This is a genomic window from Nonomuraea sp. NPDC001831 (assembly GCF_042892035.1).
Lineage (GTDB): Bacteria > Actinomycetota > Actinomycetes > Streptosporangiales > Streptosporangiaceae > Nonomuraea.
Genome location: NZ_JBIATU010000003.1, coordinates 681419 through 736813 on the forward strand (window position 1 = coordinate 681419; position 55395 = coordinate 736813).

Annotated in this window: 54 protein-coding genes and 1 pseudogene (2 of these 55 only partly in view); 17 read left to right on the top strand and 38 right to left on the bottom strand. The window is 73.8% G+C overall.

Going from position 1 to position 55395, the window contains the following annotated elements; genetic code table 11:
• Nucleotides 1-493: the beginning of a helix-turn-helix domain-containing protein gene (locus ACFYYW_RS13865; RefSeq protein ID WP_387648376.1), read on the bottom strand. It extends 647 nt beyond the left edge of the window; only the first 493 of its 1140 coding nucleotides appear in the window; the start codon lies at nt 491-493; its stop codon lies off the left edge, out of view.
• 665 nt (nt 494-1158) lie between these two features.
• On the opposite strand from ACFYYW_RS13865, the gene ACFYYW_RS13870 reads away from it, so the two are divergent.
• Complete coding sequence (locus ACFYYW_RS13870) at nt 1159-1899, top strand: lytic polysaccharide monooxygenase (protein ID WP_352327828.1); 741 nt, start codon at nt 1159-1161, stop codon at nt 1897-1899.
• A gap of 81 nt (nt 1900-1980) precedes the next feature.
• A complete protein-coding gene (locus tag ACFYYW_RS13875; RefSeq protein WP_387648379.1) occupies nt 1981-3339 on the top strand; it encodes a hypothetical protein in 1359 nt (452 codons plus the stop codon).
• Nucleotides 3340-3343: 4 nt separating this feature from the next.
• Here ACFYYW_RS13875 and ACFYYW_RS13880 read toward each other — a convergent pair whose 3' ends face one another.
• From ACFYYW_RS13880 to ACFYYW_RS13890, 3 genes are read right to left on the bottom strand one after another with little or no spacing between them, the layout of a single operon-like run.
• On the bottom strand, nt 3344-3814 hold the full coding sequence (locus tag ACFYYW_RS13880) for an SRPBCC family protein (RefSeq protein ID WP_387648381.1): 471 nt from the start codon (nt 3812-3814) through the stop codon (nt 3344-3346).
• Nucleotides 3807-4154 carry an ArsR/SmtB family transcription factor gene (locus ACFYYW_RS13885; RefSeq protein WP_387648384.1) on the bottom strand — a complete coding sequence of 116 codons (348 nt, stop codon included), beginning with the start codon at nt 4152-4154 and terminating at the stop codon, nt 3807-3809. The genes ACFYYW_RS13880 and ACFYYW_RS13885 overlap by 8 nt, the downstream gene beginning before the upstream one ends.
• Nucleotides 4155-4188: 34 nt before the next feature.
• Nucleotides 4189-4935 carry an SDR family oxidoreductase gene (locus ACFYYW_RS13890; protein ID WP_352327824.1) on the bottom strand — a complete coding sequence of 249 codons (747 nt, stop codon included), beginning with the start codon at nt 4933-4935 and terminating at the stop codon, nt 4189-4191.
• A 171-nt stretch (nt 4936-5106) separates the two neighbouring features.
• Between ACFYYW_RS13890 and ACFYYW_RS13895 the strand changes: the two genes are divergently transcribed.
• On the top strand, nt 5107-8001 hold the full coding sequence (locus ACFYYW_RS13895) for a M36 family metallopeptidase (RefSeq protein WP_387648387.1): 2895 nt from the start codon (nt 5107-5109) through the stop codon (nt 7999-8001).
• 72 nt (nt 8002-8073) lie between these two features.
• Here the strand turns inward: ACFYYW_RS13895 and ACFYYW_RS13900 are convergent, their stop codons facing one another.
• The 8 genes from ACFYYW_RS13900 to ACFYYW_RS13935 are packed head-to-tail and all read right to left on the bottom strand — an operon-like array spanning nt 8074 to nt 15637.
• Complete coding sequence (locus tag ACFYYW_RS13900; RefSeq protein WP_387648389.1) at nt 8074-9534, bottom strand: aldehyde dehydrogenase family protein; 1461 nt, start codon at nt 9532-9534, stop codon at nt 8074-8076.
• A complete protein-coding gene (pcaC, locus tag ACFYYW_RS13905; RefSeq protein WP_387648905.1) occupies nt 9531-10628 on the bottom strand; it encodes a 4-carboxymuconolactone decarboxylase in 1098 nt (365 codons plus the stop codon). The genes ACFYYW_RS13900 and pcaC overlap by 4 nt, the downstream gene beginning before the upstream one ends.
• Before the next feature lie 2 nt (nt 10629-10630).
• A complete protein-coding gene (pcaB, locus tag ACFYYW_RS13910; RefSeq protein ID WP_387648391.1) occupies nt 10631-11818 on the bottom strand; it encodes a 3-carboxy-cis,cis-muconate cycloisomerase in 1188 nt (395 codons plus the stop codon).
• Nucleotides 11805-12329, bottom strand: coding sequence for a protocatechuate 3,4-dioxygenase subunit alpha (gene pcaG, locus ACFYYW_RS13915; RefSeq protein WP_387648393.1), 525 nt, complete (start codon nt 12327-12329; stop codon nt 11805-11807). Before pcaG ends, pcaB begins: the two co-directional genes overlap by 14 nt.
• Nucleotides 12326-13078 carry a protocatechuate 3,4-dioxygenase subunit beta gene (gene pcaH, locus ACFYYW_RS13920; RefSeq protein ID WP_352328074.1) on the bottom strand — a complete coding sequence of 251 codons (753 nt, stop codon included), beginning with the start codon at nt 13076-13078 and terminating at the stop codon, nt 12326-12328. The genes pcaG and pcaH overlap by 4 nt, the downstream gene beginning before the upstream one ends.
• Nucleotides 13079-13083: 5 nt before the next feature.
• The gene (locus tag ACFYYW_RS13925; RefSeq protein ID WP_387648397.1) at nt 13084-14232 is read right to left on the bottom strand and encodes a thiolase family protein; all 1149 of its coding nucleotides are present in this window, start codon (nt 14230-14232) and stop codon (nt 13084-13086) included.
• Nucleotides 14229-14858, bottom strand: coding sequence for a CoA transferase subunit B (locus ACFYYW_RS13930; RefSeq protein WP_387648399.1), 630 nt, complete (start codon nt 14856-14858; stop codon nt 14229-14231). The genes ACFYYW_RS13925 and ACFYYW_RS13930 overlap by 4 nt, the downstream gene beginning before the upstream one ends.
• On the bottom strand, nt 14855-15637 hold the full coding sequence (locus ACFYYW_RS13935) for a CoA transferase subunit A (RefSeq protein WP_387648402.1): 783 nt from the start codon (nt 15635-15637) through the stop codon (nt 14855-14857). The genes ACFYYW_RS13930 and ACFYYW_RS13935 overlap by 4 nt, the downstream gene beginning before the upstream one ends.
• Nucleotides 15638-15779: 142 nt before the next feature.
• Here ACFYYW_RS13935 and ACFYYW_RS13940 point away from each other — a divergent pair, with 142 nt between their 5' ends.
• On the top strand, nt 15780-17249 hold the full coding sequence (locus ACFYYW_RS13940; protein WP_387648404.1) for an IclR family transcriptional regulator C-terminal domain-containing protein: 1470 nt from the start codon (nt 15780-15782) through the stop codon (nt 17247-17249).
• Between the two features lie 24 nt (nt 17250-17273).
• On the opposite strand, the gene ACFYYW_RS13945 is transcribed toward ACFYYW_RS13940, so the two are convergent.
• The 7 genes from ACFYYW_RS13945 to ACFYYW_RS13975 all read right to left on the bottom strand — a co-directional run bounded on the left by ACFYYW_RS13945 (nt 17274) and on the right by ACFYYW_RS13975 (nt 22689).
• Nucleotides 17274-18239, bottom strand: coding sequence for a helix-turn-helix domain-containing protein (locus tag ACFYYW_RS13945; protein ID WP_387648407.1), 966 nt, complete (start codon nt 18237-18239; stop codon nt 17274-17276).
• 54 nt (nt 18240-18293) lie between these two features.
• Nucleotides 18294-19028, bottom strand: coding sequence for an SDR family NAD(P)-dependent oxidoreductase (locus tag ACFYYW_RS13950; RefSeq protein ID WP_387648409.1), 735 nt, complete (start codon nt 19026-19028; stop codon nt 18294-18296).
• Nucleotides 19025-20074: a 2,3-butanediol dehydrogenase gene (locus tag ACFYYW_RS13955; protein WP_387648412.1), complete on the bottom strand. Its 1050-nt coding sequence runs from the start codon at nt 20072-20074 to the stop codon at nt 19025-19027. The genes ACFYYW_RS13950 and ACFYYW_RS13955 overlap by 4 nt, the downstream gene beginning before the upstream one ends.
• Nucleotides 20071-21312 (bottom strand): MFS transporter, encoded by a 1242-nt coding sequence (locus ACFYYW_RS13960; RefSeq protein ID WP_352352675.1) that lies wholly within the window; start codon nt 21310-21312, stop codon nt 20071-20073. Before ACFYYW_RS13960 ends, ACFYYW_RS13955 begins: the two co-directional genes overlap by 4 nt.
• A 36-nt stretch (nt 21313-21348) precedes the next feature.
• Nucleotides 21349-21882: a 2,4'-dihydroxyacetophenone dioxygenase family protein gene (locus ACFYYW_RS13965; protein ID WP_352324601.1), complete on the bottom strand. Its 534-nt coding sequence runs from the start codon at nt 21880-21882 to the stop codon at nt 21349-21351.
• A gap of 115 nt (nt 21883-21997) precedes the next feature.
• Nucleotides 21998-22249, bottom strand: a complete 252-nt coding sequence (locus ACFYYW_RS13970) for a hypothetical protein (RefSeq protein WP_352324600.1) — start codon at nt 22247-22249, stop codon at nt 21998-22000.
• 77 nt (nt 22250-22326) lie between these two features.
• Complete coding sequence (locus tag ACFYYW_RS13975; protein WP_387648416.1) at nt 22327-22689, bottom strand: hypothetical protein; 363 nt, start codon at nt 22687-22689, stop codon at nt 22327-22329.
• A gap of 115 nt (nt 22690-22804) precedes the next feature.
• Between ACFYYW_RS13975 and ACFYYW_RS13980 the strand changes: the two genes are divergently transcribed.
• The gene (locus tag ACFYYW_RS13980; protein ID WP_387648419.1) at nt 22805-23287 is read left to right on the top strand and encodes a proteasome activator; all 483 of its coding nucleotides are present in this window, start codon (nt 22805-22807) and stop codon (nt 23285-23287) included.
• A 19-nt stretch (nt 23288-23306) separates the two neighbouring features.
• Here the strand turns inward: ACFYYW_RS13980 and ACFYYW_RS13985 are convergent, their stop codons facing one another.
• Nucleotides 23307-24350, bottom strand: a complete 1044-nt coding sequence (locus tag ACFYYW_RS13985) for a DUF6221 family protein (protein ID WP_387648422.1) — start codon at nt 24348-24350, stop codon at nt 23307-23309.
• Between the two features lie 142 nt (nt 24351-24492).
• Here ACFYYW_RS13985 and ACFYYW_RS13990 point away from each other — a divergent pair, with 142 nt between their 5' ends.
• The 4 genes from ACFYYW_RS13990 (at nt 24493) to ACFYYW_RS14005 (ending at nt 29356) form a co-directional block, all read left to right on the top strand.
• On the top strand, nt 24493-25734 hold the full coding sequence (locus tag ACFYYW_RS13990; protein ID WP_387648425.1) for an SRPBCC family protein: 1242 nt from the start codon (nt 24493-24495) through the stop codon (nt 25732-25734).
• Between the two features lie 184 nt (nt 25735-25918).
• Nucleotides 25919-28096, top strand: a complete 2178-nt coding sequence (locus ACFYYW_RS13995; RefSeq protein WP_387648428.1) for a transglycosylase domain-containing protein — start codon at nt 25919-25921, stop codon at nt 28094-28096.
• A gap of 121 nt (nt 28097-28217) precedes the next feature.
• Complete coding sequence (locus tag ACFYYW_RS14000) at nt 28218-28826, top strand: superoxide dismutase family protein (RefSeq protein WP_387648431.1); 609 nt, start codon at nt 28218-28220, stop codon at nt 28824-28826.
• 197 nt (nt 28827-29023) lie between these two features.
• Entirely contained in the window at nt 29024-29356 is a 333-nt protein-coding gene (locus tag ACFYYW_RS14005) for a putative quinol monooxygenase (protein ID WP_352324591.1), read from the top strand.
• Between the two features lie 4 nt (nt 29357-29360).
• On the opposite strand, the gene ACFYYW_RS14010 is transcribed toward ACFYYW_RS14005, so the two are convergent.
• The 3 genes and pseudogenes from ACFYYW_RS14010 to ACFYYW_RS14020 all read right to left on the bottom strand — a co-directional run.
• Entirely contained in the window at nt 29361-29747 is a 387-nt protein-coding gene (locus tag ACFYYW_RS14010; protein WP_387648435.1) for a DoxX family protein, read from the bottom strand.
• 27 nt (nt 29748-29774) lie between these two features.
• Nucleotides 29775-30224, bottom strand: coding sequence for a hypothetical protein (locus ACFYYW_RS14015; RefSeq protein ID WP_387648438.1), 450 nt, complete (start codon nt 30222-30224; stop codon nt 29775-29777).
• 82 nt (nt 30225-30306) lie between these two features.
• A pseudogene (locus ACFYYW_RS14020) lies at nt 30307-30705 on the bottom strand (SDR family oxidoreductase); the annotation flags it as partial.
• A gap of 144 nt (nt 30706-30849) precedes the next feature.
• On the opposite strand from ACFYYW_RS14020, the gene ACFYYW_RS14025 reads away from it, so the two are divergent.
• The 3 genes from ACFYYW_RS14025 to ACFYYW_RS14035 all read left to right on the top strand — a co-directional run bounded on the left by ACFYYW_RS14025 (nt 30850) and on the right by ACFYYW_RS14035 (nt 34645).
• The gene (locus ACFYYW_RS14025) at nt 30850-31629 is read left to right on the top strand and encodes a CPBP family intramembrane glutamic endopeptidase (protein ID WP_352324588.1); all 780 of its coding nucleotides are present in this window, start codon (nt 30850-30852) and stop codon (nt 31627-31629) included.
• 177 nt (nt 31630-31806) lie between these two features.
• Complete coding sequence (locus ACFYYW_RS14030) at nt 31807-33807, top strand: glycosyl hydrolase family 28-related protein (RefSeq protein ID WP_387648440.1); 2001 nt, start codon at nt 31807-31809, stop codon at nt 33805-33807.
• A gap of 43 nt (nt 33808-33850) precedes the next feature.
• Nucleotides 33851-34645, top strand: a complete 795-nt coding sequence (locus ACFYYW_RS14035) for an SDR family oxidoreductase (RefSeq protein ID WP_352324586.1) — start codon at nt 33851-33853, stop codon at nt 34643-34645.
• 145 nt (nt 34646-34790) lie between these two features.
• Here the strand turns inward: ACFYYW_RS14035 and ACFYYW_RS14040 are convergent, their stop codons facing one another.
• The 7 genes from ACFYYW_RS14040 to ACFYYW_RS14070 form a co-directional block, all read right to left on the bottom strand.
• Nucleotides 34791-35318: an NADPH-dependent FMN reductase gene (locus ACFYYW_RS14040; RefSeq protein ID WP_387648443.1), complete on the bottom strand. Its 528-nt coding sequence runs from the start codon at nt 35316-35318 to the stop codon at nt 34791-34793.
• The gene (locus tag ACFYYW_RS14045; RefSeq protein ID WP_387648446.1) at nt 35315-36646 is read right to left on the bottom strand and encodes an LLM class flavin-dependent oxidoreductase; all 1332 of its coding nucleotides are present in this window, start codon (nt 36644-36646) and stop codon (nt 35315-35317) included. Before ACFYYW_RS14045 ends, ACFYYW_RS14040 begins: the two co-directional genes overlap by 4 nt.
• A complete protein-coding gene (locus ACFYYW_RS14050) occupies nt 36643-37656 on the bottom strand; it encodes an ABC transporter permease subunit (protein WP_387648449.1) in 1014 nt (337 codons plus the stop codon). Before ACFYYW_RS14050 ends, ACFYYW_RS14045 begins: the two co-directional genes overlap by 4 nt.
• Nucleotides 37649-38485, bottom strand: coding sequence for an ABC transporter ATP-binding protein (locus tag ACFYYW_RS14055; protein ID WP_352324581.1), 837 nt, complete (start codon nt 38483-38485; stop codon nt 37649-37651). The genes ACFYYW_RS14050 and ACFYYW_RS14055 overlap by 8 nt, the downstream gene beginning before the upstream one ends.
• Entirely contained in the window at nt 38482-39501 is a 1020-nt protein-coding gene (locus tag ACFYYW_RS14060) for an ABC transporter substrate-binding protein (protein ID WP_387648453.1), read from the bottom strand. Before ACFYYW_RS14060 ends, ACFYYW_RS14055 begins: the two co-directional genes overlap by 4 nt.
• A gap of 227 nt (nt 39502-39728) precedes the next feature.
• Nucleotides 39729-40418: a hypothetical protein gene (locus ACFYYW_RS14065; RefSeq protein ID WP_387648455.1), complete on the bottom strand. Its 690-nt coding sequence runs from the start codon at nt 40416-40418 to the stop codon at nt 39729-39731.
• 81 nt (nt 40419-40499) lie between these two features.
• Nucleotides 40500-41678, bottom strand: a complete 1179-nt coding sequence (locus ACFYYW_RS14070) for an Ig-like domain-containing protein (protein ID WP_387648457.1) — start codon at nt 41676-41678, stop codon at nt 40500-40502.
• A 204-nt stretch (nt 41679-41882) separates the two neighbouring features.
• On the opposite strand from ACFYYW_RS14070, the gene ACFYYW_RS14075 reads away from it, so the two are divergent.
• On the top strand, nt 41883-42815 hold the full coding sequence (locus ACFYYW_RS14075) for a polysaccharide deacetylase family protein (protein WP_387648460.1): 933 nt from the start codon (nt 41883-41885) through the stop codon (nt 42813-42815).
• A 105-nt stretch (nt 42816-42920) separates the two neighbouring features.
• On the opposite strand, the gene ACFYYW_RS14080 is transcribed toward ACFYYW_RS14075, so the two are convergent.
• Nucleotides 42921-43571 carry a hypothetical protein gene (locus ACFYYW_RS14080; RefSeq protein WP_387648463.1) on the bottom strand — a complete coding sequence of 217 codons (651 nt, stop codon included), beginning with the start codon at nt 43569-43571 and terminating at the stop codon, nt 42921-42923.
• Nucleotides 43572-43798: 227 nt separating this feature from the next.
• Here ACFYYW_RS14080 and ACFYYW_RS14085 point away from each other — a divergent pair, with 227 nt between their 5' ends.
• Genes ACFYYW_RS14085 through ACFYYW_RS14095 form a run of 3 tightly spaced genes read left to right on the top strand, consistent with a single transcriptional unit; the run spans nt 43799 to nt 46417 of the window.
• On the top strand, nt 43799-45277 hold the full coding sequence (locus tag ACFYYW_RS14085) for an aldehyde dehydrogenase (protein WP_387648466.1): 1479 nt from the start codon (nt 43799-43801) through the stop codon (nt 45275-45277).
• The gene (locus tag ACFYYW_RS14090; protein ID WP_387648469.1) at nt 45274-45999 is read left to right on the top strand and encodes a gamma-glutamyl-gamma-aminobutyrate hydrolase family protein; all 726 of its coding nucleotides are present in this window, start codon (nt 45274-45276) and stop codon (nt 45997-45999) included. Before ACFYYW_RS14085 ends, ACFYYW_RS14090 begins: the two co-directional genes overlap by 4 nt.
• Nucleotides 45977-46417: a GNAT family N-acetyltransferase gene (locus tag ACFYYW_RS14095; RefSeq protein WP_387648471.1), complete on the top strand. Its 441-nt coding sequence runs from the start codon at nt 45977-45979 to the stop codon at nt 46415-46417. Before ACFYYW_RS14090 ends, ACFYYW_RS14095 begins: the two co-directional genes overlap by 23 nt.
• Before the next feature lie 45 nt (nt 46418-46462).
• Here ACFYYW_RS14095 and ACFYYW_RS14100 read toward each other — a convergent pair whose 3' ends face one another.
• The 4 genes from ACFYYW_RS14100 to ACFYYW_RS14115 are packed head-to-tail and all read right to left on the bottom strand — an operon-like array spanning nt 46463 to nt 50497.
• The gene (locus ACFYYW_RS14100; protein WP_387648474.1) at nt 46463-47311 is read right to left on the bottom strand and encodes a fumarylacetoacetate hydrolase family protein; all 849 of its coding nucleotides are present in this window, start codon (nt 47309-47311) and stop codon (nt 46463-46465) included.
• Nucleotides 47304-48212 carry a 3,4-dihydroxyphenylacetate 2,3-dioxygenase gene (locus ACFYYW_RS14105; RefSeq protein ID WP_352326645.1) on the bottom strand — a complete coding sequence of 303 codons (909 nt, stop codon included), beginning with the start codon at nt 48210-48212 and terminating at the stop codon, nt 47304-47306. The genes ACFYYW_RS14100 and ACFYYW_RS14105 overlap by 8 nt, the downstream gene beginning before the upstream one ends.
• Entirely contained in the window at nt 48205-49665 is a 1461-nt protein-coding gene (locus tag ACFYYW_RS14110) for an aldehyde dehydrogenase (RefSeq protein ID WP_387648478.1), read from the bottom strand. The genes ACFYYW_RS14105 and ACFYYW_RS14110 overlap by 8 nt, the downstream gene beginning before the upstream one ends.
• Nucleotides 49666-49690: 25 nt before the next feature.
• Nucleotides 49691-50497, bottom strand: a complete 807-nt coding sequence (locus ACFYYW_RS14115) for an acetoacetate decarboxylase family protein (protein ID WP_352326642.1) — start codon at nt 50495-50497, stop codon at nt 49691-49693.
• Nucleotides 50498-50624: 127 nt separating this feature from the next.
• Here ACFYYW_RS14115 and ACFYYW_RS14120 point away from each other — a divergent pair, with 127 nt between their 5' ends.
• Nucleotides 50625-51950: a glutamine synthetase family protein gene (locus tag ACFYYW_RS14120; RefSeq protein WP_364415527.1), complete on the top strand. Its 1326-nt coding sequence runs from the start codon at nt 50625-50627 to the stop codon at nt 51948-51950.
• Between the two features lie 4 nt (nt 51951-51954).
• Here the strand turns inward: ACFYYW_RS14120 and ACFYYW_RS14125 are convergent, their stop codons facing one another.
• The 3 genes in view from ACFYYW_RS14125 to ACFYYW_RS14135 are tightly spaced (at most 10 nt apart) and all read right to left on the bottom strand, a layout consistent with a single transcriptional unit that may run on beyond the window.
• Nucleotides 51955-54219 (bottom strand): arylsulfatase, encoded by a 2265-nt coding sequence (locus ACFYYW_RS14125; RefSeq protein ID WP_387648481.1) that lies wholly within the window; start codon nt 54217-54219, stop codon nt 51955-51957.
• On the bottom strand, nt 54216-55169 hold the full coding sequence (locus tag ACFYYW_RS14130) for an aldo/keto reductase (RefSeq protein ID WP_387648484.1): 954 nt from the start codon (nt 55167-55169) through the stop codon (nt 54216-54218). Before ACFYYW_RS14130 ends, ACFYYW_RS14125 begins: the two co-directional genes overlap by 4 nt.
• A gap of 10 nt (nt 55170-55179) precedes the next feature.
• Nucleotides 55180-55395 carry the 3' portion of a zinc-binding dehydrogenase gene (locus tag ACFYYW_RS14135; RefSeq protein ID WP_352326634.1) on the bottom strand. Its footprint extends 888 nt past the window's final position, so only the last 216 of its 1104 coding nucleotides appear in the window; the start codon falls outside the window, past its right edge; the stop codon is at nt 55180-55182.

Here is a 55395-nt window from a genome sequence, read left to right on the forward strand (position 1 = left end):
GAAGCGAAGGCGAGGTGGCCACGGGCCCCCGGCGGGCGGTTCCCCGCGCGGCTCCCCCCAGGCCGGACGGCGTCGTCTTGGTGAACGGCCACGCCAGGAGGTCGGTGAACGGACGCGTGATCACCCATGACGCCAGCGGATGGTCTTCGGTCCCGGTATTTCCGGGGTCGGTGCCGAGCACGTAGCCGATGAACCGATCCGCCTCAAGAGCCATGTCCAGCTGGAAGAGCAGACGCGACTGGGTGCCGAGGCGTAGAAGCCAGTGCCGCAACGACAGATACGTCCCTGTGGAGATCGCCATCAGCGGGCGGCGCCCGGATTCCCACCCCTGAATCGTCGTGACGTCCAGACCGAGACGCTCGGCGAACCGTTCCTGGGTCGTCCCGGTGGACTCACGGATGACCTTGAGCACATTGCCGGAGATCCGGCCTTCCCGGCCGTGCCCGGCGTTACCCCGACCGGCTGTCAGGGTTCCCGCACCATGGGAGGTCATGACAGGAGCCACCGCCGTCCGTACTCGTACTTCCGGTCAGTTCTGCGACGTCCGCGCTGTTCATAGCGTTGCCACCAGCACGACAAGCCGATCCAGCGTAGCTCGCAGGGGCTGGCGTGACCGACTCATTCAGGTGGATCAATGGAATCATCACTCGGGACGAAGGCCGTCGGAGGCACCGATGGTGCAGAAGACCGGCAGACGGCGCAACGCCGTCCACAGCACGTGGTGCACGGTGTTCCCGTCTGACAAGTGCCTGAGCCCCCACGTTCCCACCGCTCAGCACGGTCATACTCGGCTGCGATGGCACAAGCCGTACCGGACGCTCGTACGGACGCGTCCGGTGGCCTGGACCTGCTCCTGCCGGGCCACGGTGTACGAACTGTGCGAAGGCGGCGGGCAGGCGTTCCTGCGGCGAACCGTCCGGCTCAAGGGCAAGCCCGAAGTGCACGAGACCTCTCTTCGCTCGATCCGGGCAACTGCGGCGATCTGGACAGAGTTGCTGGCCGGACGAGCCCGATAGGCCGGGCGTGGCGCGCACTTCACGGGGCTGGCAGCATCACACCAGTCTGACTGGCGGGCGGAAAAGCGCTGACTGGGCCATTTACCGTTAGGAAACTTTCCTTTATATTTGGGAGCATCCCCCAGCATGAAGGAACGGTGACATGCGCAGAGTATGGACCTTCTTAGCCATGGCGGCGGTCTCCGTCGCCACCGTCGTCGCCCTCTCCCCGCCGGCCTCGGCGCACGGTTACATCTCCGACCCGCCCAGCCGCCAGGCCAACTGCGCGGCCGGCAAGGTCAAGAACTGCGGCCAGATCATCTGGGAGCCGCAGAGCGTCGAGGGGCCCAAGGGCCTGCGCAACTGCAGCGGCGGTGACCCCCGGTGGGCCCCGCTGGACGACGACAGCAAGGCCTGGCCCGCCGCGTCCGTCGGCGACACGGTCAACTTCAAGTGGCTCATCGAGGCCCGGCACGCCACCAGCACGTGGGAGTACTACGTCGGCGGCACCCGGATCGCGGTCTTCGACGACCACGGCAGGCAACCGGGCTCCACGGTGACCCACTCGGTGAGCCTGGGCGGCCGGACCGGGCGTATCAAGCTGCTGGCCATCTGGAACATCGCCGACACCGAGAACGCCTTCTACAACTGCGTCGACCTGCAGGTGGGCCCCGGCGGACCGACGCCGACCCCCACCGCCACCCCGACGCCGACCCCCACGCCCACCCCGACCCCCACGGTGACCCCGACCCAGGGCCCGACCGGCAACTGGACGGCGGGCACCGCGTACAAGTCGGGTGACCAGGTGGTCTACAACAACGTCACCTACCGCTGCCTCCAGCCGCACACGGCGCTGCCCGGCTGGGAGCCGCCGAACGTGCCCGCCCTGTGGCAACGGGTGTGATCGTCTAGCTCCGGTGCGCGGGGGCGGTGCGGTCGGCCATGATGGACGGGCCGGCCGCACCCCCCTTCCGGAAGGACGCCGATGAAGCGACTTCTCCTCGCCCTTGGCGTCGTCGCCGGGGTGGCGGCGGCCGTCTGGGGAGTCGTCCTGCTGCTGTCCGCGACGGCCGAGCAGCCTCCGGCCAGGCAGCGATTGGCCGTCGCCCCGCTGGTGGTGCGCGACAGCGTGATCACCGACGGCGGCGGCCAGGTCGTCGAGAAGCTCGCCGCCGACTGCGCGGCCAGCCGCCACCCCGCCTTCTGCCGCCGGGTGCACGACGAGCTGACCGCGATCGATCCGCGGCTGCTCACCCGGGGCGGCCTGGTCGTGGCGACCACCCTCGACCCTCGGGCGCAGCGGGCGGCGCAGCGAGCCGTCGAGGCGCGGGTGCGCCCCGGGGACACGCCGGTCGCCGTCGAGGCCATGGTGGCGCCGGGCAGCGGCGAGATCAGGGCACTGGCGGCCAGCCGCGGCGAGGGCGCGCACGCCCTGCCCCAGGGCTCCACGGCGATGGCGTACACGCTGGCCGCGGCGCTGTCGGGCGGCTTCCGCTACGACGACGGCTTCCCCCGCGCCCGCTCCTTCCAGGCCCCCGGCTACGCCTCCTTCACCAACTGCAGAGGCGAGAACGTCGGCGACCCCGCCCACACGATCACCGGCCCCGGCGGCGACGACGGCGGCGCGTTCACCACCCTGCGCTCGGCCGCCCGCGCCGTGCCGAACCCGTTCTTCTTGCGGCTGGAGGAGCGGGTCGGCCTCTGCCGGACCGTGCGCACGGCGCAGCGGCTCGGCCTCGCCCGCCGCGACGGGACACCGTTGCAGGAGTACGAGACGTTCACGCTCGGCGTCAACGAGGCGGACACCGTCACCGTCGCCGCCACCTACGCCACGCTGGCCGCCCACGGCCTGCGCTGCGCGCCGAGGGCGGTCAAGGAGGTCCGCGACGGCTCCGGCAAGGTGCTGCACGCCCTCGTCCCCCGGTGCGAGCAGGTTCTGGACGCGGCCGTCGCCGACGCGGTGACCGGCCTGCTGCGGACCGGCGGGCTCGGCCGCGACGCGGCGGGCCTGGCGGGCAGGATCCCCGACTTCCGGTCGGCCTGGTACGCCGGTTACACCCCCGACCTGGCCGCCGCCGTCAGCCTCGGGTTCCCCGACGAGTCCGAGCCCCGCACGTTCCCCGACGGGTCCCAGCGGCGCCCGCCCACCGCCGGGCCCGATCGGCCCACGCTCACCGGCCTGACCGTCGGCGGACGCCGCTACGACAGCGTGGACGGCACCACCGTCCCCGGCCCGATCTGGCGGGCCTCGATGGCCGAGGCGCTGGGCGGGGCGCCGAGGTCCCGCTTCCCGGAGCCGGACGAGGCCCGCTTCGGCGGCTGCCGCCTGGCCTGCCCGCAGTAGGGCGTCAGCGCGCTTTCAGCAGCTCGGCGAGGCGGTCCATGGACTGGGCGCCGCCCTTGGGGCCGTCGGCTCGGACGATGGCGTCACGCGCCTCGACGGACGGGTGCACCGACCGGGCCACGTACCGGGTACGGCCGCCGGCCTCCTCCAGCCGCACGGTCTCCAGGGCCACCTCGCCCGGCGTGCCCTCGAACTCCCACGTGCGCACGTACCGCTCCGGCGGCACGACCGCGTGGTAGACGCCGCCGAAGGCGTACTCCCGGCCGCGGGCGTCGGTGTTGACGAAGCGCCACCGGCCGCCCGGCGCGACCTCCATGGCGTCCACCCGGGTGTCCAGCCAGTGGGGGCCCCACCAGCGCGGGATCAGCGCCGGGTCGGTCACCGCCCGGAACACCACGTCCCTGGGGGCGTCGAAGGCCCGGATCATGATGATGTCCTGGCGGCCGGGTTCGATGACGAATTCGGTCTCACCCATGGTCACGTCCTTCCTCGCTGTGCCGGAGCCTGCTGATCTCCTGGTCGAGCCGGTCGAAGCTGCCGGTCCAGCGTTCGCGGTAGCGGTCGATCCACGCGGAGGCGCCGTCCAGGGGCTCCGTCTCCAGGCGGCACGGCCGCCACTGGGCGTCGCGTCCGCGGCTGATCAGCCCGGCCCGCTCCAGCACCTTCAGGTGCTTGGACACGGCCTGCAGGCTCATCTCGAAGGGCTCGGCCAGCTCGTTGACCGTCGCCTCGCCGTCGGCCAGCCGGGCGAGGATGGCCCGCCGGGTGGGGTCGGCCAGGGCGGCGAAGGTGAGGCTGAGCTGGTCGTCGGGCATCGGTGCGTACGTTCCTTCCTGGGCGGTCCCGACCCTAATGGTCCACGATCGCGCCGCAGGAGACGTTCACGGTCGCCGACGTCATGGTCCGGGCCCGGTCGGAGGCGACGAACGCCGCCACGTCGCCCACGTCGGCGAGGGTGGCGAGCCGGCCGAGCAGGGTGGGCGCGCGCAGCTCCGCCTCCAGCGCGGCCTTGCCGGGGAACGAGTCGGGGATGCTCTCCGGCACGCCGCCGGTGATCAGGGTGACCACGCGCACGCCCTGCGCCCCGGCCTCGCAGGCCCACTGGCGGCGGATGCCCTCCATGGTGTCCAGCGACACCTTGAACCCGCCCAGCCCCGGCTGCGTCTGCGGCCCGCCGCCGCCGAACAGCAGGACGACCCCCGAACCGGCCATGTGCCGCACGGCGGCCCTGATGGTGAGGAACTGGGTGCGCGCGGCGACCTGGATCGGCCGCAGGAAGTCCTCGACGGAGATCTCGGCCAGCGGGCGCTGCACGTCCTGGACGGAGACGGCGTTGAACGAGACGTCGATGCGGCCCGCGCGGGCGGCCACCGAGCCGGTGAACGCGTCGACGGCCTGCTCGTCCAGCGCGTCCACGAGGGCGGTCTCCGCCGTGCCGCCGGCCGCGCGGATGTCGTCGGCGACCTCGTCGAGCGGGGCCCGGGTGCGGCCGGCCAGGAAGACGCGGGCGCCCTCGCGGGCGAAGGCGCGGGCCACCGCGCCGCCGATCGAGCCGCCACCGCCGTAGACCACCGCGACCTTTTCTCGGAGAAGCATCTCTTCCTCCTTGTTCAACCCATTGGTTTATCAACCTACAGGTTGAATACGCGGTGATGTCAAGAACTGGACAGTCCTGGAGGATCGATCCGATCTTGTCAGGACCCCGGGACGGTGTTACCTCTGGCGGGACGGGCGTCAACCGCGCGTCTTTCGCGCCCAGGAGGAACCGTGTCCACCAGACCCTGGTTACGCAGCGCCGTGATCGCCCTCGCGGTCACCGCCACTGCCCTGCCCCTGACCGGCGCCGCCCGGGGCGAACCCGGCGGGCAGGCCCCGATCGTCCACGACTTCCAGGCCGAGCAGCACGGCAGACCGGACCTGGACAACCGGCAGGGCCGCGTCCCGCCGCCCGCCGGGCTCGGCGCGCGGGCCGCCGGCGCGGAGATCCGCTGGAACGCTCTCGGCACCCCCGCCGTCGTCACCGGCGCCGCGCCGCTCGCCGAGGGCCTGGGCGAGGACCCCGAACGGGCCGCCCGCGCCTACCTGGCCGCCAACGAGCCGCTATTCGGCCTGTCGGCGGAGGAGGTCGCCGGGCTGGAGAAGGTCGCGGTCAACCCCCTCGGCGCCGGTCACGTCGTGCTCCTGCGCCAGCGGTTCGGCGGGCTGCCGGCCGGGGTGGACGGGCTCGTCGCGGTCGGCGTCGTGCGGGGGAAGGTGCGCCACGTGACCTCCTCGCTCGCCCGCGGGCAGGCCGCGCCCCCCGCCGCCGCGATCAGCGAGGCGCGGGCCCTGGAGATCGCGGCCCGCGACGGCGGCGTGGACCTGGCCACGGCGACGACCAAGCAGGTCACGAAGGTGGCCGTGCCCGCGCCCGACGGCGTGCACAGCGCGTACCAGGTGGTGCTGATCGGCGGCGGGCAGGGCGAGGCGGCGGCGTACACCACCCACGTGGACGCGGTCAGCGGCGCCATCCTCACCCGCGAGAACCTGGTCGACCACTTCGACCCGGAGAACCCGCGCTGGGCGGCCTTCCCGGTCAACCCGCCCGGCGACTACTCCGCCACCGACACCCGGCGAACCTGGTGCCAGGCGGCCGGGCCCGGCTGCGACCTCGCCACCGGCGGCGACCCGGCGACCGGCCGCGCCTGGGACGTGGACCACGCCACCGGCGCGCCGACCCACACCAGCGCGGGCAACGCCGCCCGGACGTACGAGAACCGCGCGAGCGGCGACCCGTTCACCGTCGGCACCCGCGCGAACGCGCCCTCCCCCAGCCGCAACTACGTCTACCCGTGGCGCAACACCTGGAACCGGGCCAAGTGCGACCCGGCGACGTTCGACCAGCCGGGCGAGGCGGACCTGGAGGCCGCCATCGCCAACCTCAACGCCATGCACAACCGCATGCACGACTGGTCCTACCGGCTCGGCTTCACCGAGTCGGCCTGGAACATGCAGGTGGACAACGGCGACCGCGGCGGGCTCGGCAACGACCCCGAGCTGGGCAACGCCCAGGCGGGCGCGCGCGTGGCGTCGGTGCGCGACAACGCCAACCAGATCACCGGCCCCGACGGCCTCGCCCCGATCACCAACATGTACCTGTGGCAGCCGATCGCCGGCTCGTTCTACTCCCCCTGCGTGGACGGCGACTATGACATGTCGGTCATCGGCCACGAGTACAGCCACGCCATCTCCGGCCGCATGATCGGCGGCCCGAACGCCGGCTGGAGCGGCGCGCAGGCGGGCGCCATGAACGAGAGCACCTCCGACCTGTTCGCCATGGAGTACCTCGACGAGTACGGCTTCCGCTCCTCCGGCGCGACCCCGTACGTGATCGGCCCGTACGTCACGGGCGACCGGACGCGCGGCATCCGCAACTACGACATGTCCAGGTCGCCGCTGAACTACAGCGACATCGCCTACGACCTGGTCGGCGCGCAGGTGCACGCGGACGGCGAGATCTGGACCGCCACCCAGTTCGACGTCCGCGCGGCGTTCGTCAGGCGGTACGGCAAGGGCACGCCGGCCCGGCAGCGCGACTGCGCCGACGGCAAGGTGGCGGTGGACAGGTGCCCGGGCAACCGGCGGTGGGCGCAGCTCTCCTACGACGCCCTGCTGCTGATGGCCTCCGGCGCGGTCAGCTACGTCGACCACCGGGACGCGATCCTGGCCGCCGACGCCATCCGCTTCGACGGCGCGAACCAGGACATCCTGTGGCGGGCGTTCGCCGAGCACGGCCTGGGCAAGGGCGCGGCCAGCAACGGCCCGAACGACCCCGACCCGACGCCGAGCTTCGTCGACCCGGCCGGCCGCAACGGCTCCCTGCAGCTCAAGCCGCTCGGCGAGGCCAGGGACGCGGCCCTGCGGCTGTACGTGGGCGACTACGAGGGCCGCGCGGTGCCGGTCGCCGACACCGATCCGGCCACGCCGCTGGGCGACACCGTCGAGATGACGCCGGGCACGTACCGGTTCGTGGTGGCGGGCGCCGGGTTCGGGCACGCGCGGCTGACGTTCCCGGTGGTGGCCGGGGCCAGGCTGCCGCTCCCGCTGCCGCTGCCGCGCAACCTCGCCTCGGCCGCGGCGGGCGCGACGGCCGCCGGCGACGGCGTCAACCAGGCCCGGCTGATCGACGACACCGAGGCCACGAACTGGGCCTCGCGCACCGGCGCGCCGGCCGGCCGGTCGGTCGTCGTGGACCTGGCGGGCGACCGACCGGTCACGGTGCGCAGGGTCCAGGTGAGCGCGATGCTCCGGCCCGACGTCGGCGACGCCGCCGACCCGGGCGGGCAGAACAGGTTCTCGGCGCTGCGCGCGTTCGAGGTGCTGGCCTGCGCCGCGAACTGCGCCGACCCGGCGAGCTTCAGGAAGGTCTACACCAGCCCGGCGGACGCGTTCGACGCCACGCTGCCCCGGCCGCGCGGCGCGGACCTGCTGGTGCGCTCCTTCCGGGTGCCGCCGACCAGCGCCACCCACCTGATGTTGCGGGTGGTCAGCAGCCAGTGCACCGGCAACCCGCGCTACGCGGGCGAGCAGGACGCCGACCCCGGCTCCGCGACCGACTGCGCCACCGCGAGCCCGGCGCGCGAGCAGGTGCGGGCGGCGGAGTTCCAGGCGTACGCCCACTGACCCGGCGGCGGGCCGGCCGACCGGCCCGCCGCTCGGAGAACGGCCCGCCGCTTACAGGGGCGGGCCGGGCGGTCAGAACGGGTAGTGGGCCTGTTCGGTGGCCAGGGTGATCCAGCGGGTGTTGCTGAACGCCTCCAGGCCCCACCGGCCGCCGAACCGGCCGTAGCCGGAGGAGCCGGCGCCGCCGAACGGCGCCTGCGGCTCGTCGCCCACGGACTGGTCGTTGACGTGCACGATGCCGGTCCGCAGGCGGCGGGCCACGCGCAGGCCGTGGGTGCCGTTCTCGGTGATGATCCCGGCGGTCAGGCCGTGCTCGGTGTCGTTGGCCAGGGCCACGGCCTCGTCGTCGGTGGCGAAGGCGCCGACCACGCACACCGGGCCGAACGCCTCGCCGTAGTACAGGCGGGCGTGCTTCGGCACATCGGTCAGCACCGTGGCCGGGTGCACCGCGCCGTCGGGCTCGCCGCCGCCGGCCAGCACCGTCGCGCCCTTGGCGACCGCGTCGGCGACCAGCCCGGCCACCCGGCGGGCGGCGTCCGCGCTGACCAGCGGCCCGATCACGGTCTCCGGCCGGGACGGGTCGCCGGCGGGCAGCGCGCGCACCTTGTCGGCGAACCGGCGGCCGAACTCCTCGGCCAGCGACTCGTGCACCAGCACGCGGTCGCCCGACATGCAGATCTGGCCCGCGTTCATGTAGACGCCGAACGCGGCGGCGTCCACGGCGTGGTCGAGGTCGGCGTCGTCCAGGACGATGATGGCGTTCTTGCCGCCCAGCTCCAGCAGGGCGGGCTTGAGGTGGCGGGCGGCGTGGGTGCCGATGATCCGGCCGACCTCGGTGGAGCCGGTGAAGTTGACCGCGCGCACGCGGGGGTCGGCGATGAGCGCCTCGGCGACCACCGCGGCGTCGGCCGGGTCGTTGGTGACCACGTTGAGCACGCCCGCGGGCAGCCCGGCCTCGTGCAGCAGGTCGGCGACGAACAGGCCGCACGCGATGGGGGCGTCCTCGCTGGGCTTCATGACGACGGTGTTGCCCGCGGCCAGGGCGGCGGCCACCGAGCGCACGCCGAGGATGATCGGCGCGTTCCACGGCGAGAAGGCGGCCACCACGCCGAGCGGCTCGCGCACGGCCAGGCCGAGCACGCCCTCCTCCTGCGCGGTGAGCACCTCGCCGCGCGGCGCGGTGATCGCGGCGGCGGCCTCGCGCAGCATGTTCGCGGCCAGCCCGACGTTGAACAGGGCCCACGGGCGGGTGCCGCCGACCTCGGCGGCCATCAGCGCCACGGCCTGCTCGCCGCGCTCCTGGAGCAGGTCGGCGGCCTTGAGGAAGATCGCCCGGCGGGCGAACGGGCTGGTGGCGGCCCAGCCGTCGAAGGCGGCCTGCGCCGCGTCCACGGCCGAGGTGACGTCCTCGACGCCCGCGGCGGCCACGGTCGCGTACACCTCGCCGGTGTAGGGGGCCAGGTCGGGCGTCGTGCGGCCGCTCAGGGCGGGGACGTTCTTGCCGCCGATCAGCAGCTCACGGGTGATGGTCATGCGGACTCCCCTGATATCTCGGTAAGGACGCGCTGGGCGACGGCGAACGCCGCGTTGGCGGCCGGCACCCCGCAGTAGATCGCGCTCTGCAGCAGCACCTCGCCGATCTCGTCGGCCGTCAGCCCGTTGCGCACGGCGGCGCGGACGTGCATGGCCAGCTCGTCGAGGTGCCCGTGCGCGACCAGCGCGGTGAGGGTGACGCAGCTCCTGGTGCGCCGGTCGAGGCCGGGCCTGGTCCAGATCTCCCCCCAGGCGTAGCGCGTGATGAGGTCCTGGAAGTCCCTGGTGAAGGCGGTGGTGCGGGCGACGGCCCGGTCGACGTGGGCGTCCCCGAGCACTTCCCGGCGCACCCGCATGCCGGGGGCGGCGGGCAGGTGGGCGAGCAGCGCGGCGGTGACCCGTTCCGGCTGGTCGACGCCGGCCAGGTGGGCCGCTCCCGGCACCTCCACGAGCGTCGCGCCGGGAATGCCGTCGGCCAGCTCCCTGGCGTGCGCGGGCGGCGTGGCCGGATCGTCGCGGCCGCCCAGGACCAGCGTGGGGACGGCGATGCCGGGCAGCTCGGCGCGCAGGTCGTAGCCGGCCAGGGCGTCGCAGCAGGCGGCGTAGCCGGCGGGGTCGGCGGCGGCGAGGTCGTCGAGCAGCGCCGGGTCGCCCGGCCCGGCGAACCAGCGCTTGGCCGTGGGCTCCAGCAGCGGCGCGGTGCCGCGCTCGCGGACCAGCGCGGCCCGCTCGCGCCAGCCGTCCGGCTCGCCGAAGCGGGCCGAGGAGCAGATCATCGCCAGGGACCGCAGGCGTCCGGGGTGGCGCAGGGCCAGGGTGGCGCCGATCGCGCCGCCGATGGAGATGCCGGCGTAGTGGAAGGCGTCCAGGCCCAGCTCGTCGGCCAGGTCGAGGACGAGCCCGGCCAGGCCGTCGATCGTGGACACGCCGAGCGACAGGGAGCCGCCGTGCCCCGGCAGGTCGAAGCGGACCAGGCGGAACCTGCGGGCCAGCGCGGCGACCTGCGGCTCCCACACCCGGGCCGAGGTGCCGACCGACGGGCCGAGGACGATCGGCTCGGCGTGTTCCGGGCCGTCCAGCCGGTGCTGCAACAACGTCACTTCTCCTCCAGCGCCCGCTTGACCAGGGCGGCGGCGGCGCCGGGCGGTCCGGCGACGGTCAGGGCGGCGCGCATGCGCCCGGGATGCACCCGCAGGCCGGCGACGAGTTCCGCGGCGTCGCGGGCGGCGCCGGCGACCAGGCGCAGCGCCTCGCGCAGCGGCTGCCACTCGGCGTGCCAGGCGCCGGGCGGCCGCTCGTCCTCGGCGGCGAGCGAGGCGTACAGGACGGCGGCCTGGGCGGGCACCTGGCGGGCCGCCGCGGCGATCATCGTGGCCCGCACGGGGTTGTGCTTGTGCGGCATCGACGACGAGCCGCCGCCGACGCCCTCGGACAGCTCGCCGATCTCGGTCCGCGACATCACCAGCACGTCGGCGGCCGGCTTGCCCAGCGCGCCGGCGGTGAACGCCAGCGCCCCGGCCAGGTCGGCGACGGGGGTGCGCAGCACGTGCCAGGGCAGCGTGGGCGCGGCCAGCCCCAGCTCGGCGGCGAACCGGCCGGCCACCTCCAGCGCCCCCGCGCCTGCGTCGTCCTGGTCGGCGGCGGTGAACCGGTCGAGGGTGCCGGCGGGGCCGCCGAGCTGGGCGGGAAGGGCCTCGCGGGCGGCGCGGAGGCGGTCGCGGGCGTCGAGGACCAGCTTCCGCCAGCCCGCCGCCTTGAGCCCGAACGTGGTGGGCACGGCCTGCTGGGTGAGCGTGCGGGCGGCCATGACGGTGTCGCGATGGTCCCACGCCAGCGTGGCGAGCCCGGCGGCCACCCGGTCGAGGTCGGCCAGGACCGGCCCGAGCGTCCGATGGGCGACCAGCATGAGCGCGGTGTCCAGGATGTCCTGGCTGGTCGCGCCCGCGTGCACGTGCTCCCCGTACCGCCCGGCGGCGGCGCGCAGGTCCTCCACCAGCGGGATGACCGGATTGCCGCCCGAACGCGCCCGCGCGGCCAGGCCGGCCGGGTCGAACAGCTCGGCGCGGGCCGCGGCGGTCACGACGTCGGCCGCCTCCCGCGGCGCGCGCCCGAGCGCGGCCAGCACCCGGGTGAGCGCGGCCTCCGCGTCGAGCATGGCCTGCAGGACCGCCAGGTCGCCGGTCGCCTCGGCCCCGCCGCGCATGGGCGCGAGCAGCCCGAAGTCCCCCAGACCGTCTCCGGAGGACGCGCCCGGGTTCCCGCCGGCGTGGTCAGCCGAAGTCAAGGAAGACCGTCTCCTTCTCGCCCTGCAGATGGATGTCGAAGCGGTGGACGCCCTCCCGCTCCTCGACCGCGAGCAGCGTGCGCGCCCGCTCGGGCGGCAGCGAGTCGAGGAAGGCGTCGGGCCGCAGGTAGATGCGGGTGAACAGGTGGTGGAGCAGGCCGCGGGCGAACACGCACACGCTGATGTACCCGTTGCCCGGCTCGACCGTGCGCAGGGTCCAGTGGCCGTCGGCGTCGGTGGGGACGCGGCCGAACCCGGTGAAGTCGACGCCGTGCCGGCCGATGACCGCGCCGTTGACCGGGTCGCGGCGCAGCGAGCCCGGCGCGCCCGACAGGTCGCCTGTGGGGTCGGCCTGCCAGAACTCCAGCAGCGCGTCGGGGATCGGGTCGCCGGCGCCGTCGTAGACGCGGCCGTGCACGGTGATGCCGCCGGCGGCCAGGTCGCCGCCGCCGGGGAAGGGCAGCGCGTAGCCGTAGAACGGGCCGACCGTCTGCGAGGGGGTGGGGTTCATCGGCCTTCCTCCATCCAGGTCGCGGCGGGCCCGTCGAGCACGATGTCCCACCGGTAGCCGAGCGACCACTCGGGCTTGGACAGGTCGTGGGCGTAGGTGGAGACCAGCCGCTGCCGGGCGCCGTCGTCGGTGACCGACTGCAGGATCGGGTCGTAGGGGAACAGCGGGTCGCCGGGGAAGTACATCTGGGTCACCAGCCGCTGGGCGAAGGCCGTGCCGAACAGCGAGAAGTGGATGTGCGCGGGCCGCCAGGCGTTGAGGTGGTTGCGCCAGGGGTACGGGCCGGGCTTGATCGTGGTGAAGTGGTAGCGGCCGTCGTCGTCGGTCAGGCAGCGGCCGACGCCGGAGAAGTTGGGGTCGAGCGGCGCGGGGTGGTCGTCGCGCTGGTGCAGGTAGCGGCCGGCGGAGTTGGCCTGCCAGATCTCCACGAGCTGGCCGCGTACGGGCCGGCCCTGGCGGTCGAGCACCCGGCCGGTCACGGTGATCCGCTCGCCCAGCGGCTCGCCGAGGTGCTGCCGGGTCAGGTCGGAGTCGAGGGCGGTCACGTCCGTGACGCCGAACACCGGGCCGGACAGCTCGCTCGCCTCCGGGTCCTTCAGCGCGACCAGCGGCTGCTTGGGGTGGCGCAGCAGGGTGCTGCGGTAGGGGGCGTAGTCGCGCGCGGGGTGGTCGGCGGGCCGCTCGCCGCGGGACTCGCTCAGCGCGGCGATCTCGCGGTCGATGTCGGCCTGCGTGAGTGGTTCGGACATGGACGCTACCTTTCGAGTACGACGGCCAGCCCCTGGCCGACGCCGATGCAGAGGGAGGCGAGCCCGACGCCCGAGCCGGCCGCGGCCAGCCGGTGGGCCACCGCGCCGGTGACGCGGGCCCCGGAGGCGCCGAGCGGGTGGCCGATCGCGATCGCGCCGCCGTCGGGGTTGACCAGGGCGGGGTCGAGCTCGGGCAGCTCGGCCAGGCAGCCGAGCACCTGCGCGGCGAACGCCTCGTTCAGCTCGACGGTGGACAGGTCGCCGAAGCCCTTGCCGGCCTTGGCCAGCGCCTTGCGCACGGCCTCGACCGGGCCGAGCCCGAAGTAGCGCGGCTCGAGCGCGCTCGCGGCGCTCGCGGTGAGGCGGGCCAGCGGCTCGCGGCCGCGCAGCCCCTCCTCGTCGGTCAGCAGCAGCGCCGCCGCGCCGTCGTTCAGCGGGGAGGAGTTGCCGGCCGTGACCGTGCCGCCGTCCTTTCTGAACACCGGCTTGAGCCGGGCCAGCGCCTCGGCCGAGCTGTCGTCGCGGATGCCCTCGTCCCTGGTCAGGCCGGCGATGGGGACGATCTCGCGGTCGAGGGCCGCCTTGGCCGCCTTCCGGTGGCTGCCCAGCGCGTACGCGTCCTGCTCCTCGCGGGTGATGCCGTGCTTGTCGGCGATCAGCTCGGCGCCCTCGCCGAGCGCGACCGTGTGCTCGGCGGGCATCCTCGGGTTGACCAGCCGCCAGCCGAGCGTCGTGGAGACCAGCTCCCCGCCGCCCGCCGGGAAGGCGCGGTCGGGCTTGGGCAGCACCCAGGGCGCGCGGGTCATCGACTCCACGCCGCCCGCGATCACCGTGGAGGCGTCGCCGACCGCGATCGCCCGGTACGCCTGGATGATCGCCTCCATGCCGGAGCCGCACAGCCGGTTGACGGTGGCGCCGGGCGTGGTGACCGGCAGCCCGGCCAGCAGCGCGGCCATGCGGGCGACGTTGCGGTTCTCCTCGCCGGCGCCGTTGGCGTTGCCCAGGATCACCTCGTCGGCGCTCTCCTGGCCGGTCCGCTCGACCAGCGCCGCGACGACGTGCGCGGCCAGGTCGTCGGGGCGCACCTTGGCCAGCGCGCCGCCGTGGCGGCCGAACGGGGTGCGGACGGCGTCGACGATGTAGACGTCCTTCATGCGATGACCTCCGCGTCGGTACGGTTGCGCAGCTCGTCCAGGCCCACGCCCGGCGCGCTCTCGACCAGGGCCAGTCCCTGGCCGGTGACGTCGAGGACGCCTAGGTCGGTGATGATCCGGTGCACGCATCGCCGGCCCGTCAGTGGCAGCGAGCACTCCTCGACGATCTTGGGTGAGCCGTCCTTGGCGTTGTGCTCCATGATCACGATGACCTTGCGCGCGCCGTGCACCAGGTCCATGGCCCCGCCCATGCCCTTGACCAGCTTGCCGGGGACCATCCAGTTGGCCAGGTCGCCGCAGGCCGAGACCTGCATCGCGCCGAGCACGGCCACGTCGATGTGACCCCCTCGGATCATGCCGAACGACAGCGAGGAGTCGAAGAACGACGCGCCGGGGAGCACGGTGACCGTCTCCTTGCCCGCGTTGATCAGGTCGGGGTCGACGTCGGCGGGCGCGGGGTAGGGGCCGACGCCGAGGATGCCGTTCTCGGAGTGGAGGACGACGTCGACGCCCGGCGGCAGGAACGACGGGATGCGGGTGGGCAGGCCGATGCCGAGGTTGACGTAGTCGCCGTCGCGCAGCTCGGCCGCCGCCCGCGCGACCATCTGGTCACGGGTCCAGCTCATGCGGTGACTGTCCCTCCTGCCGGAGGCGGGGTGATCGTACGCCTCTCGATGCCCTTGTCGGCGGCCTGCTCGGGGGTGAGCGGGAGCACGCGCTGCACGAACACGCCGGGCAGGTGGACCTCGTCGGGGTCGATGTGCTCGGCCAGCTCCTCGACCTCGGCGACGGTGACGCGCCCGGCCATGGCGGCCAGCGGGTTGAAGTTCCTGGCGGCGCGGTGGAAGACCAGGTTGCCGGACCGGTCGCCCCTGGCCGCCCGGACCAGCGCGAAGTCGGTGCGGATGCCGTGCTCCAGGACGTACTCCCGGCCGTCGAACTCGCGCACCTCCTTCGGCGGCGAGGCGACGGCGACCGTGCCGTCGGGGTGGTGGCGCAGCGGCAGGCCGCCGTCGGCGACGGGGGTGCCGACCCCGGCCGGGGTGTAGAAGGCGGGGATGCCGCTGCCGCCGGCCCGCAGCCGCTCGGCCAGGCTGCCCTGCGGGGTCAGCTCGACCTCCAGGTCGCCGCCGAGGTACTGCCGGGCGAACTCCTTGTTGTCGCCGATGTAGGAGGCGGTCACGCGGGCGATGCGCCCGGCGGCCAGCAGGATGCCGAGGCCGCCGCCGTCGACGCCGCAGTTGTTGGACACGACGCCGATGCCGGTCACGCCGGTGTCGTAGAGGGCCTGGATCAGCACGTTGGGGATGCCGCTGAGCCCGAAGCCGCCGACCGCGAACGACGCGCCGTCCCGCACGCCGGCCAGCGCCTCCGCGGCCGTCGCGACCACCTTGTCTCTCCGCACGACGCTCCGTTCAGCCGAGGATGTCCGCCGAGTGCCCGCCCAGGGGGTGTTCGCTCTGCGAACTTTAGTTCACTATTATGAGTTCGAGTATCTGTAACCGGGGCGTTCCTGTCAAAGCCCCCACCTGGACGAGGAGCCGCCGATGGAACCGGCCGGGACCCTGGAGCGCGGCCTGGCCGTGCTGCGCGTGCTGGCCGCCGACCCCGGGCGGCCCATGCGCGCGACCGACCTCGTCCGCGCCACCGGGCTGGCCAGGTCCACGGTCGACCGCGTGCTGGCCACGCTCGTGCACCTCGGCCACCTGCGGGCCGACGGCCGCGACGTGCTGCTCGCGCCGCCGCTGATGGCGCTGGGCGCGGCCTACCTGGCCTGCGACGGCCTCCAGGAGAGCCTGTCGCCCCTGGCCGAGCGGCTGGCCGCCGAGCTGGAGGAGTCGGTCTCGCTGGCCGTGCGCGACGGCGACGGCGTGCGCTTCGTCGGCCAGTTCACCCGGCGGCGCACGATGTCGGTGGCCTTCCGGGTGGGCGACCTGCTGCCCGCCGGGCGGTGCGCGGCCGGGCTGGCCCTGCTCGACCCCGCCGCGCCGTGGGCCGAGGACGACCAGCTCATCGAGCCGGGGCTGATCGCGGTCGCGCTGCCCGTCCGCGACCCCGGCGGCACGGCGGTCTGCGCGGTCAGCGTGGTCAGCCACACCAGCAGGCACACGGTGGCCGGGCTGCGCGAGCACGCCCTGCCCCGTCTGCGCGCGACGGTGGCGGACATGGAGGCCGTCCTGGCGGCGCTGCCCGCCCGCCCCCGGGAGCCGCGCCGCGCGCCGGCCGGCCTCGACGGTTCGCGGGCCGTCAAGGAGGAGCTGGGCATGGGTTACCTCCAGTCGCTCGCCCGCGGCCTGGCCGTGCTGGTCTCGCTCGGGTCGGCGCGCGGCGGCTGCACGCTGGCCGAGTCCGCGAGGGTGACCGGCCTGCCCCGGGCCACCGTCCGGCGCGCGGTGCAGAGCCTGGAGCGCCTGGGCTACGCCGCCGCCGCAGGTGACCGCCATGTGCTGCTGCCCAAGGTGCTCGAACTGGGCTACGCCCACCTGTCGGAGCGGACGTTCGGCGAGGTCGTCCAGCCGCACCTGGCCGACCTGGTGGCGCGCGTCCGCGAGTCGGCGTCGGTGGCGGTGCTGTCCGGCGACGACGTGCTCTACGTGGCCCGGGTGCCCACGGTCAGCATCATGAGCGTGGACATCACGGTGGGCACCCGCTTCCCGGCGTACGCCACGTCCATGGGCCGGGTGCTGCTGGCCGGGCAGCCCGCCGCGCGGGTGGCCGCCATCGAGCCGAAGCCGCTGTCCCGGCACACGATCACCTCGCCGGAAGGGCTGGCCGCAGCCGTGCAGCAGGCCGCCGCCGACGGGTACGCGCTGGTGGACCAGGAGCTGGAGGAGGGCGTGCGGTCGATCGCCGTGCCCGTGCGCGGGCCGGACGGGCGTGTGGTGGCCGCGGTCAACGTGGCCACGCACGCCGGCCGGGCCAGCCGCGACCACCTGCTGCGCGAGGTGCTGCCCGAGCTCAGGCGGACGGCCGCGCGCATGGAGGCCGACCTCGCGCACACCGGCCGGCTCCCCTAGCGGGCCTGTCTGAGCGGGCGCTGCCTACCGGGTGGCCTCGGCGCGGGCCTCGCTCGGGGTCAGGCCGTACCGGGCGCGGAAGAGCCGGGCGAAGTGGGCCTGGCTGGAGAAGCCCCACCGGTGGGCCACGTCGGCGATCGTGGTCTCCAGCGCGCGCGGCCCGGTCAGCTCGGCGTGCGCCCGGACCAGCCGCCGCTCCACGATGTGCCGGGCGGGCGAGCGGCCGGTGGACTCGAAGATGCGCGCCAGGTGCCGCACGGAGATGCCCATGACCCCGGCCACCTGCGCCGCCCCCAGGCACGGGTCGTGCAGGTGCCGGTCGATGTAGTCCTCGGCGACGATGAGCTGCGACCGGTAGGCGTCCGGCCCGGGGCGCCCGCCCGTACGCTCCTCGGCGAGCTGCCTGAGCAGGTCGAGCACGGCCCGCTCGGCCTCGGCGGGGTCGGGCGCGGCCCGCAGGGCGGCCAGGCCGCCGATCATCGAGCGCAGCGCGGCCACGAGCGCGCCCTCCCGCGCCGTCGCCCTGCCGAACACCATCGGCCCCGGCAGCCCGCCCGCCACACACGCCTGCGCGAACAACTCGCGCGGGACGTCCACCAGGATCTGCCGCATCGAGGAGGAGAACCCGAACAGGTACGGCCGGCGCGTGTCGTAGACGACCAGCTCGCCCGCCGTGGCGGCCAGGCAGCCGTTCTCGTGCAGGAACACCGCCTCGCCCTTGAGCAGCAGGGTCGCGAACACCGAGTCCTTCGGCGTGGACCTGACGGTCTGCGGGCTGCGCTCGATCGCGTGGGCGTTCCCGGCGATCTCGGCCAGCCGCAGCCCGGCCAGCTCGATGTTGGTCTGCCGGGCCAGCAGGCCGTGCTCGGAGTACGACGTGCACGACAGGCCCACCAGCGCCCTGCGGTTGTAGTCCTCCCAGAAATGGATGCGCTCGGCGGGTTCGACGTGCTCGGTCGTGGCCTGGGAGATCACGGAGACGGCGGACAAGGCGACCCTCCTCGCGTTCGTGCCGGTCAGGGGACACACAGCTTAGGTGAGATGTCACACAGCCAGATAGCCTCCGTCCACGGGGACGACCGCCCCGGTGACGTACGACGCGGCCGGCGAGCACAGGAACGCCACCACCGAGGCGACCTCGTCCGGCCTGCCCAGCCGCCCGCCGGGGATGCGGGCCAGCACCTGGGCCAGGGCCGGCGGGTCGTCCAGCACGCCGCGGGCCAGCGGGGTGACCACGAATCCGGGGGCGACGGCGTTGACCCTGATGCCGTCGGCGGCGTACTCGGCCGCCAGCGACTTGGTGAGCTGGGAGACGCCGCCCTTGCTGGCGCTGTAGGCGGGCCGGTCCCTGCTGCCGGAGAAGGCGAACATGGAGGAGACGTTCACGATCGCGCCGCCGTGCTCGGCCAGCGCCGGGCGGGCGGCCTGGCAGGCGACCATGGTGGCGGTCAGGTTGACCTCGATGACGCGCTGCCAGCGGGCCAGGTCGTACTCCTGCCGGTCGTGGCTGACGCCCGCGCAGTTGACCAGCACGTCGAGCGGGTCGCCGGCCGACAGCAGGCGGGCCAGGCCGCCCCGGTCGAGCACGTCGTGCTCCACCACCCGGACCAGCGGGTGCGCGGGCAGCTCGGCCGGGTCGGCGGGCGGCAGGCCGAGCGCGGTCACGGCGGCGCCCAGCTCGGCGAGGAGCACGGCGGTCGCCGCGCCGATGCCGGAGGTGCCGCCGGTCACGAACGCGTGCCGCCCGGCGAACAGCCCGGGGGCGAGTGCGCCGGTCACGGGAGCCGCCCCCCGTCCTGAGTGGGTCGTACCAGCACCTTGACCTGGTCCTCGCCGCGCAGCAGCGCCTCGAACCCGTCGCGGACCACGTGCTCCAGCGGGATGGTCGCGGTGACGATCGCGGCCAGGTCCACGCCCTCCTCGGCGACCATGCGGATCAGCTCGGGGTAGGCGTCGCGGTAGCCGACGCTGGTCACGATCGTCTGCTCGTTGTTGACCAGGGCGAAGGCGTCGAGGGAGACCGTGCCGGTCAGCCCGAGGAACACCACCCGGCCGCCGCGTCTGGTGGCGGCCAGGCAGGCGCGCAGCGTGCCCGCCGAGCCGACGGCCTCGAAGACGACGTCCGCGCCCTCCCCGCCGACCGCCGCGGCCAGCCCGTCGCCCGCCGCCGTCTCCGCGCCGAGGCGGCGGGCCAGCTCCAGGCGGGCGGGCGAACGGTCGGCGGCCACCACGCGGCCCGCGCCGGCCCGCGCCGCGAAGCGGGCCACGAGCAGCCCGATCGGGCCGAGCCCGAGGACCGCGACGGTGTCGCCGGCGCGGATCCCGGCCCGCCGCACCGCGTGCAGGGCGACGGCCGCGGGCTCGAACACGGCCGCCTGCTCCAGCGGCACCGACTCGGGCAGCCGGTGCAGCATGTACGCCGGCACCGTCGCCCGTTCGGCGAGCCCGCCGTGCCCCATCAGCCCGGCGAACCCGAAATGGCGGCAGATGTTGTACTCCCCCGCCAGGCAGCGCGGGCAGTTCCCGCACCGGTAGTGCGGCTCGACCGCGACCCGGTCGCCCACGGCCAGACCGGTCACGCCCGCGCCGAGGCCGGTGACCGTGCCGCAGAACTCGTGGCCGAGCACGATCGGCGCGCGCACGCCGGACTCCGGGTGCGGCTCGGCCACGGGGATCGCGTGCGGGCCGTCGGCGTACTCGTGCAGGTCGCTGCCGCAGATCCCGCAGTACGCCACCGCGATCGCCGCCTCACCGGGGCCGGGCTCGCGCACGGGGACGTCCTCGACCCGCACGTCCTTGGCCCCGTGCCAGACCGCGGCCCTCACGCGGCCGCCCTGCGCAGCACGGCGGGGGCCGTCTCCTTCAGGGCGAAGGCGAGCCCCACCACGACCAGCGCGCCGCCGGCGGCGATGAACATCGCGGCCTGCAATCCCCACTGGTCGGACGCCCACCCGGCGACCATCGGGCCCAGGAAGCCGCCCGCCAGCTCGCCCACGCCCATGATCACGCCGAGCGCGGTGGCCAGCGCGCCGCGCGGCACGGTCTCGGCCGGGATGGTGGCCATGAAGAGCGTGAAGCAGCCGAGCCCGGTGTAGGTGACGATCATGATCGCGCCGAGCAGCACGGGGCTCTCGACGTAGACGACGGCCAGCGGGCAGAACACCGCGAGCGCGGTGAAGCCGATCAGCGCGGGCTTGCGTCCCAGCCGGTCGGAGATGGCCGGGGTGGCGAAGCCCCAGAGCACCCAGGCCACGCCCAGGCACGTCATGACGCCGCTCATCGTGCCCGGCCCGAAGCCCTTCACCTGCGTCAGGTACGTCGGCGTGAAGGTGATGATGGTGACGAACCAGGTCAGGTAGCAGCAGGCGATGAGCATGCACACGACGATGTTGCGCAGCTTCAGCACCTCGCCCAGCGGCACCCGCGGCTCCTTGGCGGGCGCCTCGGCCGCCGTCCGCGGCGACCGCTCGCGGACGAACTTCGCGATCAGCAGGGCCATCACCAGGCCCGGCACGATCGTGACGTAGAAGGCGACCCGCCAGTCGTAGGTCTCGGCGATCCACACCACGACCAGCGGCGCGAGGATACCGCCGAGCAGCCCGGCCGACGAGCCCTGCAGCAGGCCCATGTTGAAGCCCCTGCGGCGCTCCCGGCTGGCCTCGACCATGAGCGACTGCGCCATCGGCAGCACGGCGCCCTCGGCCGTGCCCATCAGCGCGCGGGCGGCCAGCAGCCCGGCGAACCCGCCCATCAGCCCGGAGGAGGCCGAGAACAGCGAGAACAGCACCACGGCCACGACCAGGATGGGCTTGCGCCGGCCGAGCGCGTCGGACAGGCGGCCGGCGAACATCCCGGCCAGCGCCCAGGTGAGCGCGAGCACGCCGGACAGCGTGCCCAGTTCGGCGTTGGACAGGCCGAAGTCCTGGTCCATGTACGGCGCCAGGAACGACAGCGCCTGCCGGTCGAAGAAGACGAAGCCGAAGGACAGGAAGAGGATGACGAGAAGGCGGTTCTCGTACCGGTCGGCGGCCCTGGTGTCCGGCGCGGCCGCGAGGTCGGTCATGACGCACTCGTTTCGGGGGATGCGGCGGGGCGGCGGTCAGCGGAACAGGGAGTTGACGTAGTCGGCGCCGATGCCGACCTTCTCGTAGTGCTCGCGGCACATCTTGATGTAGTCGTGCACGTCGAAGAAGCCGTCGGGGTCGCCGTTCTCGTCCAGCCAGACCAGCGGGCCCTTGACGATGAAGAACGTCTTCATCGGCTCGCCGCTGTCGTAGGCGACCAGCGTGTGGCCCTCGCCCGGGGCCTCGTAGACGAAGTCGCCGGCGGTGGCCGTCCAGGGGCGTTCCAGGTAGCCCCACTTGCCGGAGATCGTGTACGCGAACACCTCGTGCGGGTGGTAGTGCCGGTTGACCAGCCCGGCCTCCTTGGCCCGCAGGATGTCGGCCCAGCTGTTGTCCTTGACGTTGATCCACAGCGGCCGGGAGCCGACGGTCTCGGTGAACGGCACGTAGTACCGGTCGTCGTCGGTGGCCACCTTGGACAGGTACACCTCGGGCAGCGCGTCCGGCCGGAAGGAGTTCTCGATCGGCCGCAGGTCCTTCCAGAACTCGCCGGTGGGGTTGTCGGGCATCTGAACGGCCCCTTTCGTGTCGTGTTCCCGGCAGTGAATCCCGGCCGGGCCGACACCGTCTTTCCCCAGGTGGACGTGGCGGCTTGCAGATTCAGGACATGCGGCCGCGCCCGCGTCAGGCGCCGAGGTCGCGCACCACGTTGTCCAGCCGCACGGCGAGGTCGTCGAGGGCCTGCCCGTCCGTCGCGGCGCCGTCGGGGAGCTGGGACATGACGTCCTCGCGGCTGGCGATCACCAGCCCCCGGTGGGCGTCGTCGATCTCCGCGGCCCGCAGCACGACGCAGTCGCCCCGGACGAACACGAGCGTCGCGTCGGCGTGCTCCGACTCCAGCAGCCTGCGGACACAGTCACGGTCGATGAGAGACATCTCGGCTCCTCTTCCCCTCAGCGGGCGTGTACCCCCACAGGCAGGACGAAACCCCAGGTGGCCGTCCCGGCGTCGCGCTAGCCGAAGGTGGGCGGGCCGCCGTCGTCGCGGGCGCGCCGCCGTGCGAACACCACCAGGTACGCGGCGGCGGCCACCGCCAGGACCGCCGGCGGCAGCGCCAACGGCAGCCGTCCGGCCAGCACCGCGAGCACCGCCAGCACGACCCCGGCGAGCAGCAGCAGCGCGGCGGCCAGCAGGCGCACGCCGAGCGCGTTCGACGGCGGCGGCTTGCGCGGCCAGTGCCCCTCGCCGCCGCCGTGCACGCCGGGCACGCCGGTGTCGCTCACCACGCCTGTGCGGCTGATCTCGTCCGGGGGCGGCGGCTCGCGCAGCACCGGAGCGAAGAACTCGTCCTCTGGATCGTCGTCTCGCCGGTTCATGAGGGTGACCCCTACCCAGGATTCCGGCCGCTCCCACGAGTGAACGGCGGGGCACCGGGAAGGGCTGTTGCTGGCGGTAGCGAGCCGCTCACCTGCGTGAACGAGGACTGAGGACATGACGACGACGCCGCATCCAGCATCGGGGGACGAGCAGCGCGAGCACACCCTGCGCGATGCCGTGAGGACGGACATCGAAAACGTCGAGGAGCCCGCCCGGCTGCTCCGCGTGAGCGCGATGGCCCGCAGCCTGCTGGAGGAGGCCAAGGGGGTGCACCTGGAGGAGCGTGCCAGGGAGCGCATGCACCGCATCTACGAGCAGGCCATCCGGGAGGTCGCCGGGGCGGTCGCGCCCGAGCTGCGCGACGAGCTGGAGCGCCTGCGGCCCACCCCGAACGGCGAGACGCCGACCGAGATGGAGATCCGGGTCATGCAGGGGCAGCTCGTGGGCTGGCTGGAAGGCGTCTTCCAGGGCATCCAGGCCGGGCTCCAGCTCCAGCAGGCCGCCGCCCGCCAGCAGCAGCTCGGCCTGCACGCCGGCCGCGCCGCCCTCCCCCTCCCCGACGGCGTCCGCGCCCAGGGCGACGGCAACTACATGTAGACGCCGGAGCCGGGGGCGGTCAGCGGGCGGGGCTCCACTCGGGCCGCCAGCCGGGGCGCAGGCGGTAGCCGTAGGCCAGGTGGCGCAGCGTCTGGCAGGGGGAGCCGGCGGCCTCGCCGCACAGCGGGCAGACGGCGTCCCGGGCGTCCCCGGTGTCCCCGGCCGACAGCGGCGGGGTGTGCTCGTTCAGCAACGCCAGTTCGGCGCCGCAGCGGGCGATCGCGTCGGCCGGGTCGTGCAGGGCGATGTGGATCGCCTCGACCGGGTGGAGCAGGTCGTCGTCGTGGAAGCCGACGCGGGTGACCGTCCGTCCGCCGCCGAACTCCAGCCGTCGCGCGCCGCCCGCGCCCTGGCGTACCGGGGCGCCGGCCGGGCCGGCGGCCGTGAGGTAGCGCCAGGGCCCGGCGCCCGCCGCCTCCGCGGTGGCCTTGTCGGCCTCGATCTGCGTGCGCAGCCACTGGACCAGCGTGGCGCCGCCGGTCTCGGGGACGCCCTCGGCGCCGTCCAGCTCGCGCAGGAACGGGGTGACCGCCGCGTTCAGCTCGGCCACGAACGCCTCCAGCGACGCCTGGGCGTCGTCCAGGTTGGGCAGGCCCTCGGCGCGCGGCCGGGTGGGCGTCGGCAGCCGGTCGCCGGACAGGGGGATGCGCAGCTCCAGCGTGCTCAGGGCGGTCGGCGTGCCCTCCGCGCCGGCCGCGTACGGCTGCTCGCCCTGGCGCCGCCAGCTCGACCAGCCGTCCGGCAGCGGGACGGGCGGCGGCGTGGCGAGCTCGACCACGGCCAGCGGAGCGCGGCCGTCCTCGGCCCGGTGGCAGGCCGCGTCCAGGACCCGGGGGTGGGTGCGCACGTACGGGGAGTCGGCGACCGGCCTGGTGGCGACCTCCCAGGCGGCCAGCGCGAAGTGCAGGGGGTCCAGCGTGACGCCGCTCGCTCCCGGCTCCCCGCCCGTGGCCGCGAACGCGTGCCGCCACCTGCGCAGCTGTTCGCCGTAGTGCTCCTGCGTCCCGCCGTGCCCGGCGTCGATCCAGAACGCCTGCGTCGCGGTGCGAACCGTGCTCTTCATCGCAAAACTCCCCTTTAATCCCCTATCGTCCCCTCTGCCCGGTATCGCGGGCGACCAACGCCTCCGGACGGCCCCCGTTAGCGCTGTGACCTGCGGGGTAGGCCACCGCCAGCGGGAAGTGCGAGCGAGGGGGATTGTGGTCATGCGCACGACTGCTTTTCGGGGCATCAGCTCCTTCAACGGGGAATCGCGGCAACCGGCTCCGCGGCGCATCCAGATCGTGCACACCGAGTCGCGAGGACGGTCGCACCCGGTCGTCGCGGCCGTGCTGGGCGCCTGCGCCGGGGCCGCGGTGACGTACCTGCTGGATCCGGACCGGGGCCGGTCGCGCCGCGCCCGCGTGCGGGACAAGGGCTCGCACGCCACCCACGAGGTGCGCGACGGCCTGGGCGTGCTCGGCCGCGACCTGTCCAACAGGGGCCGCGGGTCGGCCGCGGCGGCCAGGTACCGCCTGACCGGCGGCACCGCCGACGACCGCGTCCTGCACGAACGCGTACGCGCCGAGCTGGGCCGCCACATCAGCCACCCGCACGCCGTCGAGGTCGACGTGCGCGAGCGCGTCGTGACGCTCTCCGGCGACGTGCTCGCGGGCGAGGACGAGCGCGCCCGCCAGAAGGTGCGCCGCATCCCGGGCGTCAAGCGGGTGGAGACCAACTGGCACGTGCACAGGGACGGCACCGACGCGCCCCGGCTGCAGGGCCAGGGCCGCCGCCGCAAGGCGGTGCCGGAGCTGCTGCAGCAGCGCTGGTCGCCCTCGGCCAGGCTGGTCGCGGGCGGGGCGGCGGCCTCGATCTGGGCGGTCACCGGCAAGCTGCCGAGGCCGCTGTCCTGGCTGACCCGCTGCGCCGCGTCGGCGCTGGCCGTGCGGGCCGCGACGAACCTGCCGCTGCGCCGCCTGACCGGCGTCAACGCCGGTCGCGAGGCGATCGACGTCAACGCGGCCGTCTCGATCGCGGCGCCGGTGGCGGCCGTGTGGCCGCTGGTGAGCGACTACTCGCTGTTCCCGCGCTTCATGCCGGACGTCGAGGAGGTCCGGCTGTCGGCCGACGAACTGCGCTCCCACTGGGTGATCAGGGGCCCGGCCGGGACGCGCATCCGCTTCACGGCCACCGAGACCAAGCGCGAGGAGGGCGCGGAGATCGCCTGGAAGTCCGGCGACGGCGAGCTCATCGCCCACACCGGCGTGCTGCGCGTGGACGCCCAGGCCGACGGCCGGACCCGCGTCCAGGTGCACCTGTGCTACAACCCCATCGCGGGGGCGGCCGGGCACGCCATCGCCGGGCTGCTCGGCGCGCATCCCGCGCGCAAGCTGCGGCAGGATCTGGTGCGGCTGAAGGAGCACGTCGAGAACCAGGTGCAGCCGGCCGCGCCGTCCCTGCTCTGACCGCTCTCCGCCCCCCTCCGAACCGCCGGACGGCCACGCGCGACGCGGGTTCGCGCGTGGCCCGTACGCTGGCGTGATATCGCTCCCGATATCACCGGACGGCTGATATCGGTCTTGGACGCCGCCTTTCGTGCTGTGCTGTCATGTCCGGGCTTGCCCTGTTTCCGCCCGGAGGTGCTCTCGTATGCCCCATCGCCTGTCGAACGTCGCCCGGCTCACGGTCGCGGCGATGTCGGCCGGGTTGCTGACGGCCGCGATCGCGCTGCCCGCCGTCGGCGGCACCGGCACGCTGGTCGTCTCCGCCACCGAGCAGCTGAACCTCAAGCCGGTGGCGCTGGCCGAGCCGCCACTCGCGCAGACCTCCACCGTGTACGACGCCCGCGGCAACGTGATCGCCCGCTTCTACGACCAGAACCGCGAGATCGTCCGCCTGGACCAGATCTCCGAGGTGATGCGGACGGCGGTCGTCGCCATCGAGGACGACCGGTTCTACCAGCACGGCGCGATCGACATGGAGGGCACGCTGCGCGCCCTGGTCAAGAACCTCAGCTCCGACCGGCTCAGCCAGGGCGGTTCCAGCATCACCCAGCAGTACGTCAAGCAGGTGCTGCTCAACGCGGCCGACACCGAGCAGGACAAGAACAAGGCCCTGGAGGCCAGCTACGCTCGCAAGCTCAAGGAGCTGCGCTACGCGATGGGCGTCGAGCAGAAGTACGGCAAGGACGAGATCCTGCGCCGCTACCTCAACATCGCCTACTTCGGCGCGGGCGCCAACGGCGTGCAGGCCGCGGCCAGGCGGTTCTTCGGCGTCCCGGCGTCCCGGCTGGACCTGGCCCAGGCCGCCACGCTGGCGGGCGCCGTGCAGGACCCGAACGCCACCGACCCGAGCCGCGGCAGGAAGGCCCGCGCGCTGCTGCTGGCCCGGCGGAACGTGGTGCTCGACCGGATGGCCGAGCTGGGCCGGATCACGCCGGAGCAGGCGGCCGCGGCCAAGGCGAAGAAGCTGGGGTTCAAGGACGTCCGGCTGCCCAACGGCTGCGGCGACAGCGCCTACCCGTACTTCTGCGAGTACGTCCGGCACGAGCTGCTGGCCGACCCGGCCTTCGGCAGCACGCGGCGGGCCAGGGAACACGCCTTCGCGCAGGGCGGCCTGAAGATCTACACCACGCTCGACCCGAAGGCCCAGGCCGCCGCCGACCGGGCGATCAGGAAGCACGTCGACGCCACCGACCACGCCCTGGCCGCCGAGGCGCTGGTCGAGCCCGGCACCGGCGCGATCAGGGCCATGGCCGCCAGCCGCGGCTACGGCTCCTCGGCCGGGAAGAAGCAGATCTCCTTCAACGCGGTGGCCGACGCGCGGCACGGCGGGCTGATCGGCTTCCAGGCGGGCTCGACGTTCAAGACGTTCACCCTGGTCGAGGCGCTCAAGCAGGGCATGAAGGTGGACGACGGCATCACCGTGGGCAACGGCTACACCGCGCCCTCCACCGCCGCCTTCAAGAACTGCGCCGGCGCCGGCGTCGGCGACCCGTCCTGGACGGTCACCAACGACGAGGGCTCCCCCGGCTTCAAGACGCTGCGGACCGGCACGTGGGGCTCGGTGAACACCTTCTTCATGGCGCTGGAGCAGCGGGTGGGCCTGTGCCGGACGGTGGAGACGGCCAAGTCGCTCGGGATCGCCCGCGCCGACGGCCGCAAGCTCCAGGAGTACGAGACGTTCACGCTCGGCATCAACGAGACCGACCCGGTGACGGTGGCCACCGCGTACGCCGCCCTCGCCGCCCGGGGCAGGTACTGCGCGCCGATGGCCATCACCAGGATCACCGATGCCGCCACCGGCCGGCCGACCTCGTACCGGCCCTCGTGCCGGCAGGCGCTCGACCCGGGCGTCGCCGACGCGACCGCGCACATCCTGTCGGGCGTGTTCACCAAGGGCACGATGAGCCGCGTCGGCGGCATCGGCCGCCCGGCGGCGGGCAAGACCGGCACCACCGACGGGTACGCCTCGGCGTGGTTCGCCGGGTTCACCCCGGACCTGGCGGGCGCGGTCAGCATCGGCGACCCGCGCGGCTCGCAGCGGTACAAGCTGGTGAACACCACGATCGGCGGCCGGTACTTCGCCATCGTGGCCGGGGCCTCGCTGCCGGGGCCCATCTGGAACGACACGATGAGGGCGGCGCTGAAGGGCGTGCCCGCCACCCGGTTCACCCCGATCGACACCGGGCGCTTCGGCGGCTGCGGGGACGCCTGCGCGCCGGCCCGTCCCGACGCGGGCGAGCCGGACCTCGGCCAGACGGACCCCGGCGAGACCGGCCCCGGCGAGACCGGCCCCGGCGACCAGGGCGCGGGCGGAACGCCCTGAGCGGCGCGCCGGCCGGTCCATAACCCCGACGGGTGACTCAAGAGCTATACGACAGGCGGCGCGGCGCGCCCGTACCCTCGATGAGTCCGCACATCTCCGCCTCACGAGGGACGGTTCCGCCATGCCCAAGGCACGGACGTTCGGCCGGACACATCTGGCGCTCTGCCTCGCGCTCGCCGCCGGGGTCGCCGCCATCGGCGTGAGCGCGGTGGCCGACGCCACCGCCGCGCGCCCGGGCGACCCGCGGCCCGTGGTCATCCGCGACACGAGCGGCGTCGCGGTCGGGCGGCTCAGCATCCTGCGCGAGGGGTTCGGGACGGCGCGCGTCTCGGTCTCGGTCAAGGGCCTGACGCCCGGCTTCCACGGCTTCCACATCCACACGACGGGTCTGTGCGACCCGAAGGCCGTCGATCCCGCTACCGGCCAGGTCTCTCCCTTCTTCACCGCCGGAGGCCACCTCGACCTGGCCGGCGGCGCCGTCCACCCCGGGCACTCGGGCGACCTGCCGCCGCTGCTGGTCGGCAAGGACGGGTCGGGCTCCGCGTCGGTCGTCACCGACCGGTTCGGGCTGCGCGAGCTGACCGACGCCGACGGCAGCGCGGTCATCGTGCACGCGCTCCCCGACAACCTGGCCAACATCCCCGCCCGCTACGCCCCGGACGGCCCCGACGAGGCCACCCACAGGACCGGCGACGCGGGCGGCCGCACCGCCTGCGGCGTGATCAGGTGACGCGACGCGCATGAGGCCGCCGTGGCTGGGCAGCGACGCGACGCGTGTGCGGCCCGCCGCGGCCGGGCGGTGACGCGACGCGTGTGAGGCCCGCCGTGGGCGGGCGGTGACGCGACGCGTGTGAGGCCCGCCGTGGGCGGGTGGCGGTGTGCGGCTAGTCTCGTGCCGTAACGCCGCCGACCTGGGGAGTGCCCGTCATGATCTTCATCACCGCGAAGTTCCGCGTCCTGCCGGAGCACGCCGACCGCTGGCCGGAGATCTCGGCCGAGTTCACCGAGGCCACCCGCGCCGAGCCGGGCTGCCTGTGGTTCGACTGGTCGCGCAGCCTCGACGACCCGGCCGAGTACGTCCTCGTCGAGGCCTTCCGCGACGACGACGCCGGGGCGGCGCACGTGACGTCCGCGCACTTCAAGCAGGCCCAGCAGGTGCTGCCCGGCTACCTGGCCGAGACGCCGCGCATCGTCAACGCCAACGTCCCGCAGGACGACTGGTCGCCCCTCGGCGAGATGGCCGTCCCCGAGCGCGGCTGACCGCTCAGGGCCGCAGCACCAGCGCCGGGTCCAGCGCCAGGGTGGCGACCGCGAGCGCGAGGAACCCGATCGCCAGGTAGAACTGCGGCGATCGGTCGGCCACGCGCAGGTGGGTGTAGAGGGCGCACACGAAGTAGAGGACGAGCCCGGCCGCGGCGGCCGTCCCGGCCAGCGGCACGCCGAGCAGGCCGAGCGTCAGCCCCGCCGCGCCGGCCGCCTTCAGCGTGCCGATCGGCCAGACCAGCCACGACCGCGGCACCCCGCACCGGTCGAGCGCGGGGCCGAGCGACCGCATGACCGGTGCGAGCCGGGTCATGGCGGCGAATCCGGAGAAGGCGTTGCAGGCGATCGTCACCAGCGCGATGACGACGTAGGCGGTGGAGTGCGGCACGGGAAACCTCCGGTCGGCGTCGGCTGGTCAACCCTGCTCTCGGCGGGCGGCCGGGTGGTCCTGGCGAGGCTCTCGGCGGGCGGCCGGGTGGTCCTGGCGGGCGAAGGCCGGGGCGTGGGCGGCGGCCCAGTCGCCGAAGGTGCGGGGCGGGCGGCCGAGCACCGCGGCCGCGTCCCCGGTGACCGGGTGCTGGGGGCGCGTGGCGTACCGGGCGTAGCGGGCCAGCAGAGCACGGACGAACGGCTCCGGCAGGCCGCCCGCGACCAGGTGCCGTGCGGCGGCCTCCGGCGGGATCTCCTCCAGGCGCAGCGACCGGCCGATCGCCTCGCCGAGCACGGCCACCATCGCGGCGTGGGTCAGCGACTCGGGCCCGGTCAGTTCGAGCCGGCGTCCGGCGTGGCCGCCGAGCAGCGTCCTGGCGGCGATCTCGACCAGGTCCCGCTCGTCGATCGGCACCTCCTGGAAGGAGGCGTGCACGTACCGGACGACGTCCCCGGTCCGGATCTGGGGGGGCCCACGCCTGGAGGGCGTTCCCGGCGAAGGAGGCGGCGCGCAGGCTGGTCCACTCCAGGCCGCTGTCCACGGCGGCGGCCTCGGCCTCCTTGTTGCGGTCGCCGCGGAAACGGGAGGGCTGCTCGTCGAGGGGCTCGTCGACGTTCATCGCGGACAGGGCCACCACCCGCCGCGCCCCGCGCTCGGCGGCACGGGCGAGCAGGCCGGGCGCCCCGTCGCCGATGGCGCGCGGGTGCAGGAAGACGGCGGTGACGCCGTCCAGGTGGCCGGCGAGGGTGTCGGGGCGGGCCGGGTCGCCCTCGACGGCCTCGGCCCCGGCGGGCAGGCGCACCCCGGCCGCCGATCGGGTGACGGCGCGCACCTTGACCCCTCGGGCGGTGAGCAGTTCGACCAGCGGGCGACCGAACGTCCCGGTGGCGCCGGTGACGAGAATCATGTCGTTCATGCCCGTTGAGAGGAACCCGGGACGGGAAGTGTGACATCGGCTTGAGCCGGCGGAAGTCCGCCCGCTCCGGCCACCGAGCACCAGGACCCGCCGACAAGGGGTGCTTTATCCGGATCGGAGCGCTGGGCGGCTACTCTGCGGCCCATGCACACCCAGTCACTCGCACCCGCTCCGGCCCTCGGCCCCAGGCTCATCAGAGCCGAGATCCTCGTCGTGTTGTCGGTCTCGCTCGGCGCCAGCGCGGTGTTGTCGCTGGTCCGGCTGATCGGCTCGCTGACGGCGCCCAAGGAGCTGAAGGGGCAGCAGGCCGTGCTGGTCGGCTCGCTGGCCCCCGGGCGGCCGTGGCTGGACCTGACGTTGCAGCTCGTGGACATCGCGATCTCGGTGGCGCCGGTCGCGCTGGTGGCGTACCTGCTGGTCCGGTCGGGCGAGTCGTTGCGGACGATCGGGGTGGACCTGCGGGAGCCGGGCCGCGACACGTTGCGCGGCGCGCTGCTCGCCGCCGCGATCGGCGGCACGGGGCTGGCCTTCTACCTGGTGGTCTACGCGCTGGGCGTCAACCTGACGGTGGTGCCGGGGCAGTTGCCCGAGGTGTGGTGGCGGGTGCCGGTGCTGCTGCTGGCCGCCGCGCAGAACGGCGTGCTGGAGGAGGTGCTGGTCAGCGGCTACCTGCTGCACCGGCTGAACCAGGCGGGCTGGGGGCCGTGGCGGGCGGTGGTCGTGTCGTCGGTGTTGCGTGGGTCGTACCACCTGTATCAGGGGTTCGGGGGGTTCGTCGGGAACGTGGTCATGGGGCTGGTGTTCGGGCGGCTGTACCAGCGGTGGGGGCGCGCGATGCCGCTGGTGATCGCGCACACGCTGATCGACGTGGTGGCCTTCGTCGGGTACGCCGCCCTGCACGGCCGGGTGAGCTGGCTGCCCTGACGCAAACCGCTTGCGCGCTTCTCTGCAAGAAATCGACAAACATTTGCAGCTCGATCGCAGAACTCCGGAACTTCTTCGCAGAAGGCTTGTGCCGCGGGGGCGTGGGGTCCTACTGTCACCTCACCCCCCGAGAGAATCGAGCTTCGGATGTCAGGCACGAGCACATCCCGGAGGGTCGTGGCGGTGCTCGCCGCGGCTCTCGCTCTCCCCCTCGCCTCGCTCGCCGTCCCCGCGCAGGCCGCCACCGAGACCGCCACCGAGACCGCCACTAAGGCCGGTACGGCGCCGCGGCCCGTGGTCACCAGGGCAGCCCTCGACCCCGCCCTGGTCGCCGGCCGGGGCGCGCGCGTCGGCTTCGCCGAGCAGGAGGCCGAGAACGCCCCGACGGACGGCACGGTCATCGGCCCCGACCGCACCGCCTACACGCTGCCCGCCGAGGCGTCCGGGCGGCGGGCGGTCCGGCTGACGCCCGGCCGGCACGTCGAGTTCACCCTGCCGGCCGCGGCCAACGCGATCACGGTGCGCTACAGCATCCCCGACGCGCCCGCGGGCGGCGGCATCACCGCGCCGCTCGACGTCGCAGTCAACGGCCGCCACCGGGCCACCATGACGCTGACCTCGCAGTACTCCTGGCTCTACAACCAGTACCCCTTCACCGACGACCCCGGGGCCGACCTGCTGCACCCCGACTGGTGGATCACCGAGTGCTCCTGCGTGCCCAGCGCCACCACCCCGGCCCCGGCGATCGTCAAGCCGTTCCGGCCCAGCCACTTCTACGACGAGCAGCGCCTGCTGCTCGGGCGCACCTACCGGGCGGGTGACCGGATCCGGCTGACGGCGGGCGCCGGGGCCGCCTGGACGGTCATCGACCTGCTCGACTCCGAGCTCGTCGCCCCGCCGCGGATCGAGCCGGTCGCGGCCGATGTGCTGGCCTTCGGCGCCGACCCGTCCGGGCGCCGCGAGTCGTCGGCCGCCTTCGACCGGGCCGTCGCCTTCGCCAGGCGCGCCCACCTGAAGGTGTACGTCCCGCCCGGCACGTACCAGGTCAACCGGCACATCGTCGTGGACGACGTGACGATCACCGGCGCCGGAAGCTGGTACACGATCATCAAGGGCCGCGAGGTCACCCTGGACGCCCCGGCGCCCGACGGGTCCGTCCACACCGGCGTCGGCTTCTACGGCAAGGACGCCGCGGCCGGCGGCAGCCGCAACGTGCACCTGTCCGGGTTCGCCATCGAGGGCGACGTCCGCCGCCGCATCGACACCGACCAGGTCAACGGCGTCGGCGGCGCGATGAGCGACTCCACGATCGAGGGCCTCTACATCCACCACACCAAGGTCGGCCTCTGGTTCGACGGCCCGATGAGCGGCACCCGCGTCACCGGCAACGTGATCGCCGACCAGATCGCCGACGGGCTCAACCTGCACACCGGCGTCACCGGCACGGTCGTGTCGGACAACTTCGTCCGCAACTCCGGCGACGACGGCCTGGCGATGTGGTCGGAGCGCACGGCGGACGCGCGCAACACGTTCGACCACAACACGGTCCAGACGCCGGTGCTGGCCAACGGCATCGCGATCTACGGCGGCACGGACAACACGGTCTCGGCCAACCTGATCGCCGACCCCGTCCGCGAGGGCAGCGCCCTGCAGGTCGGCTCCCGCTTCGGCGCCGAGCCGTTCACCGGCCGCCTGGACATCACCGGCAACACCACCGTGCGGGCCGGCACGTACGAGCTGAACTGGAAGATCGGCCTCGGCGCCATCTGGTTCTACGCCCTGGAGCGGAACATCGACGCCGACATCCGGGTGACCGGCGACCACTACCTGGACAACACCTACAACGCCGTCATGCTGGTCGCCGACTGGCCCGTCAAGGACCTCTACTCCATCACCGGCCTGCGCTTCAAGGACGTCCGGGTGGACGGCACGGGCACCTCGGTGCTCAGCGCCCGCGCCGCCGGCTCGGCCGCCTTCGAGAACGTGCACGCCCGCAACGTGGGCGCGGTCCCCGTCAACAACTGCGGCACCTTCCACTTCACCCCGTCCGGCTCGGAGTTCGTGCTGACGGACGGCGGCGGCAACGACGGCTGGCTCGCCCCCTGGCTCCTGCCCAACACCCTCACCTGCGACGACCGCCCTCCGGTTGTCCCCCCACCGGCCCCCGCCCCCTGGTGAGCCCGGCCGCGTTAGGCGCCGGGGTGCGGGGCAGGGGGACGGCATGACCGACACCTACGACCGGGTCGCCGTCGTCACGGGCGCCGACTCCGGCATCGGCAGGGCCACCGCCGTGCTGCTGGCCGAGCACGGGTTCGACGTGGGGATCACCTACCACGAGGACGAGGACGGCGCCCGGGAGACCGCCGCGCTGGTACGGGAGGCGGGCAAGGCGGCGGCCGTGCGCCGCCACGACCTGACCGACCCGGTACGCGCCGCGCACGTCGTCGACGAGCTGGCCGGGGATCTGGGCGGGCTCGGCGTGCTGGTCAACAACGCCGGCACCGGGTCGTCGGAGCCGCTGCTCGACATGGACTACGAGCGCTGGCGTTCGGTGTTGTCAGTGGACCTGGACGGGCCGTTCCTGTGCGCGCAGCGGGCGGCCCGGCGGATGGTCGCCGAGGGGCGCGGCGGCCGGATCGTGAACGTCACCAGCGTGCACGAGGAGTACCCGAGGGTGGGGGCGGGGCCGTACTGCGCGGCCAAGGGCGGGTTGAAGCTGCTCAGCCGGGTGCTGGCGCTGGAGCTGGCCGCGCACGGCATCACGGTCAACACGGTCGCGCCCGGCGAGATCGCCACCCCGATGACCGGGCAGGAGGACCGGCCGCCGCGGGCCGGGAGCCGTCCGGGCTACCCGATCCCGCGGCCGGGCGACGCCCGGGAGGTCGCCGCGGTCATCGCCTTCCTGGCCTCGCCGGCCGCCTCGTACATGACGGGCTCGTCGGTGTTCGTGGACGGCGGCCTGGTCACGATGGGACCGCAGGCGGCGGGGGCGCTCCAGTCCGGAGACTGGCGTTGACCCCGCACCCCCGCCCGCCCGCTACCCACGCGGCGCCCCCCGCCCTCAGGCGAATGACACCGCGGTCCTTCAGCCGGCCCGCCGTCCTTCAGGCGGGCCGCCGTCCTTGAGACGGGCCGCGGTTCTTCAGACGGGCTGCCGTTCTTCAGGCGGTGGCCGGATGGCCGACCGCGAGGGCCGCGGCCACCTGCGGCGCGACCCGCTCCGCCCAGCGGCCCAGCAGCTCCTCCAGCACGGGCAGCTGCGACTCCAGCACCGCGAGCCCCGGCGTCGGCACGGTCGCGCCCAGCTCCACCAGCAGCGGCCGCAGGTGCACCTCGACCGCCAGCGCGTGTTTCGGATCGCCCATGACCAGCAGCGGCAACGCCGCCACCCCGGCCAGCGCCTCCGGCCGCAACCGGTCGAGGAACGCCTTCAGCAGCCCGGTGTACGTGCCCTTGTAGGTGGGGCTGGCCACCACCAGCACCCGAGCCTCGGCGACCAGCTCCAGCGCCACCTCGACGCCGGGCGCGGGCCCGGGCGCGAGCAGGTGCGGCCCCAGCGCGGACAGGTCGATCACGTCCTGCACGCCCGGCAGGCCGAGCCGCAGCGCGACGGCCTCGGCGGCCGCCACGGCCACGGTCCGCGTCCTGGAGCCCTCGCGGGGGTTGCCGACCAGCGCGACGACGCTCATCCGGCCACCGCCGCCGCCAGCCCGGCCGCGTACTGGGAGACGGGCCGGGTCAGGCCGTAGTTGTCGCGGAGGGTACGGCCCTCGTACTCGTACCGGAACAGGCCCCTGACCTGCAATTCCGGCACGACGTGGTCCACGAAGTCGGACAGGCCCGACGGCAGCAGCGGCGGCATGATGTTGAAGCCGTCGGCGGCCCCGGTGAAGAACCACTCCTGGAGCTGGTCGGCGATCTGCTCGGGCGTCCCGGCGACCACGCGGTGGCCGCGGCCGCCGGCCAGCCGGTTGAGCAGTTGCCTGACCGTCAGGCGCTCCCGCCTGGCCAGGTCGATGACGAGCTTGCGCCGGCTCTGGGCGCCCTCGGTCTCGACGGCCACGTCCGGCAGCGGCCGGTCGAGGTCGTCCTCGGTCAGCTCGATGCCGGTCAGGTGGGAGAGCTGGGCCAGGCCGTAGGCGGGGATGATCAGGTCTTCGAGCTCCTTCTCCAGGTGCAGCGCCTCCCGTTCGGTCGAGCCGATGATCGGCGAGACGCCGGGCAGGACGAGCACGTCGCCGGGCTGCCTGCCGTGGGCGGCCACCCGCCGCTTGAGGTCGCTGTAGAACTCCTGGCCCTCCTCCAGGGTCTGCTGGGCGGTGAAGACGGCCTCGGCGTGCCGGGCGGCGAACTCCTTGCCGTCCTCCGACGACCCGGCCTGCACCAGCAGCGGGCGGCCCTGCGGGGAGCGGGAGGTGTTCAACGGCCCCCGGACGGCGAAGTGGCGGCCGATGTGCTCGACGGGATGGATCTTGCCGGTGTCGGCGTAGCGGCCGCCGGTGCGGTCGCCCAGGATGGCGTCGTCCTCCCAGCTGTCCCAGAGCTTGCCGACGACCTCCAGGAACTCGTCCGCCCTGGCGTAGCGGGCGGCGTGCGTGGGGCGTTCGACGCCGAAGTTGAGCGCCTCGGCCTCGCTGGCGGAGGTGACGATGTTCCAGCCGGCCCGGCCGCCGCTGATGTGGTCGAGGGAGGCGAACTTGCGCGCCACGTGGAAGGGCTCGTTGTAGGTCGTGGAGACGGTCGCGATCAGGCCGATGTGGTCGGTCACCGAGGCGAGCGCGGCCAGCAGCGTGAGCGGCTCCAGCCCGCCGAGCGCGTTGTGCCGGACGTCGCCCTGCAGCGCCACGCCGTCGGCGAGGAAGAGCGAGTCGAGCTTGCCGCGCTCGGCGATCCTGGCCAGCTCCTGGTAGTGGCGGACGTCGGTCAGGCGGCTCGGCTCGGTGCGGGGGTGCCGCCAGGCGGCCTCGTGATGGCCGACGCCCATGAGGAAGGCGTTCAGGTGGAGCTTTCTCGTCACGTGGTCCTCCAGGTGGAGAAGCGGCGCTCGACGCCGATCAGAAGCAGGTTGAACAGCAGGCCGACCACGGAGATCGTGATGATGCCGGCGTACATGTCGGGGATGCGGAAGCTGGACTGGGCGTCGAGGATGAGGTAGCCGAGCCCGGCCTTGGCGCCGACCATCTCGGCGAACAGCAGGACGAGGATCGAGTACGCGCCCGCCAGGCGCACCCCCGTGAAGATGGTGGGCACGGCGGCCGGCAGGATCACCTTCTGGAACAGCCGCACCGGGCCGAGGCCCATCGACCGGGCCGACTTGATCAGCAGGGGTTCGACGGTCTTCACGCCGCTGACGGTGTTGAGCAGGATGGGCCAGGAGCAGGCGTACAGGACGAACGCCACCTTCGTCGTCTCGCCGATGCCGAGGATGAGCGTGAAGACCGGCAGCAGCGCGACCGCCGAGGTGTTGCGGAACACCTCCAGCAGCGGGGTGAGGAAGTCGGCGACGGGCTTGTACCAGCCGATCAGCAGCCCGAGCGGGATGGCCAGCACGATCGCCAGCCCGAACCCGGACAGCGAGCGCGCCAGCGACGCCTCCAGGTGCTCCGGGAGCCGGCCCGTGAGCAGCAGGTCAGCGCCGGCGGCCAGGCTCTCCGACAGCGGGGGCACGAACACGGGGTCCACCACGCCGAGGCGGGGCAGCGCCTCCCAGGCGGCCAGCAGCAGCAGGATCGCGGCCGAGTTCCGCCCCGCCCGCCGCGCCAGCCCGCCCGCCCGCCGCCACGTCGCCGCGGGGGACGCCGCCTTCCGGCTCGTTCCGGTCGGCGCCGCCTTCCGGTCCTCCCCCTCGGTGGGCCGGACAGCGGTGGGCCGGACAGCGGTGGGCCGGACAGCGGTGGGCCGGACAGCGGTGGGCCGGACAGCGGTGGGCTCGTCCCGCGTGGCGGGGTCGGGGTCGTCGTCGGGGAGGTCGTACCAGTGGACGTCGCCCTCGGGGCGCGTCCGTTCGTCGGCGCGCGCGTCAGTCATGCCGGATCGCCGCCTTCCGCTCCTGCACCTGCGCCGCCGCGACCTCGTCGCGCAGCAGCCCCCACACGTGGTGCCGGTACTCGCCGAAACGCGGGTCGGCCCGCAGGTCGCCCTCGCGCGAGTCGAACTCCACCTCGATGATCTCCTTGATCCGGCCGGGCCTGGAGGTCATCACGGCGACGCGTTGCCCCAGGTAGACGGCCTCGTCGATGCCGTGCGTGATGAACACGACGGTCTTGCGGGTGTGCTGCCAGATGCGCAGCAGCTCCTCCTGGAGCGACTCGCGGGTCTGCGCGTCGAGCGCGGCGAACGGCTCGTCCATCAGCAGGACGTCGGGGTCGAAGGCCAGGCTGCGGGCGATGGCGACGCGCTGGCGCATGCCGCCCGACAGTTCGTGCGGGTAGCGGTCCTCGAAGCCGGACAGTCCGACCAGTTCCAGGTGCCGCCGCGCCCGTTCCGTACGCTCGGCCCTGGGCACGCCCTTGGCCTCCAGCCCGAAGGCCACGTTGGCCAGCGCGGTCCGCCACGGGAACAGCGCGTACTGCTGGAAGACGATCCCCCGGTCGAGGCCGGGCCCGGTGACGGGCGCGCCGTTGACCACGATCTGGCCCGACGTCGGCTCGGTGAGGCCCGCGACCAGGTCGAGGAGGGTGGACTTGCCGCAGCCGCTCGGCCCGACGAGCGTCAGGAACTCCCCTTCGCGGACGTCGAGGTCGATCCCGGACAGGGCGGTGAACGGCTCGCCCGCGTCCCTGACCGTGAACTCCTTGGAGACGTTCCGGATGCCGATCTTCGTCTGGACGCCGGTCTCGCTGATCGTGGCGGTCATGAGCCGCTCCCGTTCGCGTAGGGGTTGAACTCGTTGGTGTAGAGGTCGGTGACCTTGACCTGGCCGGGACGGATCTCGCCCTCGCGCTGGAGCCAGTCGATCCACCGCTGGAACTCGCGGCTGTCGATGACGCCGCCCTTGCCCGCGATGCCGGTGCTCTTCCAGAACTTCACGACGTCGGTGGTCTCGTTGCGCCCGCGCTTGGCGATGATCTGCTCGAACTTGGCGACGACCTCCTCGCGCGGGTGGGTCTGCGCCCAGGCGATGGCCTTGGCGAAGCCGGCCACGAAGGTCTTGACGGTGCCGGGGTTCTTGGCGATGAAGTCCTCGCGCAGCACGACGGACCCGGCCGTGAACGGCCCGAACAGCTCGACGTCGGTGAACAGCGGACGCAGCCCGCCGCGTTCGAGCGCCTTGTCCTTGAGCACGCCGCCGAGCGTGCCGACGTCGAGCTGCCCCTGCCGCAGCGCCTGCTCGGTGTTGACCGGCGGGATGACCACGAGCTGGACCTGCTCGATCTCGGCCGGCGTCAGCCCCTGACGCTTCAGGTACTCCTTGATCACGGCCTCGTGGTGGGCGCCGAGGGTGTTGACGCCGATCTTCTTGCCGATGAGGTCGCGGGCGGTCTTGATGGGGCTGTCGTCCTTGACGTAGTAGCCGCTGAACGACTTCTCGTCCGAGCCGTAGTAGCCGATCACCGCCTTGATCGGGGCCTTGGCCGCCTTGAGCTTGATGACGGCGCCGTTGAAGGCGCCGCCGAAGTCGGTCTGGCCGGTGGCCGCGGACTGGATGTCCTGCGGCCCGGAGGTGGTGTTGCCCACCCACTTGAGCTTGACGTCGCCGAGGTAGCCGAGCTCCGCGGCCAGTTCGGGGAAGGTGACGGCGCCCACGCTGCCCTGGTAGCGAAGCTCCTTCACCTCCGATTCGCCGGGTTTCGCCGAGCCCTCGGCCGCGCCGCAGCCGACGGTCACGGTCGCGAGCAGCACGGCGAGGAGTGCACGTCTGATGTTGATCACGATGAGTTCCTCTGGGGAGAACTGCGCAGGGGGGAGGGAGGTCTGCCGGAGGTGCGTGATCAGCGACACTGCGCGCTGGCGACGTGGCCGTAGTCCACGTGCGGGCGCCGGGTCAGGTAGAGGCCGGGGCTCATGCGTACGAAGCTACGGAACCCGGAACGCTAAGTCAACATTTCCTACTGGCTTTACATGAATAGCTGGCCCCGCCCCTTCCCCGCCCTCCCGCGTCAGGCGAAGCGTTCGATGGTCACGGGGATCAGGCCCTGGCCGCGGATCGCCTGCCGGTGGTGGTGCAGCAGGGCGCCGATGGCGGCCAGCGGGCCGGCGCTCAGGCGTACGGTGACGTCCAGGCACCAGGCGATGCCGGGGCCGATGCGCCGCAGCTCCCAGGTGAAGGTGTGCCCGGCGGCGGTCGCCGTGGCGGTGCCGGCGATCCTGGCCCGCGGGTTCTCGCGCGGCGGCTCCAGGCGCAGGACCGTGCGCACGTTCGCCAGGCCGCGCTCGCCGAGCTCGCCCGCGAACAGGATGCGGTAGCGCCGGGTCTGCGCCGAAGGGGAGCCGCCCAGGTCGAGCGGGGCCGCGGCGGGCAGCGCCTGGCGGTACTGGAAGAAGGCCCGCAGCTCGGCCTCCTCCGGCAGCGCGCCGCCGCCGAGCATCGAGTAGGTCTCGCGGGCGTCGCGCCGGGTCACGGGCAGCACCCGGTCGCGCAGCGCGGGGTCGGCGCGGATGGCCCGGCTGGATCCGGGCGACTCGCGCCACTCGCCGCACTCGGCCGTCCATTCCGCGCAGTCGATGCCCGCGGCCGTGTAGTCGTCGCAGAGCACGAACTCCTCGACCAGGATGCCCAGGGGAAGTGTTCCGCGGCCACGGTCGGCGGCGTAGATCAGGTAGTAGTCCAGGGGTACGTCGGCGTCCATTGGCGACATGATCGTGGTGCGGGCCCCCGCGGGCAAGGCGACATTCTGATGTTCGCGCAGGTCCTGCCCTCAGATGGGGGTCTAACCGGTCACGGGCTTGCCCGTGGCGCTGCCGGCGAGCCATTCCGTCCACGACTTGGCCCACGGGGTCGGGCCGTTGCCGAACCGGAGCTTGCGTGAGGTGCCCTTGACCTCGATGACGTCGCCGCGCTGGGTGAAGTCGTAGAACCAGCGGGCGTCGGCGGGGCCGGCGTTGACGCAGCCGTGGCTGACGTTGGAGTTGCCCTGCGCGCCGGTCGACCAGGGCGCGGCGTGGAAGAAGGTGCCGCTGTAGGTCATCCGGACGTTCCACTTGGTCTTGATCCGGTACTCGCCCGGCTCCCCGATGGTGGCCGAGTCCATGACGGTCTCCGCGGCCTTCTCCTGGGCGATCATGATGCCGGAGTAGCTGTCGTCGCCGGGTTTGCCCAGGCTGACGGGGATCGTCCGGACGACCTTGCCGTCCGCGGTGACGACGGCCCGGTGGCGGTCGGCGTCCACCTTGGTGACGTGCCGGGGGCCGACGGTGAAGGACAGGCTGCGGTCCCTGGTCCCCCACAGGTCCTCGCCCGCGCGCAGCCCGGCCAGGTGGGCGACGACCTTGACCTTCTCCCCCACCGGCCAGTACTCGCGCGGCCGGAACTGCACCTCGCGGTCGCTCACCCAGCTCCACGCGCCCTCGACCGGCTCGGACATCTCCACGACCAGCGAGCGCTCGATCGCCGCGCGGGCCTGCCTGGAGGTGACCGGGTGGGACAGCAGGAGCTGGACCGGCATCCCGACGCCGACCTTCTCGCCGTCCAGCGGCGACATGCCGCTCTGCAGGGCCTTCCTGGGCTTGAGCGTGGTGAAGGACGACCGCCCGGTGACGGCCTTGCCGTCGGTGCCGGTGGCCTGCGCGCTCACCGTGTACGACGTCGCCGGCCGCAGCGGCCACCGTGGCCGCCAGGTGCCGTCGGCCGCCGTCGAGCCGGTCACCTGGCGTCCCTTGGCGTCGGCGACGGTCACCTTGGTGACCTTGCCGCCGGTGACCCGCACGCTGATCCCGGTGTCGGGGGCGACCTTCTCGGCGCCGTCCGCCGGGGTGATCGCCAGCTTGGCCACCGGGCCCTCGGCCTGCCGCGGGCCGTCCGCCGGCTGGGCGCCGCCGCCGCCGGAGGCGCATCCGGCGAGCAGGAGCCCCGCGAGGGCGAGCGTCGTACTGGTCCGGCCGTTCCGCATCCTCGATGCCTCCCGTGCCTGACAAGGCGTCAGCTTCTTCATTGAACGGTCTGTGCTGTCACGTGCGGACACCTCTGCCCCATGAGCATGGGAGAAACCTTCATCCGGAGCACTCTTGCGAACCTTGCGGGCGGATCTGGTGTCCAACTCTGTGGAACGGTCCTTCTGGGCCGTTCTCAGGGGATGACGCACCGGGGGCGGTGCATGAGGGGGAACGTCATGAACGGCGGCATGAAGCGGTACCTGTCCGGTATCGGGATGACCGCGGCGACACTGGCCGTCACGACCGCGCTCACCGGGGCCACCCCCGCCGGCCCCACGCCCTCCCCCACCCACCCGGCCCCCGCCCACCCGGCGCCGTCGGCCTCCCCCGCGCCGAAGCCCGACCACAGACCCGGTCACACGCCGGACCACAAGCCCGGCCACCGGCCGGACCGGACCGGGCCGTCCGCCGAGCCCACCGGGCCTGCCGAGCCCACTGAGCCCGCCAGGCCCGCCGAGCCCGTCGAGGTGGACAAGCCCGACTGCCGCAAGGTCAAGTGCGTGGCGCTCACCTTCGACGACGGCCCGGGCCCCTACACCGGGACGCTGCTGCGCCACCTGGCGAAGTACCGGGCCCACGCCACGTTCTTCGTCGTCGGCCGGAACGTCGGCGTCCACCCCGACGTGGTGCGCCGCACGGCCGAGGCGGGGCACGAGCTGGGCAACCACACCTGGTCCCACCCCGACCTGACCAGGCTGTCGCCGGCCGCGATCAGGTCCCAGCTCGCCCGCACCGACCAGGCCGTGAAGTCCGCCGCGGGCGTCGTGCCCGGCCTGGTACGCCCCCCGTACGGCGCGACGGACCGCGACGTGCGGCGGCAGGCGCACCGGCCGCTGGTCCTGTGGAGCGTGGACACCCTCGACTGGCGCTACCGCGACAGCGCCAGAGTGGCCCGCGTCTCGCTCAAGCGGGTCCGCCCCGGCAGCGTCATCCTGTTCCACGACATCCACCCGACCACGGTCAAGGCCCTCCCGCGGGTGCTGAAGGGCCTGTCCGCCCGCGGCTACCGCTTCGTCACGGTCAGCGAGCTGTTCGGCGGCCGGCCGCCGAAGATCGTCCACAACGCCCGCGGGCTCTCCGGCGGCCCCAGGTAGCGGCCGGCCCGCCTTGCCGTCCCCGCGAACCGCCGGCCCGTCCTGCCGTCCCCGCGAACCGCCGGCCCGTCCTGCCGTCCCCGCGCCCCCTCCGGCCCGCGGGGGTCACTCCTCGACGGTCTCCTCGTAGCCGATCGCGGCGTCCGCCGCGTCGCCGCCCGACTCGCGGGCCCGGTAGCTGTCGCCGCCGTAGAACCTGAAGGCGCCGTTGTCGGCCCGCTCGCCGACGGGCGGCACGCGGCCGTCGATGGCGATGTAGTACCAGCCGTAGCCGCCCTGCCGGTCCTCGCAGAAGTTGTTGACCACGCGCCGCCGGGACGGCTTCGCGACGCACACCTCGACCCACTCCGAGGGCGTCTCGATGGCCGTCTCGGCGCCGGGGCCGCCCTGCGGCGACGCCTTGGTGAGCTCGTCGTCCCCGGGGTCCTCGTACGTGCCGCCGTCGGCCCGCTTCCCCACCGCGGGGACGGTGGCGTCGCCGGCGTAGAAGTACCACGCGTAGCCGCGGCGCTCGTCCTCGCACGGGCGGTAGTCGGCCCTGGTCTGCGTGCCGGTGTCCACGCAGACGGCGATGCGGGCGGCCCCGTCCTGGGCCGCGGCGTCGGACCCGCCGTCGGACCCGTCGTCGGACCCGCCGTCGGGCTCGTCGTCGATGACCTCTTCGGTCTCCTCCGGCGAGGCCGGCGGGCCGGTGTCGGCGACGGTGCACCCGGCGGTCAGCGCGGCGACGAGCGCGAGGCAGGCGAGTCGTAACAAGGATCCTCCACGGAATCGGGGTGACGACCGGCCAACGAGCGGGGAGCCGGGCCCGGTTCCCCGCGCGCGGCGGCAGGCCATTGACGGCCGATCGTTTGGGCCCGTACATTTTCGGAGCACCCGTCCGCGACAGAAGGGCCGACGATGCCGGTCAACGGCGACATGCCGACGCTCGACCAGACGTTCGCCACCGAACAACACGTGGCCACCGGCGAGCGGGGCACGTCGTGACCCACGAGGAATGGCTGAGCCGGGCCGCGGCGGTCGCGCCGCCGTCCGCGCACCACATCGACGGCGCCGACGAGCCCGGCGGCGCGTCCTTCACGGTGCGCTCGCCGCGCGACGGCCGGGTGCTGGCCGAGGTGGCCGACGGCGGCGAGGCGGAGGTCGGGCTCGCGGTGTCGGCGGCGCGGCGGGCGTTCGACTCGGGCCCGTGGCCGCGGATGGCGCCCGCCGAGCGCGGGCGGGCGCTGGTGCGGCTGGCGTCCCTGATCGAGGAGCGGCGCGAGCACCTGGCGCTGCTCGTCAGCCTGGAGATGGGCAAGCCGATCACCGACGCGCACGACATCGAGCTGCGCGCCGCGATCACCACCTTCCGCTGGTACGGCGAGCTGGCCGGCAAACTGGCCGACGAGGCCCCGCACGTGCCCGCCGACGCCCTCGCGCTGGTCACCCGCGAGCCCGCCGGCGTCGTCGGCGCGGTCGTGCCGTGGAACTTCCCGCTCACGCTGGCCTCGTGGAAGGTGGCCCCCGCCCTGGCAGCGGGGTGCACCGTCGTGCTGAAGCCGTCGGAGCTGTCGCCGCTGTCGGCCCTGGAGCTGGGGCGGCTGGCCACCGAGGCCGGGCTGCCGCCGGGCGTGCTCAACGTGGTCGCCGGCGACGGCCCCACCGCCGGGCGGGCGCTCGGCCTGCACCCCGGCGTGGACGTGCTGGCCTTCACCGGCTCCACCGCCGTCGGACGGCACTTCCTGCGTTACTCGGCCGACTCCAACCTCAAGCGCGTGTGGCTGGAGCTGGGCGGCAAGTCGCCCAACATCATCCTTCCCGACGCCCCCGACCTGGAGGCCGCCGCGGCCACCGCCGCCTGGGGCGTCTTCTTCAACCAGGGCGAGATGTGCACCGCGCCGTCCCGCCTGCTGGTCCACCGGTCGGTGGCCGACCGGGTGACGGAGGCCGTGGTCGCCCGGGCCCGCGCGCTGCGCGTCGGCGACCCGCTCGACCCGGCCACGGAGATGGGCGCCCTGGTCGGCGAGGCCCACCTGGAACGGGTGCGCGGCCACGTCGAGGCGGGTCTCGCCGAGGGCGCGCGGCTGCGTACGGGCGGCGGCCGCATCCTGGCCGGCACCGGCGGCGCCTACCTCGAACCCACCGTCTTCGACCGGGTGGACCCCGGCTCCCGGCTGGCCAGGGAGGAGATCTTCGGCCCGGTGCTGTCCGTGCTGGCCTTCGACGACGTCGAGGAGGCCGTCCGCCTGGCCAACGACACCGAGTACGGCCTCGCGGCCGGCCTGTGGACCTCCGACCTGGGCACCGCGCACCGCGTCGCCCGCGCGCTGCGGGCGGGCACCGTCTGGGTCAACTGCTACGAGGAGGGCGACCTGACCGTGCCCTTCGGCGGCATGCGGCAGTCGGGCAACGGCCGCGACAAGTCGGCGCACGCGCTGGAGAAGTACACCGAGCTCAAGACCACCTGGATCCAGCTGTGAGACCCCTGATCGCGATCCCCGCCCGCTTCTCCGCCACCGCCTCGGCCCTGCGCTACGCCGCAGAGGTGAGCGCCCGCGCCCTGGTGGAGGCCGTGTGGCGGGCGGGCGGCGAACCGGCGACCATCCATCCGGCGGCCGCGGACGACGTGGCGGGCCGGATGGCCAGGTTCGACGGCCTGCTCCTGCCCGGCGGCGGCGACGTCGCCCCCCACCGCTACGGCGCCCCCGACACCCACGCGGACGTCTACGACGTGGACGACGACCAGGACGCCTTCGACCTGGCCCTGGCCCGCCACGCCCTGGCCGCCGGGCTGCCCACGCTGGCGATCTGCCGCGGCCTGCAGGTCGTCAACGTGGCCCTCGGCGGCACGCTGGAGCAGGACATGGGCGGCCCCGAGGGCGGCCACCGGCACGTCATGCACCCGGTGTCGCTGCGCCCCGGCACCCTGCTGGAACGCGCGGCCGGCACGGCGAAGCTGGAGGCGTCCTGCTTCCACCACCAGCGCGTCGAGCGGCTCGGCGACGGCCTGTCCTCCGCCGCGCACGCCGCCGACGGCACGGTGGAGGCCCTTGAGCACGGCGGCGCGCCCGGCTGGTTCACCGCCGTGCAGTGGCATCCGGAGGACACCGCCCACCGTGATCCGGCCCAGCAGGCCCTGTTCGACGCGCTCGTCCGCGAGTCGGGGCATCATGGCTGCCATGATCCGCGCCGCCGTCCCTGACGACCTGCCCGCACTCCACGACCTCGCCGTCGCCTTCTACGCCGAGGACGGCTTCACCACCCCGGCGCAGACGCTGAAGGCCAACCTCGCCAGGCTGATCGCCGAGCCCGGCGTCCGGGTGGCGGTGAGCGAGAGCGCGGGCCGGCTGGTCGCGTTCGGCATCACCACCACCACGTTCGGGCTGGAGCAGGGGCTGTACGCCGAGCTGGAGGACCTGTTCGTCGCGCCGGAGGCGCGGCGGCGGGGCGAGGCGGAGCGGCTGATCGAGGACAGCCGCCGGTGGGCCGCCGGCCGGGGCTGCACGGCCCTGGAGGTCGTGATCGCCCCGAACGGCGCCGACGTGAGCCACCTGTTCGCCTACTACGGCAAGCGCGGCTTCCGCGACGAGGGCCGCCGCATCCTCAGCCACCCCCTGTGAGCGCCCGGGGCGGCCGGCCGCCGCCCCGGGCGGCTCACGGGCGGCTCACGAGCGGCGCGGCGGGCGGACGCCGCGGAACTCCCAGTCGCCGCCGAGCGCGGTCGAGCGCACCTCCTCCGACTCCGTCGGCTGCGCGCCGACGTCGGAGCGGATCGGCACCGGCCCGGTCACGACGTGGTTGGTCAGCCGGCCGAGCCCTTCGGCCTCGACCTCGACGACGTCCCCCGGCCGGACGGGCCGCGAGCCCGCCGGGGTGCCCGACAGCAGCACGTCGCCGGGGAAGAGGGTGATCGTCCGGGCGATGTCGGCGACCAGGTAGTGCATGTCCCAGGTCATCTCGTCGGTGTTGCCGTCCTGGACGACCTCGCCGTTGACGTACGTGCGCAGGCGTTTGCCGCGGAAGTCCCAGCCGGTCACCAGGCCGGGGCCGAGCGGGCAGAGCGTGTCGGAGCCCTTGACGCGCAGCATGGAGCCGGCGTCGGTGTCGCGGAAGTCGTGCAGCCCGAAGTCGTTGGCCACGGTGTAGCCCGCGATGTGCGCGCCGGCCTCGGAGGGGGCGATGTTGCGGCAGGTCCGCCCGATGACGATGGCGATCTCGCCCTCGTAGTTGAGCCACTTGCAGCCCTCGGGCCGCACGACCGCGCCCCGGTGGGAGTTGAGCGAGGAGGTGGGCTTGTGGAAGTAGGTCGGCGCGTCCGGCAGCCGGGTGCGGAACTCCTCGACCCGGCTGCGGTGGTTGAGGTGCACCGCGATGATCTTCGTGGGGACGACCGGCGGCAGGTGCGCGGCCTCGTCGGCGCCGATCCGGCGGCCGTCCGCGGCGACGAGGTCGTCCCCGTCGCGGACGGTCTCGGTGACGGCGCCGTCCAGCAGGACGCGGCGGTACTCAGGCATGGGCGTTCTCCTGTCGGGGTGCGGTCCAGCCGCCGGACGGGCGGTCGAACCAGAGCAGGGCCTGGCCGGTGCCGACGGAGTTCTCGTACTCGCCGTACTGGCGGGCGGGGGCCGTGCAGCGCTCCTCGCCGAGGGCGCCGGCCAGCATGACGTAGTGGTGGAAGCGGGCCTCGGGCTTGTACGTCCGGAACTCCGGCATCGTGCGCAGCACCTCGTCGTGCCGGCCCTGCCGGAACCATTCGATGCGCCGCAGGTCGGCGGCGCGGGCCTCGGGGGTGAAGACGTGCCGCGGGTCGCTGGACTCGTGGTCGCGCAGCTCGCGCAGCGGCCAGAACGTGTGCGACAGCGCGCCGGAGGCGATCACCAGCACCCGGCGGTCGGTGGCCGCGACGCCGTCGGCCAGCGCGCGGCCGAGCCGCAGGTGGTCCTCCATGTCGCCGGTCTGGCAGACGCCGATGCTCACCCAGCGCTTGGCGGGCAGGCCCTCGCCGAGGTACTTCCACAGGTTGGTGGTGGCGTAGTAGATCGGCAGGTACTCGTCGTCGATGGGGGTGATCCAGGTGCCGTGCCGGCCCGCGAAGGAGGCCACGCTGCGGGCCAGCTCGGGGTCGCCGGGGAAGTCGTACGGCATCCGGCACATGCCGCGCGGCAGCTCCTCGGAGGTGTACAGCCCGGCCCGGCGCGCCTGCGCGGTGACCACGAACTCGACCGTGGTGGCCCAGTGGGAGTCCAGCACCACGACGGTGTCGTAGTCGTCGCGCTCGAAGACGTCCCTGCGCAGCTCGCGCAGGCCGGTGACGAGGCTGATCTCCTTGCCCTCGTTCAGCTCCAGCCGGGTGCGCTCGGGCAGCACGATGGTGGGCACGTGCGCGAGCAGGCCCGCCCCGACGATCTCACCCATGGTCGTTCCAGCCCTTCGGCGCGGTGACGGTGTTCTTCAGGTCGCAGTAGAAGTCGAAGCTCCAGGTGCCGCCCTCGCGGCCGACGCCGGACTCGCGGGAACCGCCGAAGGGCGCGCGCAGGTCGCGCACGAAGAAGCAGTTGACCCAGACCGTGCCCGCGACCAGTTGCTCGGTGACCCGGCGGGCGCGCTCGCGGTCGCCGGTCGCGACGGTGGCGGCCAGGCCGAAACGGGTGTCGTTGGCCAGCCGGACGGCCTCCTCCTCGGTCTCGAACGTCTGGAGCGTGAGCACCGGGCCGAAGACCTCCTCCTGGACGATCTCGCTGTCCTGGGCCACGTCGGTGAGCAGGGTGGGCCGGTAGTACAGGCCGTCCCCGCGCTCGCCGCCGATGACGGCGCGGGCCCCGGCCGCGAGGGCCCGGCGGACGAACCCGTCGATCTTCTCCACCTGGCGCGGGTGGATGTTGGGGCCGACGTCGGTGGCCTCGTTCCGCGGGTCGCCCTGGACCAGGGCCGCGGCCCGCTCGGTGAAGCGGCGGACGAACTCCTCGGCGATCGGCGCCTCGACCAGCAGCCGGGTGGCGGCCAGGCAGACCTGCCCGGCGTTGTCGTACTGCTCGACGGCCAGGTCCACGGCGAGGTCGAGGTCGGCGTCGGCGAAGACCAGCAGCGGCGACTTGCCGCCCAGCTCCAGGCTGAGCGGGGTGAGGTTGGCGGCGGCCGAGCGGGCGATGCGCCGCGCGGTCGGCACCGAGCCGGTGAAGCTGACGCGGCGCACGCCGTGGTGCTCGACCAGGGCCTGCCCGGCCTCCTCGCCGAACCCCTGGACGACGTTGAGCACGCCGTCCGGCAGCCCGGCCGCGGCGGCGATGTCGGCCAGCAGGGAGGCGGTGAGCGGCGACCACTCGGCAGGCTTGAGCACCACTGTGTTCCCGGCGGCGAGCGCGGGGGCGATCTTCCAGGTGGCCAGCATGAGGGGCGCGTTCCACGGCGTGATCAGGGCGCAGGGGCCGGCCGGGTCCCAGGAGACGTGGTTGGCGTGGCCGCGGGTGTCGAAGTCGTCGTGGCCGAGGCTCTCCAGCCAGTCGGCGAAGAAGCGGAAGTTGTGCGCCACGCGGGGCATGACGCCGCGGCGGTGCGAGCGCAGCAGGGCGCCGTTGTCGCAGGTCTCGACGGCGGCCAGCTCCTCCAGCCGCTTCTCGACGCCGTCGGCGACGGCCCGCAGCACGGCGGCCCGGCCGGCGCGCGGGGTGGCGGCCCAGCCGGGGAAGGCGTCCTGGGCGGCGGTGACGGCGGCGTGCACCTCGTCGGGGCCGCCGCGGGCGATCTCGCCGAGCGCGGCGCCGTCGATGGGCGAGAGGTCGGTGAACGTGCGCGCGGAGGCGACGCGCCGGCCGCCGATCCAGTGGCGGGTGTCGACGGTGACCCCGGCGACGGTGATCTGTTCGGACATGTCGGGTGCTTCCAATCTCAAGGGGCTAGTGCGCGCCGGAGGTGCCGGATTCCAGCAGCGTGCCGCCGTCCCACACCACGCCGACCTGGCGGAAGTAGGCGCCGATGGGCTCGCGGACGGCCAGCCGGGACAGCTCCTCGGTGGGGGCGTCGAACAGCTCCAGCTCGGCCTCGCCCGCCCACGCCTGGCCGGCCTCGAAGGCGGCGGCGCCGGACTCGACCAGCTCGTCGAGCGCCAGCCCGCCGCCCTTGCCGATGGCGGGCAGCCAGCGGTGGTGGGCCATGGGGTGGCCGTTGACGAACCCGTTGTGCGGCGACGGCTCGCGCAGGGTCACCACGGCCTGGGCCAGGCGGCGGTCGGCGGCGGCCAGCGTCGCGCCGAACCGGGCGCCCGCCTCGATGCGGGGCGCGGGGCCGTACGGGTGCGGCCTGGTCTGGTGGATCGACCCCAGCTTCTTCGGATAGCCCTGGTGCAGCCCCCTGGCGAGGGCGAAGTCCTTGTCCACCCAGATGTAGACGCACCTGGAGTAGGTCCGCCCCCGGTAGGAGCACCGGACGACGGCGAAGGCCTCCTTGTACTGCGAGCGCACCGGGTCCAGCAGCTCCTCCCCTGAGGCGGCGCAGGACTGCCAGTCGGCCCAGATGAGCGCGACCGCGCCCGGGTCCTCGGCGGCGAGCTCCAGCGGCTCGGGCAGCAGCTCACGCACCCGGTCGGGGTCGGTGCGGTACTCGATCGTGAGCAGGTCGCCGGAGTAGTGCCAGGGCGGCTCCGGGACGAGGGACGAGCGGCCCGTGGCCGTCTTGGGGTGGAAGTAGCCGCGGACGCCGGCCAAGATGGTCCTCCTGGAACTCGTTTGGTTCCAAATAAAATATGAACATCCAGGCCGATCGGTCAACAGCTCTTGCGGCAGCCAATACGCGCCCGTTACGTTTGGCGTCAAACGACCCTAGGAGAGACCGGTGCAGCAGCACATCGACCGCCTGACCGAGCGGGGCGTCGACGTGGTCCGCGTGACCTACCCCGACCTGACGGGGACCGACCGCGCCCGCGACGTCCTGCTGGAGGCGCTGCCCGACGCCCTCGGTCACGGCCTCGCCTTCTGCCGCGCCGTCTACCACTCCACCCCGCGCGGCGGCACCGCCGACATCAGCGGCGGCCTGGACGCGGGCCTGCCCGACATCGCCGTCGTGCCCGACCTGGCCACGCTCGCGCCGCTGCCGTGGGAGCCCGGCGTCGCCTGGTGCCACGGCGACGTCGTCGACCCGGCCACCGGCGCACCGGCCCCCGAGTCGCCCCGCGACCTGCTGCGCGCCGTGCTGGCCCGGTGCGCCGAGCAGGGCCTGCGCCCGGTCGTCGGGCCGGAGCTGGAGTACTTCCTGTGCGACCCGGCCCCCGCGGGCGGCTGGCAGCGCTACGCCGAGGCCACCGGCAACGTCTACACCGCCGGCCGCCGCGGCGACCCCGACGGCCACCTCACCCGCACGCTGCGGCACCTGCGCGACCTCGGCCTCGGCGTGACGGCGGGCAACCACGAGTTCAGCAGCGGCCAGTTCGAGATCAACCTGCGGCACTCCGAGGCGCTCGACGCGGCCGACCGGGCCTTCTGGTTCAAGGCGGCGGTCAAGGAGCTGGCGCGGGTGGAGGGCAGGCTGGCGACGTTCATGGCCAAGCCGTTCAACGACGAGGGCGGGTCGGGCTTCCACCTGCACCTGTCGTGCCTGGGCGAGGACGGCGGCAACGCCTTCGACGACCCGGCCGCGCCGTACGGGCTGTCGGCGACCGCGCGGCACGCGATCGCGGGCGTGCTGGCCCACGCCCCCGCGCTGGCGGCGCTGGCCAACCCGACGGTCAACTCCTACAAGCGGTTCGGCCCCGACACGCTGGCCCCCTGGCTCGTCGACTGGGGGCTCGACAACCGCAGCGCGATGCTCCGCGTCCCGCCGGAGCGCGGCGCGGGCGCCCGCTTCGAGCTGCGGCTCGGCGACGCCAGCGCCAACCCGTACCTGCTGGTCGCCGGGACCGCGGCCGCCGCGCTGCTGGGCGTGCGGGCGGCCGAGGAGCCGCCCGCCCCGCTCGTCGGGTACGGCTACGACGCCTCCAAGGCCCCGGTGCTGCCGATGACCCTGCCCGAGGCCCTGGACGCCCTGGAGGCCGACGGCGAGCTCACCGAGCTGCTCGGCAAGGACTTCACCGCCGCCTTCCTGGCCTACAAGCGCGACGAGGTCGCCCGCTTCCAGCGGCACGTCACCGACTGGGAGTTCGGCGAGTACGCCTACCACCTGTGACCCGTCATTCGATCGCGCGCTGCGCCAGGTCCTCGGCCAGCGCGATGATCTCCGGGTTGTAGGGCGCCTTCTCCCCCGGGACGTACCGCACCCGGTCCAGGCCGCGCCGGTAGCGGAACACGCCCCGGCGCTCGTGCAGCTCCCAGTCCACCGGGCCGCCGTAGTCGAAGCCGACGCTGATGCCGGTGAAGGGGGCCATGCCCACCAGCTGCGGGACCCGCTCGACGGCCAGCGCCGGCTCGCCGTCCACCAGCACCTCGATGTCCCAGCGCACCTCCGGCAGCGCCGTGAAGCGGGCCGTGACGGTCACCGGCCCGGCCGCCGGGAGCGGGCCGGCCGCCCGCACCGGCACGCCGTAGGCGTTGTACGTCAGCCGCAGCTCGCCGTCCTCGACGTACAGGACGTAGCCGCCGCCCTGGTCGCCGTGGGCCACGATCACGCCCTCGTCGCCCGGCCGCCGCTCCAGCCACGCCTCGATCGTGAACGACCGCAGGGCGGTGAGCCTGCTCGACCGGAACCGCTCCAGCACCGGGGTCCCCGGGTGGATCGTGACCGGCTCCGACAGCGCCAGCTCGGCCGGCGGCCGGGTGTTGAGCATGTCCGGCGTGTCGGCCAGCGGGAAGACCGTGTTGAGCCAGGCCGCCGCCCGCCACTTCGCGGCCAGGTCGGCCACCCGTTCCGGCTGCTCGGCGGCCAGGTCGGTGGTCTCGGCCGGGTCGCGGGCGATGTCGTACAGCTCCCAGCCGTCGTCGGTGAACGGCGTGCCGGGCAGGTGCGGGGCGATGAGCTTGTAGTGGTCCTCGAAGTAGCCGCGCTGCCCGCCGCTCTCGACGTACTGCGAGCGGTGCAGGCTCGGCCGGTCGCGCTCGCGCAGGAAGTGGTCGAACGGCACGCCGTCCACGTCCTGCGGCAGGTCCAGGCCGGCCAGCGTGAGGAGGGTGGGCGCGACGTCGGTGACGTAGGCGTACTGGTCGCGCACGCCCGGGTCGCCGGCGTCCCTGGGCAGCCCGGCCGGCCACGACAACACGAACGGCACGTGGATGCCGCCCGCGTAGGCGTGGCCCTTGTAGAGGCGGAACGGGGTGTTGGAGACGTTGCCCCAGCCGCGCGGGTAGTGGCCGTGGACCTGGGGGCCGCCGACGAGGTCGAGGTCGCGCGGCACGTCGTGGCACCAGTCGTCGGGCAGGCCGGCCAGGTGCACGAAGCGGCTGAGGTAGCTGCGGGTGCCCTCGGGGCCGCCCTCGGCGGTCGCGCCGTTGTCGCTGGTGACGACGATGACGGTGTTGTCGTACTCGCCGATGCGCTTGAGGTGCTCGACCAGCCGGCCGAGGCTCTGGTCCACGGCGTCCACGGCGGCGGCGTAGACCTCCATGTGGCGGGCGTACAGCTCGGTGCGCTCCTCCCACGGCGCCAGGTCCGGGTCCGAGGGCCGGGTGCCCTCGGGGAAGAGGCCGTCGCGGAGCTGGCGGGCGAAGCGTTCCTCGCGGATCCTGGCCCAGCCCGCGTCGTAGCGGCCGCGGTACTTGGCGACGTCGGCCGGCTTGGCCTGCACCGGGCCGTGCACGGCCTGGTGGGCGAAGTAGAGGAAGAACGGCTTGTCGGCGTCGTTGGCGCGCAGGCCGTTGATCATGCCGATGGCGCGGTCGGTGAGGGCGTCGGTCAGGTAGAAGTCGTCCGGGAAGCCCTCGTCGGGGATCGGGCCGTTGTCGCTGATCAGGCGGTGCGGGTGGAACAGGGAGGTGAAGCCGTCCATGGAGCCGTAGTAGCGGTCGAAACCGCGCTGGAGCGGCCAGGAGCTCTTGTCGGCGCCGTCGTGCAGCTTGGACTCGATGGTCAGGTGCCACTTGCCGACCATGAACGTCGCGTACCCGCCGGCCCGGAACGACTCGGCCAGCGTGGGCACCTCCCGCGGGATCTCCATCCGGTAGCCGGGGTAGCCCGGGTCCACGTGCGCCACCATCGCGAACCCGGCCCGGTGCGGGTTGAGCCCGGTCATCAGGGCGGCCCTGGAGGGCGAGCAGAGCGGGGTGCTGTGGTAGTTGGTGAACCGGTAGCCCGACTCGGCCAGCGCCTGCACGTGCGGCGTGTCGATCTCCGAGCCGAACGGCGACAGGTCGCTGAACCCCAGGTCGTCCACCAGCACGACCACCACGTTGGGCGCACCCGGACGCGCCCGCCGCGGCTGCGGCCACCAGGGCGTGGACTGCGAGGCCAGCTCGCGGGCCGTGCCGCCGAAACCCTCGTACCCCCTGCTCGGCGGCGTGCTCACGGGCCCTCCGGATCGACGGCGTCCCGGTCGGCCCACAGCGGCGCCACCCGGGCCCGCAGCTCCTCGGCGCCGACCCGCTCGACCAGCTCCACGGCCGCCAGGTTGTCGCGCAGCTGCTCCAGGCTGGTCGCGCCGAACAGCGTGGTGGTGTTGGCCGGGTGGGTGAGCGTGAAGGCCACGCACACCTGCGCCGGGGTGGCCTCCAGGTCGGCGGCGATCGCGGCCAGCTCGGCCGCCGAGGCCGCGATGCGCTCCCTGATGCCGCCGGGGTCGCGGCCGACCTGCCGGTCCACGCCCTTGCCCAGCAGCACGCCGCCCTCCAGCACGTCGGAGGACTGAAGCGTGACGCCCTGGGCGAAGATGCGGGCGAACGGCGCGCCGTCGGGGATCGAGCGGCGCGAGACGCTGTACTTCAGCTGCGCGATGGCCGGGCCCTCGACGCCCTCGCCGGCGGCGGCGTCGATGAGCGTCTGCACGTTCGACGCCGACCAGTTGTTGACGCCCCAGCTGCGGATCAGCCCTTCCTTCGCCAGGCCGGCCAGGTCGAGGACGAGCCGGTGCAGGTCCACGCCGTCGTGCCGCAGGTCGCCCAGGACCACGAGGTCGGCGTGGTCGGCGCCGGCCCGGAACAGGGCGTTGAGCAGCTGGTCGCGCAGGCTGTGCTCCGGGTAGCCCTCCAGCCACAGCTTGGAGGAGAGCAGGTAGTCCTCGCGGCGCAGGCCGGCCGCGCGCACCAGGGCGGAGAAGATCACGTCGGTGAACACGGGCGGCATGCCGGGGAAGCCGTACACGCCGACGTCGAACAGGTCGATGCCGTGGTCCACGGCCTCGCGGATCATGGCGACCGCGTCGTGGAAGTCCATGCGGTCGTAGGTGTGCCAGGAGCCGAGCGCGAGCACGCCCGTCTCCGGTCCGGTGCGCCCGATGCGGCGGCGCGGGATGGTCTGCACGATGGCTCTCCTAGGGCAGGCGGGGGTCGACGACGGCCTTGATCTGGCCGAGCCTGGACATCGACTCGACGCAGGCGGTGGCCTGGGCCAGGCCGACGGGCTCGCTGAACAGCTCGTCCCACGGCATGCGGGCGGCGAAGGTCTGGAAGAACTCGATCGAGCGGTGGTAGTCGGCGATGTCGCCGTTGAGCGAGCCGACGACGGTCAGCTCCTTGCCCATGACCGC

Excerpts from the sequence above, each read along its gene's own strand:
- ACFYYW_RS13870 (WP_352327828.1), top strand. The coding sequence starts at position 1,159 with ATGCGCAGAGTATGGACCTTCTTAGCCATGGCGGCGGTCTCCGTCGCC.
- ACFYYW_RS13875 (WP_387648379.1), top strand. The coding sequence starts at position 1,981 with ATGAAGCGACTTCTCCTCGCCCTTGGCGTCGTCGCCGGGGTGGCGGCG.
- ACFYYW_RS13880 (WP_387648381.1), bottom strand. The coding sequence starts at position 3,814 with ATGGGTGAGACCGAATTCGTCATCGAACCCGGCCGCCAGGACATCATC.
- ACFYYW_RS13885 (WP_387648384.1), bottom strand. The coding sequence starts at position 4,154 with ATGCCCGACGACCAGCTCAGCCTCACCTTCGCCGCCCTGGCCGACCCC.
- ACFYYW_RS13890 (WP_352327824.1), bottom strand. The coding sequence starts at position 4,935 with ATGCTTCTCCGAGAAAAGGTCGCGGTGGTCTACGGCGGTGGCGGCTCG.
- ACFYYW_RS13900 (WP_387648389.1), bottom strand. The coding sequence starts at position 9,534 with ATGACCATCACCCGTGAGCTGCTGATCGGCGGCAAGAACGTCCCCGCC.
- pcaG (WP_387648393.1), bottom strand. The coding sequence starts at position 12,329 with ATGAACCCCACCCCCTCGCAGACGGTCGGCCCGTTCTACGGCTACGCG.
- pcaH (WP_352328074.1), bottom strand. The coding sequence starts at position 13,078 with ATGTCCGAACCACTCACGCAGGCCGACATCGACCGCGAGATCGCCGCG.
- ACFYYW_RS13925 (WP_387648397.1), bottom strand. The coding sequence starts at position 14,232 with ATGAAGGACGTCTACATCGTCGACGCCGTCCGCACCCCGTTCGGCCGC.
- ACFYYW_RS13930 (WP_387648399.1), bottom strand. The coding sequence starts at position 14,858 with ATGAGCTGGACCCGTGACCAGATGGTCGCGCGGGCGGCGGCCGAGCTG.
- ACFYYW_RS13940 (WP_387648404.1), top strand. The coding sequence starts at position 15,780 with ATGGAACCGGCCGGGACCCTGGAGCGCGGCCTGGCCGTGCTGCGCGTG.
- ACFYYW_RS13960 (WP_352352675.1), bottom strand. The coding sequence starts at position 21,312 with ATGACCGACCTCGCGGCCGCGCCGGACACCAGGGCCGCCGACCGGTAC.
- ACFYYW_RS13965 (WP_352324601.1), bottom strand. The coding sequence starts at position 21,882 with ATGCCCGACAACCCCACCGGCGAGTTCTGGAAGGACCTGCGGCCGATC.
- ACFYYW_RS13970 (WP_352324600.1), bottom strand. The coding sequence starts at position 22,249 with ATGTCTCTCATCGACCGTGACTGTGTCCGCAGGCTGCTGGAGTCGGAG.
- ACFYYW_RS13975 (WP_387648416.1), bottom strand. The coding sequence starts at position 22,689 with ATGAACCGGCGAGACGACGATCCAGAGGACGAGTTCTTCGCTCCGGTG.
- ACFYYW_RS13980 (WP_387648419.1), top strand. The coding sequence starts at position 22,805 with ATGACGACGACGCCGCATCCAGCATCGGGGGACGAGCAGCGCGAGCAC.
- ACFYYW_RS13985 (WP_387648422.1), bottom strand. The coding sequence starts at position 24,350 with ATGAAGAGCACGGTTCGCACCGCGACGCAGGCGTTCTGGATCGACGCC.
- ACFYYW_RS13990 (WP_387648425.1), top strand. The coding sequence starts at position 24,493 with ATGCGCACGACTGCTTTTCGGGGCATCAGCTCCTTCAACGGGGAATCG.
- ACFYYW_RS13995 (WP_387648428.1), top strand. The coding sequence starts at position 25,919 with ATGCCCCATCGCCTGTCGAACGTCGCCCGGCTCACGGTCGCGGCGATG.
- ACFYYW_RS14000 (WP_387648431.1), top strand. The coding sequence starts at position 28,218 with ATGCCCAAGGCACGGACGTTCGGCCGGACACATCTGGCGCTCTGCCTC.
- ACFYYW_RS14005 (WP_352324591.1), top strand. The coding sequence starts at position 29,024 with ATGATCTTCATCACCGCGAAGTTCCGCGTCCTGCCGGAGCACGCCGAC.
- ACFYYW_RS14025 (WP_352324588.1), top strand. The coding sequence starts at position 30,850 with ATGCACACCCAGTCACTCGCACCCGCTCCGGCCCTCGGCCCCAGGCTC.
- ACFYYW_RS14035 (WP_352324586.1), top strand. The coding sequence starts at position 33,851 with ATGACCGACACCTACGACCGGGTCGCCGTCGTCACGGGCGCCGACTCC.
- ACFYYW_RS14040 (WP_387648443.1), bottom strand. The coding sequence starts at position 35,318 with ATGAGCGTCGTCGCGCTGGTCGGCAACCCCCGCGAGGGCTCCAGGACG.
- ACFYYW_RS14050 (WP_387648449.1), bottom strand. The coding sequence starts at position 37,656 with ATGACTGACGCGCGCGCCGACGAACGGACGCGCCCCGAGGGCGACGTC.
- ACFYYW_RS14055 (WP_352324581.1), bottom strand. The coding sequence starts at position 38,485 with ATGACCGCCACGATCAGCGAGACCGGCGTCCAGACGAAGATCGGCATC.
- ACFYYW_RS14065 (WP_387648455.1), bottom strand. The coding sequence starts at position 40,418 with ATGGACGCCGACGTACCCCTGGACTACTACCTGATCTACGCCGCCGAC.
- ACFYYW_RS14070 (WP_387648457.1), bottom strand. The coding sequence starts at position 41,678 with ATGCGGAACGGCCGGACCAGTACGACGCTCGCCCTCGCGGGGCTCCTG.
- ACFYYW_RS14075 (WP_387648460.1), top strand. The coding sequence starts at position 41,883 with ATGAGGGGGAACGTCATGAACGGCGGCATGAAGCGGTACCTGTCCGGT.
- ACFYYW_RS14095 (WP_387648471.1), top strand. The coding sequence starts at position 45,977 with ATGATCCGCGCCGCCGTCCCTGACGACCTGCCCGCACTCCACGACCTC.
- ACFYYW_RS14100 (WP_387648474.1), bottom strand. The coding sequence starts at position 47,311 with ATGCCTGAGTACCGCCGCGTCCTGCTGGACGGCGCCGTCACCGAGACC.
- ACFYYW_RS14105 (WP_352326645.1), bottom strand. The coding sequence starts at position 48,212 with ATGGGTGAGATCGTCGGGGCGGGCCTGCTCGCGCACGTGCCCACCATC.
- ACFYYW_RS14110 (WP_387648478.1), bottom strand. The coding sequence starts at position 49,665 with ATGTCCGAACAGATCACCGTCGCCGGGGTCACCGTCGACACCCGCCAC.